The organism is Streptomyces sp. NPDC043738, assembly GCF_056436545.1.
Window position 1 is genome coordinate 40,358 of the sequence record NZ_JBWKCJ010000024.1, and the last position, 56,100, is coordinate 96,457.

At 72.2% G+C, this 56,100-nt stretch carries 51 protein-coding genes, 1 other RNA gene and 2 pseudogenes (1 of these 54 running past the window's edge); 31 read left to right on the forward strand and 23 right to left on the reverse strand.

Features of this window, described 5'->3' with window-relative positions; translation table 11 throughout:
* Positions 1–162: 162 nt before the first annotated feature.
* Together AC0680_RS27230 and AC0680_RS27235 are read right to left on the reverse strand one after the other, a co-directional pair.
* Complete coding sequence (locus AC0680_RS27230; RefSeq protein ID WP_467665961.1) at positions 163–315, reverse strand: hypothetical protein; 153 nt, start codon at positions 313–315, stop codon at positions 163–165.
* Positions 316–475: 160 nt separating this feature from the next.
* Complete coding sequence (locus AC0680_RS27235; RefSeq protein ID WP_478633559.1) at positions 476–1,867, reverse strand: hypothetical protein; 1,392 nt, start codon at positions 1,865–1,867, stop codon at positions 476–478.
* 212 nt (positions 1,868–2,079) lie between these two features.
* Here AC0680_RS27235 and AC0680_RS27240 point away from each other — a divergent pair.
* The 4 genes and pseudogenes from AC0680_RS27240 to AC0680_RS27255 form a co-directional block, all read left to right on the forward strand.
* Positions 2,080–2,223: pseudogene (locus AC0680_RS27240) on the forward strand (ABC transporter substrate-binding protein); the annotation flags it as partial.
* Positions 2,224–2,584: 361 nt separating this feature from the next.
* Positions 2,585–3,460: a Nif3-like dinuclear metal center hexameric protein gene (locus AC0680_RS27245; RefSeq protein WP_478633561.1), complete on the forward strand. Its 876-nt coding sequence runs from the start codon at positions 2,585–2,587 to the stop codon at positions 3,458–3,460.
* On the forward strand, positions 3,457–4,200 hold the full coding sequence (locus AC0680_RS27250) for a zinc ribbon domain-containing protein (protein ID WP_478633766.1): 744 nt from the start codon (positions 3,457–3,459) through the stop codon (positions 4,198–4,200). Before AC0680_RS27245 ends, AC0680_RS27250 begins: the two co-directional genes overlap by 4 nt.
* A 3-nt stretch (positions 4,201–4,203) precedes the next feature.
* A complete protein-coding gene (locus tag AC0680_RS27255) occupies positions 4,204–5,394 on the forward strand; it encodes a bifunctional RNase H/acid phosphatase (RefSeq protein WP_478633563.1) in 1,191 nt (396 codons plus the stop codon).
* A gap of 142 nt (positions 5,395–5,536) precedes the next feature.
* Here the strand turns inward: AC0680_RS27255 and eda are convergent, their stop codons facing one another.
* Both eda and yaaA read right to left on the reverse strand, forming a co-directional pair.
* Complete coding sequence (gene eda, locus AC0680_RS27260; RefSeq protein ID WP_478633566.1) at positions 5,537–6,193, reverse strand: bifunctional 4-hydroxy-2-oxoglutarate aldolase/2-dehydro-3-deoxy-phosphogluconate aldolase; 657 nt, start codon at positions 6,191–6,193, stop codon at positions 5,537–5,539.
* A 135-nt stretch (positions 6,194–6,328) separates the two neighbouring features.
* The gene (gene yaaA, locus AC0680_RS27265; protein WP_478633768.1) at positions 6,329–7,126 is read right to left on the reverse strand and encodes a peroxide stress protein YaaA; all 798 of its coding nucleotides are present in this window, start codon (positions 7,124–7,126) and stop codon (positions 6,329–6,331) included.
* 177 nt (positions 7,127–7,303) lie between these two features.
* Between yaaA and AC0680_RS27270 the strand changes: the two genes are divergently transcribed.
* The gene (locus AC0680_RS27270) at positions 7,304–8,788 is read left to right on the forward strand and encodes an RNB domain-containing ribonuclease (protein ID WP_478633569.1); all 1,485 of its coding nucleotides are present in this window, start codon (positions 7,304–7,306) and stop codon (positions 8,786–8,788) included.
* Here the strand turns inward: AC0680_RS27270 and AC0680_RS27275 are convergent.
* Positions 8,775–9,434, reverse strand: a complete 660-nt coding sequence (locus AC0680_RS27275; RefSeq protein WP_478633572.1) for a hypothetical protein — start codon at positions 9,432–9,434, stop codon at positions 8,775–8,777. The genes AC0680_RS27270 and AC0680_RS27275 overlap by 14 nt on opposite strands.
* Complete coding sequence (locus AC0680_RS27280) at positions 9,431–10,237, reverse strand: MerR family transcriptional regulator (RefSeq protein WP_478633575.1); 807 nt, start codon at positions 10,235–10,237, stop codon at positions 9,431–9,433. The genes AC0680_RS27275 and AC0680_RS27280 overlap by 4 nt, the downstream gene beginning before the upstream one ends.
* Before the next feature lie 122 nt (positions 10,238–10,359).
* Between AC0680_RS27280 and rnpB the strand changes: the two genes are divergently transcribed.
* Positions 10,360–10,776: RNase P RNA component class A (rnpB, locus tag AC0680_RS27285), an RNA gene on the forward strand.
* 340 nt (positions 10,777–11,116) lie between these two features.
* Here rnpB and AC0680_RS27290 read toward each other — a convergent pair.
* On the reverse strand, positions 11,117–11,404 hold the full coding sequence (locus AC0680_RS27290) for a WXG100 family type VII secretion target (RefSeq protein ID WP_366420837.1): 288 nt from the start codon (positions 11,402–11,404) through the stop codon (positions 11,117–11,119).
* Between the two features lie 253 nt (positions 11,405–11,657).
* Between AC0680_RS27290 and AC0680_RS27295 the strand changes: the two genes are divergently transcribed.
* The 6 genes from AC0680_RS27295 (at position 11,658) to AC0680_RS27320 (ending at position 20,082) form a co-directional block, all read left to right on the forward strand.
* A complete protein-coding gene (locus AC0680_RS27295) occupies positions 11,658–16,367 on the forward strand; it encodes an FtsK/SpoIIIE domain-containing protein (protein ID WP_478633579.1) in 4,710 nt (1,569 codons plus the stop codon).
* Between the two features lie 94 nt (positions 16,368–16,461).
* Entirely contained in the window at positions 16,462–16,731 is a 270-nt protein-coding gene (locus tag AC0680_RS27300) for a hypothetical protein (protein ID WP_478633582.1), read from the forward strand.
* 5 nt (positions 16,732–16,736) lie between these two features.
* Positions 16,737–18,029, forward strand: a complete 1,293-nt coding sequence (locus AC0680_RS27305) for a hypothetical protein (RefSeq protein WP_478633585.1) — start codon at positions 16,737–16,739, stop codon at positions 18,027–18,029.
* 33 nt (positions 18,030–18,062) lie between these two features.
* Positions 18,063–18,692, forward strand: a complete 630-nt coding sequence (locus tag AC0680_RS27310) for a hypothetical protein (protein ID WP_478633588.1) — start codon at positions 18,063–18,065, stop codon at positions 18,690–18,692.
* Positions 18,689–19,309 carry a hypothetical protein gene (locus AC0680_RS27315; RefSeq protein WP_478633591.1) on the forward strand — a complete coding sequence of 207 codons (621 nt, stop codon included), beginning with the start codon at positions 18,689–18,691 and terminating at the stop codon, positions 19,307–19,309. The genes AC0680_RS27310 and AC0680_RS27315 overlap by 4 nt, the downstream gene beginning before the upstream one ends.
* A 101-nt stretch (positions 19,310–19,410) precedes the next feature.
* Entirely contained in the window at positions 19,411–20,082 is a 672-nt protein-coding gene (locus tag AC0680_RS27320; RefSeq protein ID WP_478633594.1) for a hypothetical protein, read from the forward strand.
* A gap of 58 nt (positions 20,083–20,140) precedes the next feature.
* On the opposite strand, the gene AC0680_RS27325 is transcribed toward AC0680_RS27320, so the two are convergent.
* Positions 20,141–20,983 (reverse strand): SAM-dependent methyltransferase, encoded by an 843-nt coding sequence (locus tag AC0680_RS27325; protein WP_478633597.1) that lies wholly within the window; start codon positions 20,981–20,983, stop codon positions 20,141–20,143.
* A gap of 172 nt (positions 20,984–21,155) precedes the next feature.
* Between AC0680_RS27325 and AC0680_RS27330 the strand changes: the two genes are divergently transcribed.
* From AC0680_RS27330 to AC0680_RS27345, 4 genes are all read left to right on the forward strand, one after another.
* Positions 21,156–21,776, forward strand: coding sequence for a hypothetical protein (locus tag AC0680_RS27330; RefSeq protein ID WP_478633599.1), 621 nt, complete (start codon positions 21,156–21,158; stop codon positions 21,774–21,776).
* Between the two features lie 273 nt (positions 21,777–22,049).
* Complete coding sequence (locus tag AC0680_RS27335) at positions 22,050–22,544, forward strand: hypothetical protein (protein ID WP_478633600.1); 495 nt, start codon at positions 22,050–22,052, stop codon at positions 22,542–22,544.
* Complete coding sequence (locus tag AC0680_RS27340; protein ID WP_478633603.1) at positions 22,541–23,272, forward strand: hypothetical protein; 732 nt, start codon at positions 22,541–22,543, stop codon at positions 23,270–23,272. The genes AC0680_RS27335 and AC0680_RS27340 overlap by 4 nt, the downstream gene beginning before the upstream one ends.
* Before the next feature lie 35 nt (positions 23,273–23,307).
* A complete protein-coding gene (locus AC0680_RS27345) occupies positions 23,308–24,249 on the forward strand; it encodes a transporter substrate-binding domain-containing protein (protein WP_478633605.1) in 942 nt (313 codons plus the stop codon).
* A gap of 102 nt (positions 24,250–24,351) precedes the next feature.
* Here the strand turns inward: AC0680_RS27345 and AC0680_RS27350 are convergent, their stop codons facing one another.
* The 3 genes from AC0680_RS27350 to AC0680_RS27360 form a co-directional block, all read right to left on the reverse strand.
* Entirely contained in the window at positions 24,352–25,404 is a 1,053-nt protein-coding gene (locus AC0680_RS27350) for a trypsin-like serine peptidase (RefSeq protein WP_478633607.1), read from the reverse strand.
* A gap of 247 nt (positions 25,405–25,651) precedes the next feature.
* The gene (locus AC0680_RS27355; RefSeq protein ID WP_478633609.1) at positions 25,652–26,587 is read right to left on the reverse strand and encodes an SDR family oxidoreductase; all 936 of its coding nucleotides are present in this window, start codon (positions 26,585–26,587) and stop codon (positions 25,652–25,654) included.
* Positions 26,588–26,628: 41 nt separating this feature from the next.
* Complete coding sequence (locus AC0680_RS27360) at positions 26,629–27,537, reverse strand: DUF4429 domain-containing protein (RefSeq protein ID WP_478633610.1); 909 nt, start codon at positions 27,535–27,537, stop codon at positions 26,629–26,631.
* A gap of 175 nt (positions 27,538–27,712) precedes the next feature.
* Here AC0680_RS27360 and AC0680_RS27365 point away from each other — a divergent pair, with 175 nt between their 5' ends.
* The 4 genes from AC0680_RS27365 (at position 27,713) to AC0680_RS27380 (ending at position 32,989) form a co-directional block, all read left to right on the forward strand.
* Positions 27,713–29,344 (forward strand): alkaline phosphatase D family protein, encoded by a 1,632-nt coding sequence (locus tag AC0680_RS27365; RefSeq protein WP_478633613.1) that lies wholly within the window; start codon positions 27,713–27,715, stop codon positions 29,342–29,344.
* 159 nt (positions 29,345–29,503) lie between these two features.
* The gene (locus AC0680_RS27370; RefSeq protein ID WP_478633616.1) at positions 29,504–30,817 is read left to right on the forward strand and encodes a Bcr/CflA family multidrug efflux MFS transporter; all 1,314 of its coding nucleotides are present in this window, start codon (positions 29,504–29,506) and stop codon (positions 30,815–30,817) included.
* A 62-nt stretch (positions 30,818–30,879) separates the two neighbouring features.
* Entirely contained in the window at positions 30,880–31,956 is a 1,077-nt protein-coding gene (locus AC0680_RS27375; protein ID WP_478633619.1) for a serine hydrolase domain-containing protein, read from the forward strand.
* A gap of 76 nt (positions 31,957–32,032) precedes the next feature.
* Entirely contained in the window at positions 32,033–32,989 is a 957-nt protein-coding gene (locus AC0680_RS27380) for a small ribosomal subunit Rsm22 family protein (protein WP_478633622.1), read from the forward strand.
* Position 32,990: 1 nt separating this feature from the next.
* On the opposite strand, the gene AC0680_RS27385 is transcribed toward AC0680_RS27380, so the two are convergent.
* Positions 32,991–33,167, reverse strand: a complete 177-nt coding sequence (locus tag AC0680_RS27385; protein ID WP_478633625.1) for a DUF6243 family protein — start codon at positions 33,165–33,167, stop codon at positions 32,991–32,993.
* 130 nt (positions 33,168–33,297) lie between these two features.
* Between AC0680_RS27385 and AC0680_RS27390 the strand changes: the two genes are divergently transcribed.
* Together AC0680_RS27390 and AC0680_RS27395 are read left to right on the forward strand one after the other, a co-directional pair.
* The gene (locus AC0680_RS27390; protein ID WP_478633628.1) at positions 33,298–33,897 is read left to right on the forward strand and encodes a TetR/AcrR family transcriptional regulator; all 600 of its coding nucleotides are present in this window, start codon (positions 33,298–33,300) and stop codon (positions 33,895–33,897) included.
* Between the two features lie 163 nt (positions 33,898–34,060).
* Positions 34,061–34,813 carry a bifunctional DNA primase/polymerase gene (locus AC0680_RS27395; protein WP_478633631.1) on the forward strand — a complete coding sequence of 251 codons (753 nt, stop codon included), beginning with the start codon at positions 34,061–34,063 and terminating at the stop codon, positions 34,811–34,813.
* A gap of 64 nt (positions 34,814–34,877) precedes the next feature.
* On the opposite strand, the gene AC0680_RS27400 is transcribed toward AC0680_RS27395, so the two are convergent.
* From AC0680_RS27400 to map, 6 genes are all read right to left on the reverse strand, one after another.
* Positions 34,878–35,843 carry an SCO2278 family lipoprotein gene (locus AC0680_RS27400; protein WP_478633634.1) on the reverse strand — a complete coding sequence of 322 codons (966 nt, stop codon included), beginning with the start codon at positions 35,841–35,843 and terminating at the stop codon, positions 34,878–34,880.
* Positions 35,740–36,732, reverse strand: coding sequence for an iron uptake transporter permease EfeU (efeU, locus tag AC0680_RS27405; RefSeq protein WP_478633637.1), 993 nt, complete (start codon positions 36,730–36,732; stop codon positions 35,740–35,742). The genes AC0680_RS27400 and efeU overlap by 104 nt, the downstream gene beginning before the upstream one ends.
* A 69-nt stretch (positions 36,733–36,801) precedes the next feature.
* Positions 36,802–38,148: an iron uptake transporter deferrochelatase/peroxidase subunit gene (efeB, locus tag AC0680_RS27410; protein ID WP_478633640.1), complete on the reverse strand. Its 1,347-nt coding sequence runs from the start codon at positions 38,146–38,148 to the stop codon at positions 36,802–36,804.
* Positions 38,149–38,175: 27 nt separating this feature from the next.
* Positions 38,176–39,330 (reverse strand): iron uptake system protein EfeO, encoded by a 1,155-nt coding sequence (gene efeO, locus AC0680_RS27415; RefSeq protein ID WP_478633643.1) that lies wholly within the window; start codon positions 39,328–39,330, stop codon positions 38,176–38,178.
* Between the two features lie 629 nt (positions 39,331–39,959).
* Positions 39,960–40,700, reverse strand: coding sequence for a biliverdin-producing heme oxygenase (locus tag AC0680_RS27420; protein ID WP_478633646.1), 741 nt, complete (start codon positions 40,698–40,700; stop codon positions 39,960–39,962).
* 243 nt (positions 40,701–40,943) lie between these two features.
* Positions 40,944–41,801 (reverse strand): type I methionyl aminopeptidase, encoded by an 858-nt coding sequence (gene map / locus AC0680_RS27425; RefSeq protein WP_478633649.1) that lies wholly within the window; start codon positions 41,799–41,801, stop codon positions 40,944–40,946.
* A gap of 65 nt (positions 41,802–41,866) precedes the next feature.
* On the opposite strand from map, the gene AC0680_RS27430 reads away from it, so the two are divergent.
* Positions 41,867–42,118 (forward strand): hypothetical protein, encoded by a 252-nt coding sequence (locus tag AC0680_RS27430; protein WP_478633652.1) that lies wholly within the window; start codon positions 41,867–41,869, stop codon positions 42,116–42,118.
* A 33-nt stretch (positions 42,119–42,151) separates the two neighbouring features.
* Here AC0680_RS27430 and AC0680_RS27435 read toward each other — a convergent pair whose 3' ends face one another.
* The 3 genes from AC0680_RS27435 to AC0680_RS27445 form a co-directional block, all read right to left on the reverse strand.
* On the reverse strand, positions 42,152–43,537 hold the full coding sequence (locus AC0680_RS27435) for an MFS transporter (protein WP_478633655.1): 1,386 nt from the start codon (positions 43,535–43,537) through the stop codon (positions 42,152–42,154).
* 128 nt (positions 43,538–43,665) lie between these two features.
* The gene (locus tag AC0680_RS27440) at positions 43,666–44,295 is read right to left on the reverse strand and encodes a hypothetical protein (RefSeq protein ID WP_478633658.1); all 630 of its coding nucleotides are present in this window, start codon (positions 44,293–44,295) and stop codon (positions 43,666–43,668) included.
* Between the two features lie 78 nt (positions 44,296–44,373).
* Positions 44,374–45,366, reverse strand: a complete 993-nt coding sequence (locus tag AC0680_RS27445; protein WP_478633661.1) for a dihydrodipicolinate synthase family protein — start codon at positions 45,364–45,366, stop codon at positions 44,374–44,376.
* Between the two features lie 221 nt (positions 45,367–45,587).
* Between AC0680_RS27445 and AC0680_RS27450 the strand changes: the two genes are divergently transcribed.
* Complete coding sequence (locus AC0680_RS27450; protein ID WP_478633664.1) at positions 45,588–46,271, forward strand: FadR/GntR family transcriptional regulator; 684 nt, start codon at positions 45,588–45,590, stop codon at positions 46,269–46,271.
* Positions 46,272–46,358: 87 nt separating this feature from the next.
* On the opposite strand, the pseudogene AC0680_RS27455 reads toward AC0680_RS27450, so the two are convergent.
* A pseudogene (locus tag AC0680_RS27455) lies at positions 46,359–46,832 on the reverse strand (YxiG-like protein).
* 295 nt (positions 46,833–47,127) lie between these two features.
* On the opposite strand from AC0680_RS27455, the gene AC0680_RS27460 reads away from it, so the two are divergent.
* From AC0680_RS27460 to AC0680_RS27485, 6 genes are all read left to right on the forward strand, one after another.
* Positions 47,128–48,219, forward strand: coding sequence for a sialidase family protein (locus AC0680_RS27460; RefSeq protein WP_478633666.1), 1,092 nt, complete (start codon positions 47,128–47,130; stop codon positions 48,217–48,219).
* Entirely contained in the window at positions 48,216–49,544 is a 1,329-nt protein-coding gene (locus AC0680_RS27465; protein WP_478633669.1) for an ABC transporter substrate-binding protein, read from the forward strand. The genes AC0680_RS27460 and AC0680_RS27465 overlap by 4 nt, the downstream gene beginning before the upstream one ends.
* Positions 49,541–50,521, forward strand: coding sequence for a carbohydrate ABC transporter permease (locus AC0680_RS27470; RefSeq protein WP_478633671.1), 981 nt, complete (start codon positions 49,541–49,543; stop codon positions 50,519–50,521). Before AC0680_RS27465 ends, AC0680_RS27470 begins: the two co-directional genes overlap by 4 nt.
* On the forward strand, positions 50,518–51,366 hold the full coding sequence (locus tag AC0680_RS27475) for a carbohydrate ABC transporter permease (protein WP_478633673.1): 849 nt from the start codon (positions 50,518–50,520) through the stop codon (positions 51,364–51,366). The genes AC0680_RS27470 and AC0680_RS27475 overlap by 4 nt, the downstream gene beginning before the upstream one ends.
* Before the next feature lie 71 nt (positions 51,367–51,437).
* Positions 51,438–52,169 (forward strand): NADPH-dependent F420 reductase, encoded by a 732-nt coding sequence (npdG, locus tag AC0680_RS27480; protein ID WP_478633676.1) that lies wholly within the window; start codon positions 51,438–51,440, stop codon positions 52,167–52,169.
* A gap of 98 nt (positions 52,170–52,267) precedes the next feature.
* Positions 52,268–52,486, forward strand: a complete 219-nt coding sequence (locus tag AC0680_RS27485) for a hypothetical protein (RefSeq protein ID WP_468980449.1) — start codon at positions 52,268–52,270, stop codon at positions 52,484–52,486.
* Between the two features lie 10 nt (positions 52,487–52,496).
* Here AC0680_RS27485 and AC0680_RS27490 read toward each other — a convergent pair whose 3' ends face one another.
* On the reverse strand, positions 52,497–53,297 hold the full coding sequence (locus AC0680_RS27490) for a site-2 protease family protein (protein WP_478633679.1): 801 nt from the start codon (positions 53,295–53,297) through the stop codon (positions 52,497–52,499).
* 173 nt (positions 53,298–53,470) lie between these two features.
* Here AC0680_RS27490 and AC0680_RS27495 point away from each other — a divergent pair, with 173 nt between their 5' ends.
* A protein-coding gene (locus AC0680_RS27495) for an AfsR/SARP family transcriptional regulator (RefSeq protein WP_478633681.1) crosses the window boundary here: on the forward strand, positions 53,471–56,100 show its 5' portion. 718 nt of this gene lie beyond the right edge of the window; the window shows 2,630 of its 3,348 coding nt (coding positions 1–2,630); its start codon is at positions 53,471–53,473; the stop codon falls past the right edge of the window.

Genomic DNA, 56,100 nt, shown 5'->3' on the forward strand with positions numbered 1-56,100 from the left:
ACAGCCACCAACACACTCTTGGGGAGAGGCGGGAAAACAGACTAAACCGACAGAGAAAACGACACACCCCCCCCCCCCCCCCCCCCCCCCACCCGCCCCCCCCCCCCCCCCCGCGGCCGTTGTCGCGAGGCCGGCGGGCCACCCGATCCGCCGGCCCCGCGGCTACTTGTCGCGGCGGTGCCGGCCATGGGGGGTGGAGCCGGACTCCTCCGTGGCGGCCGGGCCACGGTGCCTGCCGGAGCTTGCGGCCTCGGCGGCCTGGGCGGATGCCTCCTGGGGGCGCGCCTGGGTCGTGTCGGTTCGGGCTTCGGACATGAAGAGAGTCACTCCGTCGGATCGCTTACGGCTTTACGCGTCGGGACCTCGCCCGACGATCGCCGAGGCTGACCCCGAGCGGAACTGTCGGTGGCCGGTCAACCGGCTGCGTGCCCCGGCCCGAAATAGTAACGGGGCCGAAAATCACGCCGCACCGGGTCTACCGTGCCGTGAGAGGTGCCTGCTGCAGGGGTACTGGCCTGCACATTCGAGGATGTGCGGGGGAGTGGTGCGGTTCCCCATCGACGGGCCGCGGATGTGTGGATCTTGTGGAGCGGTTGTCGGCATCCGCCGCATCCGGGACAATCCCCGCGCCGTTCCCGGTGCTTGCCCCGGAAGGGGAGCGCTCCGGCCTCACCGTCCCCTTCTGTTCCACGGCACCCTTGGGACCCACCGCCCTCAGCGCCTGCATGAGGTCCACGGGCCCCACCGGGCCCACCGGCCCCGCCGTCTTCACCGGCCCGACCGGCTCCACGGGGCCGCGCCCCACCGGCTCCAGCGGTATGGCCATCCGCGCCACCCCGCACGGCTCGGCGTCCGTCGCGTACGGCAGCAGCAGTTCGCCGCCCGCCGTCCACCGCCCGGCCCCCGCCAGCCACCCCTCCGGTACGGGGAGTTGGCGCAGCCGCCGCCCCAAGGGCCGCCAGATCCCCAGCCACGTACCGCTCGCCGCGTCCATCCGGAACGCCACCGCGCAGCTCTCCGGCGCCAGCATCTGCCCCGGCTGGACGGCGAACGGGGTCACCGACACGCCACTCCCCGTTCCGCCACCGCCGGGTTCGCGGCCCTCGAAGGCGAGGCCGGCGGGCCGCAGGCACTCCGGGAAGCGCACCGGCAGGCTGCTGCCCAGTACGCCCCAGCCCAGCCGGTCGTACCCAGGGGCATCCGACCGTACGAGCAGCAGCCCGCTGTCGGGGTCGGCGAGCAGCAGCCGGTCGTTGCTGTGCTCGGTGATCTGCAGGAGCGGGCCGGTCTCGCCGCCCCGCCCCAGGTCGACCACCACCGTCTTGGTCCGGCCGTCCAACTCCCGGTCCAGGGCGAGGAGCCGGCCGCATCGGTCCAGCCAGGCGCCGCCCGTACAGCGGCCCGGAATCTCGGCGATCCGCTCGGGTCCGTCCCCGCCGCCGTGCACCAGCCACAGCCCGGTGCGGTGCGGCCCGGGGGCCAGCGCGTAGCCGAGGGTTCCGTCGGGGGCGGGTGGCAGCAGCGTCAGTTCGGGCGCTTCCACGGTGCCCAGCAGAAGCTCACCGGTCCCCGGGTCCGTCGGGTAGAGCAGGCAGAGGGCGAAGCGGTCGGCGACCCGGCGCAGGATCAGCACCCGGCCGTCCGTGAGGGGCAGCAGTTCGCTGTCCGGCTCCTCGGGCTGGCTGCCCGGCAGCGGTACGGCGTACGGCTCGGGTCCGCTCAGCGTCCAGCGCTCCGGGTACCAGCTCCCCGCGGCGTCGTCGTGACGGGCGAGCCGGGCGGCGTACGAGCCGTCGGCGGCGATCGTCAGGGCGGCGCGGCGCGGGCCGGCCAGGGCGGTGGCGTCCTCAGTGGCGCAGATCGTCATCGCTTCGGTCACCTCCAGTCGGCAACCGAAGCTAGTTTTCGCACTTGCGGACGATCATCGCGAGTTGCGGTACTTCACGCATAAGGGTGGCAGTTGTCCGGTTCGCCGGTGCCGGGTGGGGTGGTTGTGCTTGCGGTTTCAAGCGTGCATTGAGTCAGGTCCACCTAACCTTGCCCTGTCCGGCCCTGCCCTTGGAGTACGTGATGTCGGAGCACGCGATGGGCGGCACGCGACTGGCGGCCGTGCCCACGAGGGTGGTCGTCCTCGACGTCGGCGGACTCGACAACGTCGTCTCGCTGGGTATCAAGCCGGTCGGCTACGCCCCCTCGACAAGCTCAAGCCCGACCGCGCCCGCGTCCGTGCGCGTGCACCGGGACAGCCTCGGGCACTGGTGCGCGAGTTTCGTCGTCGCCACCGGACGGGATCCGCTGCCCACGACCGGCCGGGCGATGGGCGTGGACTGGGGCGTCAAGGAGACTGCGTCCGGGACTTCGACCACATCGCGGTGGCGGACTTCCGCCCGAAGTTCCTCGCGAAGTCGACCACGGCCCGTAAGGCGGCCGACGCCGCGATCGGCGGCCGGCAGCGTCCTGGACGATCCGCGGGGCTTCCTGGCCGAGTAGCGGCCGGCCGGGAGAGCGTCCGCACCCGTCACCGCTGCCCCCGTCGCGCCGTTGGCCCCGCCCCCTGTCACGGGCGGGGGGTAACCTTCCCTCCGTGCCCGTACTGTCTGAAGTCCTCACTGCGCTCGACGCCCTCTGGCCCCCCGAGCGGGCCGAAGGGTGGGACGCCGTCGGCACGGTCTGCGGAGATCCCGACGCCGAGGTCCGCCGTGTGCTGTTCGCCGTCGACCCGGTCCAGGAGATCGCCGACGAGGCGGTGAAGCTCGGCGCCGACCTCCTCGTCACCCACCACCCGCTCTATCTGCGCGGCACGACGACGGTCGCGGCCTCGACCTTCAAGGGCAAGGTCGTGCACACCCTCATCAAGCACGACATCGCCCTGCACGTCGCGCACACCAACGCCGACACCGCCGACCCCGGTGTCTCCGACGCCCTGGCGGGCGCCCTGGATCTGCGCATCCTCGGCCCCCTGGTGGCGGACGCGAGCGACCCGGCGGGCCGGCGCGGCCTGGGCCGGATCTGCGAGCTGGCGCATCCGATGACGCTGGCCGAATTCGCCTCGTACGCCGCGGCCCGGCTGCCGGCCACCGCGCAGGGCATCCGCGCGGCCGGCGACCCGGAGCGGGAGATCCGCACCGTCGCGGTCTCCGGCGGCTCCGGCGACAGCCTCTTCGAGGACGTGCGGGCGGCCGGTGTGGATGCCTTCCTCACCGCCGACCTGCGCCACCACCCGGCCTCCGAGGCCACCCAGCACGCCCGGAACGGCACGCTGGCGCTGCTCGACGCCGCCCACTGGGCCACCGAATGGCCGTGGTGCGAGCAGGCCGCGGCCCAGCTCGACGCGGTCTCCGACCGGCACGACTGGGGACTGCGCACGCATGTCTCCCGTACGGTCACCGACCCCTGGACCGCCCACGCGGCGTCCACCCCTCTCTTCACCCCGACGCACACCACAGGAGCCCCACGCTGAACGCCGCGCCCGCCGACCAGATCCGCCTCCTCGACGTCCAGAACCTGGACGTGAGGCTCACCCAGCTCGCGCACCGGCGCAAGAACCTCCCCGAGCTGGCCGAGCTGCAGACCCTGGAGGCCGACCTCACCCAGCAGCGCGACCTGCTCGTCGCCGCGCAGACCGAGGAGAGCGACACCAGCCGCGAGCAGACCAAGGCCGAGCAGGACGTGGACCAGGTGCGCCAGCGCGCCGCCCGCGACCAGAAGCGCCTGGACTCCGGAGCCGTCACCTCCCCCAAGGACCTGGAGAACCTCCAGCACGAGATCGTTTCGCTGGCGAAGCGTCAGAGCGACCTGGAGGACGTCGTCCTGGAGGTCATGGAGCGCCGTGAGGCCGCCCAGGAGCGGGTCGGCGAGCTGACCGACCGGGTGGCGGCCATCCAGACCAAGGTCGACGACGCCGTCGCCCGCCGTGACACCGCGACCGGCGAGATCGACGCCGAGGCCGCCACCGTCACCAAGGAGCGCGAGCTGACCGTCGCCGACATCCCGGCCGACCTCCTCAAGCTCTACGACCGCATCCGCACCAAGGAGGGCGGCGTCGGCGCGGCCCGTCTCTACCAGCGCCGCTGCGAGGGCTGCCGGCTGGAGCTGAACATCACCGAGCTGAACGACGTGCGGTCGGCCCCCGCCGACGCCGTCGTGCGGTGCGAGAACTGCAGCCGGATCCTGGTCCGTACGCCCGACTCGGGCCTGTAGGTCATGGCGCGCACGCTGATCGTCGAGGCGGACGGCGGGTCCCGGGGCAACCCGGGGCCGGCCGGCTACGGCGCGGTCGTCCTCGACCCGGAGACGGGCGAGGCGCTCGCCGAGGCCGCCGAGTTCATCGGCACCGCGACCAACAACGTCGCCGAGTACAAGGGCCTGGTGGCCGGCCTCCGGGCGGCGCACGCGCTGGATCCGCAGGCGCGCATCCAGGTGCGGATGGACTCCAAACTGGTCGTCGAGCAGATGTCCGGGCGCTGGCAGATCAAGCACCCGGACATGAAGCCGCTGGCCGCCGAGGCCAGGGCGGTCTTCCCGGCCGGCCAGGTCTCCTTCGAATGGATCCCGCGCGCGCAGAACAAGCACGCCGACCGGCTCGCGAACGAGGCGATGGACGCCGGCAAGAACGGCAGGCAGTGGGAGCCCCGGGACTCCAGGGCGGCGCTCGCCACCGCCCCCGCGCCGGCCCGCAGCGCCGCGGCCCGGGCCGCCGACGAGGCGGCCGAGGCCGCGGACGAGGTGGCCGCCGCCGCCCCGCCGGCCGGCTGGGGCGCCCCCGACCTCGGCGTACCGGCGACCTTCGTCCTGCTGCGGCACGGCGAGACGGCGCTCACGCCCCAGAAGCGGTTCTCCGGGAGCGGCGGCGCCGACCCCGAGCTGTCCGCCGCCGGCCGCCGCCAGGCCGAGGCGGTCGCCGCCGCGCTCGCCGCACGCGGCACGGTCCAGGCCGTCGTCAGCTCCCCGCTGCGGCGCTGCCGGGAGACCGCCCAGGCGGTCGCGGACCGGCTCGGCCAGGAGGTCCGCATCGAAGAGGGGCTGCGCGAGACCGACTTCGGCGCCTGGGAAGGGCTGACCTTCGGCGAGGTGCGCGAGCGCTTCCCCGACGACCTCGACGCCTGGCTCGGCTCGTCCAAGGCGGCGCCCACCGGAGGCGGCGAGTCCTTCGCGACGGTCGCCCGCCGGGTCGCCGTCGCCCGCGACAAGCTGCTCGCCCGCTACGCCGGCAAGACGGTGCTGCTGGTCACGCATGTCACGCCGATCAAGACGCTGGTCCGGCTGGCCCTGGGCGCCCCGCCGGAGTCGCTGTTCCGTATGGAGCTCTCCGCGGCCTCGCTCTCCGCGGTCGCGTACTTCGCGGACGGCAACGCCTCGTTGCGGCTGCTGAACGACACCTCGCATCTGCGGTAGGCGGGGCGCCCGGTGCGACGGGCGCGTCCCGTAGGCGAGCGATTGCCGCGCGGACACCGGCAGACGGGACACCGGCAGACGGGCCCGGCGCATCGGCCATCCGATGCGCCGGGCCCGTTCGCGTCACCGGGCGCGGCGGCCGTCAGACCGCCAGCGCCGCCGCTTCCAGGGCGAGCCGGCGCACCCGGTCCCAGTCCTTGGCGGCCAGCGCGTCGGCCGGCAGCATCCATGTGCCGCCCACGCAGCCGACGTTGGGCAGCGCCAGATACGACGGGGCGGACTCCAGGCCGATCCCGCCGGTCGGGCAGAAGCGGGCCTGCGGGAGCGGCGCGGCCAGCGACTTCAGATAGGCCGTGCCGCCGGCCGCCTCGGCCGGGAAGAACTTCAGCTCGGTGACGCCCTCCTCCAGCAGGGTCACCACTTCCGAGGCGGTCGAGACGCCGGGCAGGAACGGGATGCCCGAGTCCCGCATCGCGCGCAGCAGCCGCGGCGACCAGCCGGGGCTGACCAGGAACTGCGCGCCCACCGCACCGGCCGCGGCGACATGCTCGGGGGTCAGCAGCGTGCCGGCGCCGACCACCGCCTCCGGGACCTCATGGGCGATGGCCGCGATGGCGTCCAGCGCGGCGGCCGTCCGCAGGGTCACCTCGATGGCGGGCAGTCCGCCGGAGACCAGCGCCCGGGCGAGCGGTACGGCGTCGGCCGCGTCCTCCAGCACGACGACCGGGATGACGGGGGCGAGTCCGACGACCGAGGGGGCGGTGGGCACGGGGGAGGAGGCGCTGGTCACGCCGCCCATAGTGCGCCCATGGAGCCACTCTCCGCAACGACCGTTGCGCATGTTGCAACAGTCATAGGGGCTGCGGCCCTGGGTCCGTCCGCTCCTCAGATGCGCGGCCGCCCCGCCACCAGCCCTACAGCTCCGCCACAGGCCCTATAGCTCCGTCACGATCACATCGATGGACCACGCCGTGCCGCGCTTCGCCGGCGCCTTCGCCTCCACGACGTAACCCAGCCCGCGCAGCGCCTCCACCAGCTCCGCCGGATCCGCCGGCTCCAGCCCCGCGGACAGCAGATCCCGCACCAGCCGCCCCTTGGTCGCCTTGTTGAAGTGGCTGACCACCGACCGCTTCTCCACACCGGCCACGATCTTCGACTGGAGCACCCGGACCGTCGCCGTCCGTCCGGCCACCTCGCCCTTGGGCTTCCACGCCGTGGCGTACGCCGCCGACCGCAGGTCCAGCACCAGCCCGTCCCCGGCCGCCTGCGGCATCACCTCCGCCATCGGCGCCCGCCAGTACGCGCCCAGCGCGCCCAGCCCCGGCAGCTTCACCCCCATCGAACAGCGGTACGACGGGATCCGGTCCCCGAGGCGCACCGCGCCCCACAGCCCCGAGAACACCAGCAGCGAGCGCTCGGCCAGCTTGCGCGCCCGCGCGTCCAGGGACCCGGCCCCGAGCGCGTCGTAGAGCACGCCGGTGTAGATCTCCCCGGCCGGGCGCGTCCCGGCGGTCCGCAGCCCCGCGTTCTTGGCGATCTCACCCCGGAGGCCGTCGCTCAGCCCGAGCACCTCCTGGGCCTTCGCCTCGTCCGCCGCGCACAGCTCGACCAGCTCCTCGAACACCGCCTGGCGTGCGTCGGTCAGCCCCGGCAGCGACAGCGCACCGATGTCCAGCGGCGCCCCGGCTCCCGGCGTGGCCTTCCCTTCGGACGGCGGCAACAGCACGAGCACGGTGTTCTCCTTCACGGCGGTACGGGCGGGGGTGCGGCCCCGGGAAAGCGTATGGCCTGCGGCGGCCGGGTGCGGAACGCCCCCGCGGCCGAGGCCGCCGCGCCCCCCGCCCGCGGAGGCGCTGCTCAGCCCGTGTACACCGCGCCAACGACGCCCGCCGGCCATACGCTCGGTTTCATGCCCCGTCGCCATATGCATGTGACCGACGCAGCCGAGGCCCCGCTGCGCGCCGCGCTGCGTGAGCTGCGCGGAAAGCTGGAGATCCCGGACCACTTCCCGCCCACGGCCCAGGCCGAGGCGGAGAGCGCCGCCCGTGCCCCGCGGATCCCGGCCGCCGACGGCGCGGTGGCGACCGAGCACACCCTGGAGGACGCCACCGACCTCCCCCTGTTCACCATCGACCCGCCCGGCTCCCTCGACCTCGACCAGGCGGTGTTCCTGTCCCGGCGGACCGGCGGCGGCTTCCGCGTCCACTACGCCATCGCCGATGTGGCCTCCTTCGTGACACCGGGCGGCGCCCTGGACGCCGAGGCCCACCACCGCGTGACGACCCTGTACTTCCCCGACGAGCGCGTTCCGCTGCACCCCTACGCGCTGAGCGAGGGCGCCGCCAGCCTGCTGCCCGACCAGGACCGCCCGGCCGTGCTGTGGCAGCTCGACCTCGACGCGGAGGGCGCGCTGACCGCCACCTCGGTGCGCCGCGCCCTGGTCCGCTCCCGGGCCAAGCTGGACTACGCGGGCGTCCAGCGGGTCCTGGACGACGGGACGGCCGAGGAGCCGCTCGCCCTGCTCCGTGAGATCGGCCTGCTGCGCGAGGAGCAGGAGGTCGCCCGGGGCGCGATCTCCCTGCACGTGCCCGAGCAGGAGATCGTCGAGCACGACGGCCACTACACCCTCGAATACCGCGCCCCGCTGCCGGCCTACGCCTGGAACGCGCAGATCTCCCTGCTCACGGGCGTGGCTGCGGCCGAGCTGATGCTCGCCTCCGGTACCGGCGTGCTGCGCACCCTGCCCAGAGCCCCGGACGGCTCGGTCGCCCGGCTCCGCCTCACCGCCCGCGCCCTGGGCATCGACTGGCCGCACCACACCTCCTACGCCGCGCTGATCCGCACCCTCGACCCGCGCCGCGCCACCCACGCCGCGTTCCTCCAGGAGTGCACCGCCCTGCTGCGCGGCGCCGGCTACACCGTCTTCGACGGCACCCCGCCCACGGCCTCCGAGGTGCAGCACGCCGCCGTCGCCGCCCCCTACGCGCACGCCACCGCTCCGCTGCGGCGGCTGGTCGACCGCTACACCTCCGAGCTGTGCCTGGCCGCCTCCGCCGGCGAGGAGCCGGCCGACTGGGTGCGCGCCGCGCTGCCGGCGCTGCCGGGCGAGATGGAGTCCGGCATCCAGCACGCCAACCGGGTCGAGCGGGCCTGCGTCGACCTCGTCGAGGCGGCGCTGCTGCGCGACCGGGTCGGCGAGACCTTCGAGGCGCTGGTCGTCGAGATCCAGGAGAAGGACCCCACCCAGGGCACCGTCCACCTCTACGACCCGGCCGTCATCGGCCCGGTCGACGCCGCCTCGAACGGCCCCGAGCTGCCCCTGGGCCACCGCATCCGGGTCCGCCTCGCCGAGGCGGAGCCGGGCCGCGAACCGGTCCGCTTCACCCCTGCCTGACCGCCTCGGGGGTACCCGGTGCCTGGGGTGTCCCCGGCGCCCCGGGCCCCTCGTCGCGCGCCGCCGTCACCGCAGCCCGCACGGCCGCCACCGCGCCCCGCGCGTCATCGGCGTGGAACCGCACCGTCCGCACCGTCTCCCGCCGCCCCAGCAGCGTCGCGGTCTCGACCGGCTCGGCCAGCTCCACGGTCACCGACGTCTGCCCGCCGACCGCCAGCTCCACGACCCCGGCCCCACCCTCCTTGCTGAACCGCAGGTCATGGCGCACGGAGACGATCCGTTCCAGCGGTATCCGCAGCTCCCGCCGCGCCCCCTCGCGCAGCCGCAGCTCACCGGCGCCCAGGACATGCGGCCGGGTGACCGCCGCCGCTTGGAACCCCAGCATCATCAGCACCGTGTAGACGTCGAGGACCAGCATCACCTCACGCGCCACCGGCACACCGCCCAGCAGCACATGCAGCCCGACGGTCTCCACCACACACACGAACGTCAGCCCGTACACCAGCGCCGCCTGCGCCCCCGCATAGGGCATCGCCCGGTCTCCCGCCGTCACCCCGATCGGCCGCCGCGCCACCCACCGTCCCAGGCTCACCATCCAGCGGCCCTCGTGGGCAGCCAGTGCGCGCAGCGCGCCGCCCCGGCTCACCGGGCACGCTCCGCCACGAGCCGGATCGCCCGCCGCACGGCCTCCGCCTGCGCGGGCGCGAAGTGCGCGTAGTACGCCGCTACGAAGCCGTCGTCCGTCCCCGGGCCGGCCGCCCGCTCCCAGTCCTCCCCGCCGACCTCGGCGAACACCGAGTCCGGAATGCACTCGGCGAGCGCCTGTGCGGCGTGCGCGACCCGCGGATCGTCCGGCGCGGCCGTTGCCAGCGCGTCGAGCAGCCCGTACACCTCGTACGTGCGCTCCATCGCCCCAGGTGCCGAGGTGGCCTCCTCCAGCAGCGCCACCACCCGGCTGCCCTCCTTCCCTCCCGCCATCGACTCCATCAGCGCCAGCACCTCACGCTCCTTCGCCGCCATCGCGGGCTCCGGACCGGGACGCGCGGCCGAGGTACGGGCCATCTCCCCGAAGACGGCCGCCAGTTCGTCCGATACCGGCCCCTCCGCCCACAGCCCCCCGTGCTGCTCCGCCTGCCGCCGCAGGGCGGCCAGCCGACCCCGCCGCTCGCGGATCTGCTCCTCCTGGCGGGCCAGATCCGCGTCCAGCTCGGCCAGCACCTCGTCCAGCTCGCGCCCGGAGTCGTCGGCGAGCACGTCGCGTACCTCGTCCAGCCCGAGCCCCAGCTCCGTCAGCCGGCGCAGGCGCGCGAGCTCGACCGCGTCCCGCAGCCCGTACTCCCGGTAGCCGTTGGCCCGGCGTGCGGGCTCGGCCAGCAGACCGAGGTGGTGGTAGTGGCGCACGGCGCGGGTGCTGACGCCGACCAGACCTGCGAGCTCACCGATTCTCATGCGTCCAGTAGAAACGTTGCCGCTGCGACAAGGTCAAGGGCGGACCGGGGCGGCCCGCGGCCGGCCGGCGAGGGGCGGCACGCGGCCCCTCGACCAGTGGGTACCATGGTCGGCACGGCGGACGAGCCGGCCGGACGGCCGCGTGGGGGTCCTGACATCTTCGGATGCGCGGATCCTCCCGAGGAACGTCCGGGCTCCACAGGGCAGGGTGGTGGGTAACGCCCACCCGGGGTGACCCGCGGGACAGTGCCACAGAAAGCAAACCGCCCGGGCCGCAAGGCGCGGGTAAGGGTGAAACGGTGGTGTAAGAGACCACCAGCCTCCGAGGTGACTCGGAGGGCTAGGTAAACCCCACCCGGAGCAAGGTCAAGAGGGGGCATCGCTGATGCCCCTGCGCGGACGATCGAGGGCTGCCCGCCCGAGTCCGCGGGTAGACCGCACGAGGCTGCCGGCAACGGCAGCCCTAGATGGATGGCCGTCTCCCCCCGGCCCGCAAGGACCGGGGGCGACAGAACCCGGCGTATAGGCCGACTCGTCCGCCTTTCCCCTCCGGCCGTATGCGCCGTACCGCCACCGCCTTGCCTCTTGGTCGTGGCGCAATTCGACATGACCGTAATCGGGCTCATGCGGAAGAGAATCACAGAAGCCGACCGGCGGGTGGGTGCCTGTGAATATTTTGTGGGCGCGCTGTAAGGGCTGCAACGGAAGTAGCGAAATTGTGGGCGGGGTCTCGGGGTGGCGGCCCGGCCGCTCATTACGCCTGGTGTCATGACGCGGAAAGCGGAAAAGGGGTGAGGGCGGTGCCGGCCAATCCGGGCCGACACCGCCCTCACCCCGGCGCCGTGTACGCAGTCAGGCTCGGCCGCGGCGGTCGCCGACTTACTTGCCGAGCTCCTGGTCGAGGTTCTCGAAGGAGTCCGCCGCCTTCTCCAGGTACTGAGCCAGGCCGTCGAGACCCTCGTTGGTCTTCGACATGCCCTGCTTGAACTCGTCGAAGTCGTGGCCGAACTTCTTCGAGGCCGACCGGGTGACGAAGCCGTTCTCGAGCAGGCCGTCGATGTAGGACTTCAGGTCGTGAAGCTTCTCCTCGATGCGCTCCTTCTCGCGGTTCATCTTCTTCGCGGCGGCCCGCATGTCCTCGTATGTGACATCAAGGTCCTTGGCCATGACGCTCCCCTTCCCTCCGTTTCGACAACCGCGAGGTTCCCCTCCCGGCGTATACGCATGGCGCGCACCCGAGTTGGGCGCACGCCGTTGGGAACCTTAGTCGCTAACCCGCACAGGCGCATAAGCGCAGGCCCGGTGTCCGTTTTAACTCTCCTAAATCGGGACGTTGTTGGGACATATCGAGGGTGCCTGGCCGCGTTGCCGGGAGGATATTCTCGATCTCGTAGAGCGGTAATTCGAGGAGGAGTTAAGTGTGCGTTTGAAGCTGACTGTCGTTGACCCCTATACGAACGCCAGCAAAGACCTCGTCCTCGACGCCGACCCCGAGGCCCGAATCGACGCCGTCGCCCGGGAGTTGGCGGTCCGGGTGCGGGGCGGGATCGCGCCCGGACAGCCCGGGCCCGTGCTCTACGTCGACCACTGCCAAGTGGACCCCCACCACACCGTCACCACCTCGCCGCTGCGCGACGGCGCGGTGGTGAGCCTGGACGACCCCTCCGGCTCGCTGCCCGGCGAGCAGTCCGGTGTCGTCGAGATCCGGGTGGCCGGCGGGCCCGACGCGGGCGCCGTGTACCGGTTCGGCATCGGCCGGTACGACATGGGCTCCGGCCAGGGCTGCCAACTGATCGTCGATGACCCGGAGTTGCCCCAGCGCGCGCTGACGCTCTACGTGGTCGCCCCGGACGACCTCCGCCTGGCCGTGCACGCCGGTCTGCAGCCGGCCGAGCAGCAGGGCGGCCGGCCCGGCGCGGCGCCCGAGAGCAAGGGGCCCACGTTCGACGTGCGGGTCGACGGCAAGCCGCTCGAAGGGCAGCAGCTGCGCGTCGGCTGCCAGCTCGCCATCGGCAACACCCTGCTCGACGTGGCCCCTTACACGCCCCCGGACGCGGCCCTGAAGTGGTCCGACGACGGCTCCGGGCTCGACTACAACCGCCCGCCGCGGCTGCGCCCGCCGGAGCGCGTCACCAAGTTCCGTCTGCCGGCGCCCCCGAAGGAGTTCGAGGCCCGCCCGCTGCCCTGGCTGATGGCGCTGTCCCCGCTCGTCATGGCCGTCACCATGGCGTTTGCGATGGGGCGTACGACGTACCTGGCGATCGCGCTCTTCAGCCCGCTGATCATGCTCGGCAACTACTTCTGGGACAAGAAGCACGGCCGCAAGTCCCATGCCAAGCAGGTCCAGGAATACGAGGAGCACAAGGCCCGGATCGAGCGCGACGCACAGGAGGCGCTGGTCCTGGAGCGCGGCGACCGCGACCTCGACCACCCGGACCCCGGCACCGTCTGGGCCAACGCCACCGGCCCCCGAACTCGTCTGTGGGAACGCCGCCGCAGCGACACCGACCACCTGCTGCTGCGGGTGGGCACCGGCCGGCTGCCCTCCGCCGTCGTCCTCGACGACCCCGAGCAGGACGACCACCGCCGCCAGGTGACCTGGGACATCGCCGACACCCCCGTCACCCTGCACCTGGGCCGGCTCGGCGTGATCGGATTCGCGGGTCCCGACGACACCGCGCGCAGCCTGGCGCGATGGACGGTGACGCAGGCGGCCGCCCTGCACAGCCCGCTGGACGTGCAGTTCTACGTGCTCACCGAGGCGCACGCGCAGGGCAGTTGGGACTGGGTCCGCTGGCTGCCGCACGCCCGCCCGAGGGCGCAGGACGCCAACGTCCTCATCGGGAACGACGCCGAGACCGTCGGCGCCCGCATCGGTGAACTCACCCAGATCCTCGAGGCCCGGCAGAAGGCCGCCCAGGAGAACCGCGGTCAGGCGGGCTTCGCCGACCCCGACATCGTCGTCGTCTGGGACGGCACACGCCGACTGCGCTCGATGCCCGGCGTCGTACGGCTGCTCCAGGAAGGCCCGGCCGTATCGATGTACGCGATCTGCCTGGACGGGGAGGAGCGCTTCCTGCCGGGAGAGTGCAAGGGCGTCGTGATCGCCGAGCCGCGCAATTCCCGGCACGCCGCGCACGAGAAGCAGGCCGGCGGCGGCGCGACCGACGCCATGGAGGTGCTGCGGCGGGCCGCCGAGGAGGAGCGGCGCATGAAGGAGGCCGAGGCCGGCACGTCGCGCCGCAAGAAGAAGCGGAGCAAGTCGTCCGCGGCCGCCTCACCGGAGATGACCAACACCGCCGCTGTGATGCTCGCCTTCCACAACCAGAGCGGCGCCCCCGCGCGCACGACGCCGACCGCCGGGGAGCAGTTCGACCCCTCCGTGCTGCGGCTGCGCGTGCAGCAGGAGGGCAGCGCCAAGGTCCTGGGCGTCCGGCCCGACTTCGTCTCGCCGGAGTGGTGCGCCCGGGTGGCGCGGTCCCTCGCCCCGCTGCGCGACATCAGCGGCGAGGCGACGGACAGCGCGCTGCCGGACGCCAGCCGGCTCCTTGACGTCATCGGGATGGAGCCGCCGACGGCCGGCGCGGTGGTCGGCCGCTGGCAGACCGGCGGGCAGTCCACGCTGGCGATGGTCGGCGAGTCGTACGACGGTCCCTTCGGCATCGACATCCGCAAGGACGGGCCGCACGGCCTCATCGCGGGTACGACGGGTTCCGGCAAGTCCGAGCTGCTGCAGACGATCGTCGCCGCGCTCGCGGTGGCGAACACGCCGGAGAACATGACCTTCGTGCTCGTCGACTACAAGGGCGGCAGCGCGTTCAAGGACTGCGTCCACCTGCCGCACACCGTCGGCATGGTCACCGACCTCGACGCCCACCTCGTCGAGCGGGCCCTTGAGTCGCTCGGCGCCGAGCTGCACCGCCGCGAGCACATCCTGGCCCAGGTCGGTGCGAAGGACATCGAGGACTACCAGGACCTGGTGCGCCGTCATCCGGGGGTGGCGCCGCTGCCCCGACTGCTCCTCGTGATCGACGAGTTCGCGTCCATGGTCCGCGACATGCCGGACTTCGTCACCGGCCTGGTCAACATCGCACAGCGAGGCCGCTCCCTCGGCATCCATCTGATGCTGGCCACCCAGCGGCCGTCCGGCGTGGTCTCGCCGGAGATCCGGGCCAACACCAACCTTCGGATCGCCCTGCGGGTCACCGACGGCGGCGAGTCGACGGACGTCATCGACTCGCCCGAGGCCGGCAACATCTCCAAGAACAACCCGGGCCGCGCCTACGTGCGCACCGGCGCGGCCTCCCTCATCCCCTTCCAGTCCAGCCGCGTCGGCGGCCGCCGCCCCGGCACCGTGGACCCGACGGTCCTCGCCCCGTGGTCCGGGGAGCTGGACTGGGCCGGCCTGGGCCGCCAGGCGCTGGCCAAGCCCGCGACCGCCAAGAGCGAGGAGGAGGAGATCACCGACCTGAAGGTCCTGGTCGACGCCATCCGGGAGGCCAACGCCCACCTGCGGATCCCGCAGCAGCACAGCCCGTGGCTGCCGGCCCTCGCGGAGACCGTGCTGCCGGCGGACCTGCCGGCCGTGCAGGGCCAGGGCCCGCTGCCCGCGGCGCCGTACGGCATCGAGGACCTGCCGGCGAGCCAGTCCCGCCGCGCGGCCGCGATCGACTTCGCCACCTTCGGCCACCTGCTCGTCGCGGGTGCGCCGCGCAGCGGCCGCTCCCAGGTGCTGCGGACGATCGCGGGCTCCCTGGCCCGCACCCTCTCCTGCGCCGACGTCCACCTGTACGGCATCGACTGCGGCAACGGCGCGCTGAACGCACTGACCAAGCTGCCGCACTGCGGCGCGGTGGTGGGCCGCAACCAGAGCGAGCGGGCCACCCGCCTGGTCCGCCGCCTCTCGGCGGAGGCGAGCAGGCGGCAGGAGCTGCTCGCGCAGTACGGTTTCGCGGACATCGGCGAGCAGCGCGCCGGGGTGCCCCAGGACCAGCGACTGCCGCACATCGTGGTGCTGCTCGACCGCTGGGAGGGCTGGATCTCGTCCCTGGGCGAGCTGGAACACGGCGAGCTGACCGACGAGTTGCTGAGCCTGATGCGCGAGGGCGCCAGCGTCGGCATCCACCTGGTGATCACGGGCGACCGACAGCTCCTCACCGGCCGGATCTCCTCGTTGACGGAGGACAAGCTCGCCCTGCGCCTTTCGGACCGCACCGACTTCTCGATGCTCGGCCTCAACAGCCGCAAGGTGCCCGAGGAGATCGCGCCCGGCCGCGCGTTCCGCAACGAGACGGGAACGGAGATCCAGTTCGCGCTGCTGAGCGAGGACGCCACCGGGCAGGGCCAGAACGCGGCGATCGTGGCCATCGGAGAGGGGGCGGCCCACCGGGACGCGGCAGTTCCGCGGACGCTGCGGCCGTTCCGGGTGGACTCGCTGCCCGGCCGCATCACCTTCCACCAGGCGTGGCAGTACGCCGACCCGGCGGCGTCCGCCTCGCGACTGTGGGGCCTGGTGGGCGTCGGCGGTGACGACCTGACGGCCTTCGGCCCGGACCTGGCACAGGGCTTGCCGGGCTTCGTGATCGCGGGCCCGGCGAAGTCGGGTCGCTCGACCGTGCTGATGAACCTGGCGGCCACGTATGTGGGCCGCCGCGGAGCCCGACTGGTCGTCGCGGCCCCGCGGACCTCTCCGCTGCGCCAACTCAAGGGCCAAAAGGGTGTGCTGGCGGTCTTCACGGGCAGCGACATCGAGGAGGACGAGCTGAAGGAGGCCGTGGCCACGGCGTCTTTGGAGCGTCCGATCGTGGTCCTGATCGACGACGGCGAGCTCCTTGAGGACTGCGATGCGGAGGACGAGTTCAAGAGGCTGATCGCGACCGGCGCCGACCGCGGCATCGGCATCGTCATCGCCGGTGACGAGGACGACGTCTGCTCGGGCTTCAGCGGCTGGCAGGTCGACCTGAAGAAGTCCAAGCGCGGCCTGTTGCTGTCACCACAGGACACGTCGAGCGGCGAACTGATCGGCGTACGCCTGAACCGGAGCGCGGTGGGCGGGCCGGTGACCCCGGGCAAGGGCCTGCTGCACCTGGGGAGCGGGGAGGCGTTCACGGTGGCCGTGCCGGCGGGCTGAGGACGCTCGATCGAGTTTCACACCTGTCGGCCCGCAGGTGCACGGGCCGACAGACGGTCTCATACAGGATCAACCAAGGGGGAGGTCGGGCGCATTGAGCGACCTGCGAGTTTCTTACGACGAGCTGCTGGAGATCAAGAAGAACTTCGCCAGGCTCAATCGCGAGTTCAATTCGTGCGGGGCCAACCAGGACGCCATGGCGGACGCCTACGGAAACGGCAACATCATCGGGGCCATGCAGGAGTTCGTCGACAACTGGGATGACCACCGAAAAGAGCTTGTGCAGCAGATGGCGGACGCCGAAAAGCGGGTCAAGGAAGTCATCAAGAAGTTCAAAGAAGCCGACGGCGAGAAGGGGGAGTAGGAATCATGGGTAGGCGTCCGGTCGATTGGTCTCCGCTCTCCGAGAGTGACCCGACTCCCGGTGACCCCTACGAGGTCCGGGAAGAAGCCCGGCGGCTCGACAACATCGCAGAGACCATCAGGGAGCAGTCCCGGGCCCTCCGCGAAATCGGTAAGTCCGAGAACCTCAAGGGCAAGTACAAGCAGAAGCTCACCGAGGGCTCGGAGGATCTCGCGGGCAGGCTCAGCAAGGTCGAGGGCCGGTACGAGAAGGTCGCCGGCCTGCTCCGGGACTGGGCGAAGGAGCTGGAGTACGCCCAGGGGGAGACCGTGAAGGCACGTAGTCAGGCGCAGCAGGACGAGAAGGACGAGGCCGCGGTGGACGCGGCCAAGTCCCGCATGGACGAGGCCGTGGGCCACTACCTGAGGTTCGGCGCGAAGATCGGCGGCCAGATCGAGGACGCGCTCGACGACGACGTCGAGGACGACCTCTGGGACGACGCGGTCGGTTGGGTGAAGGAGCATTCCGAGGGATTCAAGCTGTTCCTCGACATCCTCGGCTGGATCGGGACGGCCCTCGCCATCGTGTCGATGTTCATCCCCGGACTGAACATCCTGGTCGGGATCGGCCTCGCGATCGGCCTCGCGGTGGTCGCCGGTCGAATGATGCTGGTGGCCGCTGGACAGGCAAGCTGGATGGACGTGGCGTTCGACTGCATCGGTCTGGTCACGTTCGCCGGTGGTGCGCTCGCGGCGAAGGGGCTGAAGGCAGCGGGTTCGACCGCGCGTACCGCGGCTGCCGCGAGCCGCACCACGCGTCTCAAGGATGGCCTTGCCGCCACCAAGGGCATGCGCAACCAGCTCTCCCACGCACTCGCCAACGCCGGGGACGACGCCACGAAGGCAGCCATCAGGCAGGAGAGGAACACCCTGCTGAAGCTGATCTCCCGCGACGGCGGGAAGGTCGCGGACGACACTGCCCACATCGGGAAGTGGGGCAAGTTCCTCAACCAGGGTGACGACAGCGGAATCGGCATGCTCCAGGGGCTCCGAGCGAACGCCGCCGCGCACGGGGACGCCGTGTCATCAGTGACCGTCGCCGGTGGACACGCGGCATATGGTGCCGCGGTCGGCATGCAGTGGACCGGATTGGGCGCGGACGTCTTCGACAAGGGTTTTGGCGACAATGACACCCTCAACGCGGGCGTAGACCTGGCCAACGATGTGTTGGACACGAACATGGAACACAAGCCCAGTTGGGGCGCCTACAACGATTTCAAGGGCGACACCTGGAAGGTGCCTGCCACGTCGGCCTGGTAATCGGCCCCCTTCGGAACGCGAGGAATGAGCACCGTGGAAATCCCTGAGATGACGGTCGGCGGCTACACGCTCCTGATGCCGCCGGGATGGGACCGCATTCCACTGAGATCGAAGTCCGAGATGCAGGACGCGATCAAGAGGATCGTCGATCACTCTGTCAAGTTCTTGGACCCGGCGACCCCCAAGGAGAAGGTGACGAAGGCCCGACTTGAGCTGCACAGCCGGCTCAACCGGGCTGTCGCCGACGCCAAGCACCGGAACGGTGTCGACATCTACCTCCCCGTGGAGCCGATCCACGGATTCGTCGCGCCCGCCTCCTTCCTGGTCGCCAAGGTCTCCCCAGGTCTCGCCGCGCAGACCTCGCCGAGCGAGACCATGAGCCATCTGACCAAGGACTTCGGGCCGTCGCAGGACATCACGCTGGACGACGTGCCCGGCGTTCGTTGCCAGCGTTCCGTACCCGCCAACCCGAAAGAGGAGGACTCGGTACCCAGCCGGCAAGTCAACTACGTGGTGCCGGTGCCGGATCACGGGGACGTGAGCGAATGGCTCATCGTCTCGTTCACCACGCTCACGCCCGACGGCACCCCGCAGGACTTCCTCGACATCCTCACCGAACTCTTCGACGCCGTCATGACCACCTTCCGTTGGAGCGCAGCATGAGCATTCCGTACGCACTCGACTTCACCGAAGACCTGCCGGACGCGTGGATCGCCGTCCCCATCCTCGAAGGGAGGGGTGCTGACCGGCAGCGGCGGAAGTGGGCGAAGAAGTGCGCCGAGTTGCACTGCGCCCTCATCGAGGACGGCCCTCGCGACAAGTCGCAGGTGAAGGAGCTGGCGCACATGCTTGAGGGCCTCTCCGAGCAGTTTCCGCAGAAGATCCCTATGCACTACATGTTCGCCTACCTTCCGGATCTCCGCAGGCAGCTCGTGCCGTTCTTCTTCTACGCGGCCCGGTCGGAAGGGCCGGTGGAGGAGCTTTTGGACGCACTGGTGCAGCGCAACGAGCCCGGAGCGGCGCAGGATCCCCACATCGAGGACTTCACCACCGACAACCTCGGCAAGGGGCGACGCTCCATCCGGCACTTCGTGCCGAAGGGCGGCGAAGCTCTCGGCATGTCGGTCAACTACGGGTGGCGCGTCGATTCTTACGGCATTGACTTGTCCATGCGCACCATCAGCGACGACCTCGGCTGGGTGTCCGCGAATATTGACGCGTTCGACGCATTCGCCCGAAGCCTGAAGGTGGTGCACCCGAACGACATTGCCGTTGATTGATGGCAAGAGGGGAGCCCACCGGTTGCCTGGGTGGCTTCGAAAATTTTGCACGCAACTTGCATCCGGCCGACAGGCGGCACGGGTAGTTAGGCTGGTAAACGGTGCGGGAGGAAGGCGAGTTCGCCATCGGTGCGGGGGTTGCTTTCGAGCATGCCCGGGAAGGCCGATCAGTATTTCTGCCATGGCTGTTGTTCTACGTCGTGTGCACGGCCGGCATCATCGGGCTCATGTGGTCGGCACCCGCGGTCCCGCTGGATCCGTGGATCAGGGGTTGGGTTCCTCTGCTGGGATGGCTCCTCATGCCGCTCGCCTCGCTTCTGGTACCGGTCTTGTGGATTCGGCGTACCTCCCGCGGACAGCGGAAGTTCGCACGGCGGCTCGTGCTGTCACTGGTCGCCGGCTCCGTGCTGGCATATGTGTCGCAGTCGGCGGGCGCGGATGCGGCGCTGAAGGACCGCGGCCGTTGGGTCAATGCCGAGGTCGTGGCGGTGGACGATGGTGGGGGGAAGACCTATCAGTGCACCTTGCAGAAGCCGAACGGGTCGAAGATCGAGCCGGATCTCAAGGAGCAGGATGGCTGTGGGCCCGGGAGTGAGCGAGGTGACATCCTGCGGGTTCGGTACGACCCCGAAGGGGTGGCCGACCCGGGAGATGAGGCATGGAAGTCGGGGTGGCCCGGGTCGTACGTGGGCCTGATCGCCGCTCTGGCGACGCTCTTCGTGGGCTTTGGCATGTGGGGCTGTATGCGGATGTCCCGGGGCGAGCGCGAGTAGCCGCCGCACTGGGGGAGGAGCGGGACCGTATGGCCCGCGGCCCGCGGATTGGGGAGGTTCAGGCCTTGCGGGCGACCCCCGCGTAGAGCGGGGGGCCGGTGTAGCCCCAGGTGGCCGTTGCGGGGCCGGTGTGGTCCGGTCGCCACCGCTGGGCCACCTCGACGCCCGGCTCGACCAGCTCCAGGCCGTCGAAGAACCGCAGGACCTCGTTCCTGCTGCGGGCGTTGAGGTGGGGCACCGTGGTCCGGAGGGTTCCCGGGACGCTCTCCAGGGCGGCGGGCGCGAAGCCGTCCGTGACGTAGGTCAGGGCCAGGAAACTGCCGGAGGGGAGCGCACGCAGCAGCCGGCGGACGATGGCGTACGGATCGCGCCGGGCCGGCAGCCAGTGCAGTACGGCGATCAGGGTGAGCGCGACGGGCCGCCCCAGGTCGAGGGTCTCCCGTAACCGCCGGTTCTGGAGGAGCTCGTCCGGATAGCACAGGTCCGCCTGGATGTAGGCGGTCCGGCCGTCGGGGTGGCTGGTGTGCAGGGCACGCGAGTGCGCCAGCACGATGGGGTCGTTGTCGGCGTAGACGATCCGTGACCGCGGGGCGATGGCCTGGACGACCTCATGGAGCGTGGGTGAGGTGGGGATGCCCGTTCCGAGGTCGAGGAACTGCCGGACTCCGGCCTCGGCGGTCAGATACCGGACCGCCCGGCGCATGAAGGCCCGGTTCTGCCGGGCGATCACGGAGGCGTTCGGCAGGGCGGCGAGCGTCTGCTCGGCCGCGGCGCGGTCGGCGGGGTAATTGGTGGTGCCGCCGAGGAGCACGTCGTACACGCGTGCCGCGTGCGGCCTGTCCGGGTGGAGTTCGACCGGCGGCTCGGGGCGGGCCGTCATCCAGTCCTCCGGCTTCGGCATGCCCGGCACTCCCTCCCCGCCCGATGCGCGGCGGTTCCCAACGTGGCTGTCACCGTAGCGCGTTGACCGGCGGCTGCACGTGGACCGTGTGAGGGGTGTGGTGCGTGTCTGGTGGCGGGGTGCGTCGTTCTTTTCATAAAAGCCCATCTCCCCACCTCCCTAAGGAGTTTTGATGCGACGAGTCCTCACCGCCGCCGCCACCGCAGCAGCCGCCCTGACGCTGGGGTCGGCCGGTGCCGCCCAGGCCGTCGAGGTGCCGAAGGCTCCCGACCTGGGCGGCACGAGTGCCGTTGACCCCGGTGAGCTCGGTGGTTCGGCGAGCGGGGCCGCGCAGACGGCCGCGCAGACGGTCGCGCCGCTGGCCGGCGATGTCGCCGGATCGGCCGGTGACGTCCTGGGGGAGACGACGAAGACCGCCACGGCGGGCGGGGCGCTGATGGGTGGGCTGCCGACCAAGGCGCTGCCGGCCAAGGGCCTGCCGACCAAGGGGCTGCCCGCCAAGGGACTGCCGACCACCAAGGGTCTGCCGGTGTCGACCGCCGGGCTGTCCACCGATCAGCTGCCCGCCGGTGGAGTGTCCACGGACCAGCTGCCGACCAGCGGGGTGTCCACGGACAAGCTGCCCACCGGCGGACTCGCCACGGACAAGCTGCCGACCAAGGGGCTGCCGCTGTCGACCGACAAGCTCCCCACCAAGGGCCTGCCGCTGTCCACGGACAAGCTTCCGACCAAGGACCTTCCGGTGTCCACGGACCAGGTTCAGGCCGCGGCCAAGGCTCTGCCCCTGGCGTGACGCGTCCTGCCGGGTTCTCTCCGGGCCCGCAGGCCGTCGGCCCCGCCCCGCCCCTCTTCGAGGGGGTGGGGCGGGGCCGTTTCGTCGCCGCTTCCCAGAAGGGGCATCAGTCGCCCCAATGCCACCCCGGCCTGAAATACGGCTCGAAACCCCTCAGTGGTGGGGGTGTGATGCATCCTCCACATGGGTAACACGCCTTCCTCGTAAGGGTGATGGGGGTGGTGTGCTGCGCCCCCGGTGCGCCCCTGATGTCCATCCGTGGGGGAGAGCTGGATGTCCGACCTGGCGACCGTGTCCACCGAAATCGCTCCCTATCTCACCCTGGCCGCGAACAGCCTCGGCACCTCGGTGATCACCGCCGCCCAGCAGCGGATCGCCGAACGCACCGTGACGGCCGGCGAGGGCTTCTTCCGCCGGCTGCTGCGCCGTGGCGACGGCACCGACGGCGACCTCGGCGGTGACGCCGACGCCGGCACGACCCCTCCGCTGGACGCCGACCGTGCGGACGCCCTCGACGAGCTGCTCGCGACGCTCACCGACCAGGAGCGCCGACTGCTGTCCGACGCGGTGACCGCCTGGCTGCGCGCCCCGGCCGCCCGGCGCGACGCCGCCCACCTCCTGGACCACGTCGACCGGCTCGACCCGTCCACCGGCGGGTACACCGTGCACAACACCCCGACCGCGACCGGCCAGGGCTCCATCGCGGCCGTCGAGATCCACGGCGACATCCACATGGGAGGCGGCGAGCGCACCCGGGACGGCTCATGACCGGCCGCCCCGGCGACCACGGGGACGTCTACAACAACCCGACGGCGCACGGCGATCACTCCATCGCGGCCAATGACATCAGGAACGTCATCATCAAGTGGGTGATGCACCCCAGCGCCCGCTGGCTGCCCCTGCTGCTGGCCTGCGCCGCCCTGGTGATCGCCGGAACCAACTGGCCGGACGGACCGGCCCGGCAGTACACCCTGTGGGGCACGCTGGCCGCTCTGTCGCTGGGCACGGCGGTCGCCCGCGTCCTCGGCCGAAGGCCCCGCGACGCCCGTGTGGTCGGCGTCCTCTCGCTGGTCTCCGTCCTGGCCACCGTCGGGGGCTGGCTGGCGTTCCGCCACGTCCTGACGCACGGTGAGATCGATGTGACCGGGCAGGTGCGTACGCAGGGCGGGCAGCCGCTGGACGGCGCCGGGCATCGCGCCCTGGCCCTACGGCTCGACGCGTCCGCCCTGGCACAGCCCCGCGACGCCCTGCGGTTGACGCTGGCCATCGCCGACCACGAACCGGCCGGGCCCACCTGCCTTCCGGACACCAGCGCCACGCTTTCGCTGCTCACTTCGGGCGCCGCGGCTCAGTCGAAGGAGATCCGCCCCGGTGGCACGGCCGAGTTCTCGCTGGGCGCGGGGGTCCGCAGCGTACGCATCGAGGTCCGGCTGCACACGGCGCGCGGCTGCCGCATGGACGTTCATGCGACGGGCGCGGTGCTGTACGACGCATAGACGGGGCGAACGGGGAGGACGGGGAGGACGGGGAGATGACGCGAGCAGGAGCAGGCGCAGCGGCGAAGGGCGGGGCGAGGGCCAGGGCCGGCGTGTGGTGGCGGGGGCGCGTTCGCAGGGGGCGGCGGACGCTTCCGGGGGCGCTGCTGCTCGCCGGGGCCGCGCTGACCGCGACCGCCTGCGGAGCCTCCGCCGCGCCCTCGCTCTTCGAGGCCGGCAGGGTCTCGGTCGGTGCGAAGAACGACCAGCCGGGCACCGGCGTGGTCCACACCTACAAGTTCTCCGGCTTCGACATCACCGTCGCCCAGGAGATCCTCAAGTCCGTGGGCGCCGAACCGGACTTCGGGATCGTGCCGTCCGAGGACCGCAGCGCGGTGCTGACGGAGAAGAAGAAGGACCTGGTCGTCGCGACGTTCTCGATCACCGTCGAGCGGATGAGGAAGCTGGACTTCGCGGGCCCGTACGCCTCCACCTACCAGGGCATCATGGTCCGCAAGGGCGACCACCGCATCCGCAAGCCCGACGACCTCTTCGGCAAGCGGGTCTGCACCTGGCCCGGGACCACCTCGGTGACCACGCTGGAGGGCCCCGAGTACAGCCGGATCGCGGTCTACGAGCGGCCGGACGCCTCCAGCTGCATCGAGGACCTCAAGGTCAAGAAGGTGGCGGACGCGGTCTCCACCGACCAGATGATCCTCTACGGCTTCACGCAGGAGAACCCGGATCTCAGGGTCGTCCCCGACCTCACCTACGGGTCGGCCAACCACTACGGCATCGCCATGAACAAGGGCCACCGCAAGGACTGCCTGCGGTTGCGCGACGCGCTGCGCGACTACGTCGGCAGCAACAGCTGGAGCCATGACTTCGCGACCTCGCTGTGGTCGATACCGAAGGCCGACGTCACCTGGGAGACCGACTACAAGCCACGCGTCGAGACCATCGACGCCCTCTCCTGCCGGGATCGGCCCCGGACCTGACGCCCGTGGAAGACACCCGGCGGGCCGTACGGCGTCCGGATGGTGTCCGGACGCCGTACGGCCCCGAGCGTGGATCGGGCCTTCCGGCTCAGGAGGTCCGGATCAGCTCGTCTGGGCCTTCTCGTAGAGGTTCTTGGCGTCGTCGCCGAAGTACGGGCCGAACATCGTGTCGGGCAGGAACTGGTAGCCGAAGCTGTTCACCGAGGCCTGCAGGCCGGTGCCGGTCTTCTCGTCGAACGAGGTGAACCAGGGGCCGCCGCTGGAGCCGCCGGTCATGTTGCAGGACAGCCCGTGGTCGTTGGAGAACAGCGGGTCCTTGATGGTGTTGCCGCTGCAGTAGATCAGCTTGCTGCCGTCGTACGGGGCGGCCGCCGGGTAGCCGAAGGCGTACATCGCCTTGTTGTAGCCGGAGTTGAAGGACAGGCCCTGGCCGCCGACGACGTCGGTGAGCTTCTTGCCGTCGAGCGGGGCGACGACCGCCGCGCCGACGTCGTAGTTGATGTCCTCGCTGGCCGTCCACTGCGGGGTGGCGAGCGTCTTGGCGGCCGGCCACTTGCCGTACGGGGCCTGGCCGTCGTGGTAGCCGGGGACGAAGACCCAGTTGGTGTGCCAGTTGCCCTGCAGCTTCACGCAGTGCCCGGCGGTGATCACCGTGCTCTTGTTGCCGCTGGTCACCGCGTCGCCTGAGCAGGAGGCGTTGCGGCCCTGGTAGGTGAAGAACACCCGGCCGGCGGTCTTGGTGACCGCACCGCCGCCGGTCCAGGGCCCGCCGGCCTGGGGGAGCACCCCGGGCAGCAGCGAGGGGAGCGAGGGCACCTTCGGGAGCTGGGGGAGCGTGGGGAGGGTGGGCGGCACCTTCAGGGGAGCGCTGCGCGGAACCGCGGTGGCCAGGGCGCCCTTCGCCGGTGCGGCCAGGTCCAGGGGAGCGGCGGAGCGCATCCGGCTCGCGGACCAGAAGGCGTCGGCGGCGGTCTGCGGGGCGGGGGAGCGGTGGGGGCCGGACGGGGTGGCGGCGCCGGCCGAGCCGGTGGGGAGCAGCAGGGCGAGCAGCGTACCGGCGGCCGTCAGGGCGCCGAGGGCGGCCCGGGACCTGCGCGCGGGGTGCGCCGCGGGTATGCCGTGAACTGCCGGTATGCCGCGAACGGTTCGTCTCACGCGTAACTCCTTCTGCGGGGCCGCGCGAGGCAGGGCGCGCGCGGCCGCGGGGGATGGGGCCGCGCGGGGCGGCCCGGCAGACGAGTGGTGCGGATCCGAGGTAAGCGTGCCACCGGAAGCGGCGGGAGGGCAGGGGTCGTACGGGGATCGGTGCCGGCGGGCGGGCACCGGAGGGCGGCCGAGCGGGGCCGGTCACGGCAGCGGCGGCCCCGTCCGGCACCCGCGAGGGCCCCGTGGGGCGGGCACCTCAACCCCGCCCGATGTACGGCATGTTCGTCGCCAGGACCGTCGCGAACTGCACATTGGCCTCCAGCGGCAGCGCCGCCATGTGGACGACCGTACGGGCGACGTCCGCCGCGTCCATCACCGGCTCGACCGCCGTCTGGCCGTTCGCCTGGAGGATGCCGGTCTGCATCCGGCCGGTCATCTCGGTCGCCGCGTTGCCGATGTCGATCTGCCCGCAGGCGATCCGGTACGGACGCCCGTCCAGGGACAACGACTTGGTCAGGCCGGTCATCGCATGCTTGGTGGCGGTGTACGCGACGGAGTTCGGCCGGGGCGCATGGGCGGAGATCGAGCCGTTGTTGATGATCCGTCCGCCCTGCGGGTCCTGTGCCTTCATGGCGCGGAAGGCGGCCTGGGCGCAGAGGAAGGAGCCGGTGAGGTTCACCTCGACCACCGCGCGCCAGTCGTCGTAGGACAGCTCCTCCAGCGGTACCGCCCGGCCGAAGGTGCCGGCGTTGTTGAAGAGCAGGTCGAGGTGGCCGAAGCGGTCCTGCACGGCCGCGAAGAGCGCGTCGACCTGGTCGGGGCGGGTGACGTCGGTCGGCACCGTCATGACCGTGGGGCTGTTGATATCGGTGAGTCCCACCAGGCGGGCGGTCTCCGCCAGCGCCTCGGCGCGCCGCCCGGCCAGCACCACCGACCAGTCCTCCGCGATCAGCGCATGGGCGACCGCCCGGCCGATGCCGGAACCGGCGCCGGTCACCACCGCCACCTTCCGGGGCGCCGCCCCGCCCCGCCGTGCCTCCTGCGGCACCGCTGCCGTCTGCGGGCTCTGCCCGGCCGGTGAGGAGGGTGCCGGCAGTGTGGGCCGGGGTGCGGTGGCCGTCCCGCCCACCTGCCCGGCCCGTGCCGTCGGCGTTGCCTGTGCTGCCCGTGCCCGCTCTGTGTTCTGTGCCATGGCGGCAGCGTAAACGCCGTACGGGGAGCGGACCGGGCGACTCAGCCGCCGGTGTGGAAGCGCTGAAGGACGGCCGCCTTCGCGGCGGTGAACTCCGCCTCGGTCAGGATGCCGTCGCGGTGCAGTTCGCCCAGTTCCCGCAGCCGGCGCAGCAGCGCGTCATGGTCCTCGGCGGGGGCGGCGCCGGCCGTCTCCTGGGCGGGCGGGGCGAGTGCCGGGGCCGCGGCCGCCGACGGCGCGCCGTCGCCCGACGGGTGCGGCAGCCGGGCGGCCACCGCCGCCGCCAGCAGTGCCGTCGTGCCGCTCTCCTTCTTGAAGCCCCACAGCTCGATCGAGTTGGGGTCGTGCTCCGGCTTGAGCCGCTCGGTGCCCCCGTGCGTACGGAAGCGGAGGTAGCCGGACTCCAGGCCCGCGGCGGCCCGCCACTCCACCGCCGACAGGTCGGCCAGCGCGAAGTCCCGGGGGCCCCAATGCCGCTTGGTCTCGCTGGTGTTCCAGCGCCATTCGATCTGCACCCGTTCGCCGTCGAAGGTGGCGAGGCCGTCCATCCCGGCGGCCGACAGGGGTACCGAGGGGCCGGACAGCAGATAGCGGTCGCAGGGCCCGTCCGGTATCTGCTCCAGCATCAGGGCCTGGCGCACCGCGTCCACGAAGTACTCGGCGACCTCGACCCGCCCGGGGTCCACGGCGACCTGGTACGGGTTCGCGTCGTCCGGCAGGCCGCCGCCGGTGACCTGCAGCAGCGGGTCGGCGCCGGCCCGCAGCCGCAGTCGCAGCCGGCCGCCCTTGCGGGCCGGCTCGTAGGCGACGCCGGCCAGCGCGGTCAGCGGCACGGTGAACTCGCCGAGGTCCTGACGCAGTTTGTGCACCCCGCGCTCGCGCCCCGGCACGATGCGCACGCTCTCGCCGTCGAAGCTCCAGGTGCCGTCCCGCACCATCAGTTCAGCCATGCAGCGCATCCTACGGAGGCCCGGTCGCGGAGGGCGGGTGCCGTGATTGTCCAGCGGCGTCCGGTCCGGGCCCAACCATCATCCAGCTGTCATGCATGCGTCGTACACGGGACAGCGCGGCGCCGTCCCGGGGCACTCCAATCGTGGGCGACAACCGCCATCAGGGGAGGGCCAGATGACGCACCCAGCAGCGTACGAGCAGCAGATCCGAGCCGCCGCGGCGCACGTCGGCCGGCGCCGCTTCCTCACCGCCACCGGGGCCGCCGCCGCCCTCGCCTTCGCGACCAACCTCCCGGGCGCCGGCGCGGCGTACGCCGCCGAGGCCGACACCCGCCAGATCACCGAGAACCCCTTCACCCTCGGCGTCGCCTCCGGCGACCCGCAGCCCGGCTCCGTGGTGCTGTGGACCCGCCTCGCACCGTGCCCGTACGAGAGTGGGGGAGGGATGCCGAACGCCAGAGTCACCGTCCGCTGGGAAGTCGCCTACGACGAGCGCTTCACACGGCTGGCCGGCCGCGGCCGGGCCGACGCGCATCCGGAGTTCAACCACTCCGTGCACATCGAGCCCACCGGCCTCGCGCCCGACCGCGTCTACTACTACCGCTTCCGCGCCGGCAGCTGGATCAGCCCCGTCGGCCGCACCCGCACCGCGCCCGCCCGCGGTGCCCGGATCTCCGAGCTGAAGCTCGCCGCGGTCTCCTGCCAGGCCTACCACGACGGCTACTTCACGGCCTACCGGCACCTGGCGCAGGAGGACCTCGACGTGGTCTTCCACCTCGGCGACTACCTCTACGAGTACCCGGTCGGCGCGACCGGCGGGGCCCGCAACTACACCGACCGCAAGCTGCCCGCGCTCTTCGACCGCGAGACGGTCACGCTGGAGGACTACCGGCTGCGCTACGCCCTCTACCGGTCCGACCCGGACCTGCAGGCCGCCCACGCCGCGCACCCCTTCGTCGTCACCTGGGACGACCACGAGGTGGAGAACAACTACGCCTCCGACATCAGCGAGGACAACCTCCCGCCCGCCGAGTTCCTCGTCCGCCGGGCCGCCGCCTACCGCGCGTACTGGGAGAACCAGCCGCTGCGCCGCCCGCAGCGGCCCGACGGCCCCGATGCCCGGCTCTACCGGCGCCTGCAGTTCGGGCAGCTCGCCCAGTTCGACATCCTCGACACCCGCCAGTACCGCTCCGACCAGGCCTACGGGGACGGCTGGCACACGCCGGGCCCCGAGTCCCAGGACCCCAAGCGGACCCTCACCGGAGCCGCCCAGGAGCGCTGGCTGATCGACGGCTGGCGGCAGTCCACCGCCCGCTGGAACGTCGTGCCCCAGCAGGTCACCTTCTCCGAGCGGCGCAACGCCACCGGTCCGGGCTACCAGGTCAGCATGGACGCCTGGGACGGCTACGCGGCCTCCCGCGCCCGAGTGCTGGCGGGCGCGGAGTCGGCCGGCGTGGACAACCTCGTCGTACTCACCGGCGATGTGCACGTCCACTACGCCTTCGACATCAAGAAGGACTTCAAGGACCCCGACTCGCGCACCGCGGGGGTGGAGTTCGTCACCACCTCGATCGCCAGCGGCAAGGACGGCGCGGACAAGCCCGCCAACTGGGCCACCTACATGGCCGCCAACCCGCACCTGAAGTTCTACAACGGCCGGCGCGGCTATGTGACCGTCACCCTGGACCAGGACACCGCCCGCGCCGACTACCGGACGGTGTCCGCCGTCACCACCCCCGGGGCGCCGGTGGCCACCGCCGCGTCCTTCGTCTCCGAGGCGGGCGATCCGGGCCTGAAGACCGCCTGACGGGCCTTGGGGGCGGTCCGATGGGGCAGGTTCGGAAGGTCCTTTGGACCGCCGGAGCGGGACGTTGGTCCTAGGTCGATGGGACCGGCCCGCAACCGGCCGGTATCGGCCGCGTGCATGACACCATGGTCCGGTCATCAACGACCCATGGAGACGCTCATGACGGAGCCCGGCCCCACCACGGCCGAGACCCAGGACTCGCCCGCCATAGCCGGGCGGGGCGCGGCGGCAGCACCCGCCGCGTCCCGCCGCACCGGCCTCCTCGTCACCCTCGTCCTCGGCGGCCTCACGGCGCTCGCGCCGCTCTCCATGGACATGTATCTGCCGGCCCTGCCGCAGGTCACCGCGGCCCTGCGGAGCCCGGCCGCCACCATCCAGCTCACCCTCACCACCTGCCTGGCGGGCATGGCGCTGGGCCAGATGATCGTCGGCCCGATGAGCGACAAGTGGGGGCGCCGCCGCCCGCTGCTGGCCGGCATGGTGATCTACGTCCTGGCCACCGCCCTGTGCGCGGTGGCCACCGACGTCGCCCTCCTCATCGCCTTCCGCCTGCTGCAGGGCCTGGCGGGCGCGGCCGGCATCGTCATCGCACGGGCGGTGGTCCGCGATCTGTACGACGGCGAGGCGATGGCCCGCTTCTTCTCCACCCTCATGCTGATCTCCGGCGTGGCGCCGGTCGTCGCCCCGCTCATCGGCGGCCAGATCCTCCAGATCACCGACTGGCGCGGCGTCTTCGTCGTCCTGACCGCGGTCGGCGCGGCGCTCACCCTCCTGGTCTGGCGCACGCTGCCGGAGACCCTGGCACCCGAACGGCGGCACCCCGGCGGCCTCGGCCAGACGGTGCGCACCATGCGCGATCTGCTCGCCGACCGGGGCTTCACCGGCTACCTGCTCGCCGGCGCCTTCGCCTTCGCCGCGCTCTTCGCCTACATCTCGGCCTCGCCGTTCGTCGTCCAGGAGATCTACGGCGCCTCCCCGCAGACCTTCAGCCTGCTCTTCGGCCTGAACTCCGTCGGCCTGGTCCTCGCCGGCCAGATCAACGGAAAGCTGCTGGTCGGCCGGGTCAGCATGGAGAAGGTGCTGGGCTGCGGCCTGGTGCTGATCGCCCTCGCCGCGGGCGGACTGCTGCTGATGTCCGCCGGCGTCCTCGGCACGGTGGGCCTGGCCCCGACGGCCGCCGGCCTGTTCGTCCTGATGGCCGGTATGGGCCTGGTCCTGCCGAACGCCAACACCCTCGCCCTGCTGCGCACCCCGCACGCGGCCGGCTCCGCCTCCGCGCTGCTGGGCACCTCCACCTTCCTGCTGGGATCGGTGGCCTCCCCGCTGGTGGGCGTCGCGGGCGAGCACACCGCCGTCCCGATGGCCCTCGTGCAGCTGGTATGCGCCGTTTCGGCGCTCGTCAGCTTCCTGGGAATGTGCCGCCCGTGGCAGCGTAGGAAGGAGAGCACCCCCAGCGCGGGCGAGAGGACCTGATCCTGAAGGCACCGAGACTCACCTACGGCACGCCGACCCAGGCGGGGCTGGACCCGGCCTGGGTGGAAAGGCTGGTGCGCGGTGTACGGGCGCTGCCCGACGGCCGGCCGCCGTGGTGCCCGGGGGCCGTGGTGCTGGCCGGCCGCGGGCCGGTCGTGGTCGCCGAGGCCGCCGCGGGCTGGGCGCACCGCTACCGGGCCTACGACCCCGAGCAGGACCGGGGGCTGGATCTGCCCCGCGAGCAGTGGGAGCCGATGCGGGCCGGCACCGTCTTCGACCTCGCCTCGCTCAGCAAGCTCTTCACCGCCATCGTCGCGATCCAGCAGGTCGAACGCGGCCGCCTGGTGCTCAACGACCAGGTCAAGGCCCATCTGCCGGCCTTCGCCCCCGGCATCACCGTCCGCCAGCTGCTCACCCACACCTCCGGGCTCGCCCCCGAGCTGCCCTTCTACGAGCGCCGCGACCGCGCCGCCCAGCTGGAGCTGCTGTGGCGGGAGGCGGCCGCCCCCACCGGCCGCCCCGACACCAGCTACCTCTACTCCGACGTCAACCTGATCTCCCTCCAGCTGATCCTGGAGCAGCTGACCGGACGGCGCCTGGACGCCCTGGTCCACGAGGGCATCACCGGCCCGCTGGGGATGTCCAGCACCTCCTACGGCCCGCTGGCGCCGCCCGGTGTGGCGGCGACCGAGGACCAGCGGCGCCCCTGGGCCAAGGCGGACCGCGGCATGATCCGCGGCGAGGTGCACGACGAGAACGCCTGGGCGCTGGGCGGTGTGGCCGGTCACGCCGGCCTGTTCTCCACCGCCCAGGACCTCGCCGTGCTGTGCCGCACGCTGCTCAACGGCGGCGCCTACGGCTCCGCCCGGATCCTGGGTGCCGGCGCGGTCGCCGCGCTGCTCGACCCGCCCGGCCTCGGCTTCGGCATCGACCAGCCGTACTTCATGGGCGAGTTGGCGGGCCGCGGCGCGGCCGGGCACACCGGCTTCACCGGCACCAGCCTGGTCGTCGACCGCGCCACCGACACCTTCCTGATCCTGCTCGCGAACACCGTCCACCCCCGCCGCCGGATCAGCGGCAGCGCCCCGCGCGCCGCGGCCGCCACCCGCCTGGCCAGAGCCGTGGTGGGGGCTGTCTGAGGCGCGGTGGGCGGGGCGTCCCCGGGGCCGTTCGGGGGTGGGGGAGCGCGCCCGGGCCCGCCGTAGAATTCCTCCAATGCACGAGGAACTGCGCGCCGCACTGGCCGGCCTGCTCGACGGCCTGCCGCCCAAGCAGGCCGCGCAGGCGGTGGACCGTCTGATCGCCAACTACCGGGGACGCACCCCCACCGACGCCCCGGTCCTGCGCGACCGCGCGGACGTGGCCGCGTACGCCGCCTACCGCATGCCGGCGACCTTCGAGGCCGTACGGGCCGCGCTGGCCGCCTTCGCGGCCCGGGTCCCCGACTGGTCCCCGGCCACCCACATCGACATCGGCGGCGGCACCGGCGCCGCGACCTGGGCCACCGCCGCCACCTGGGAAGGCCACCACAGCACCGTCTGGGACTGGGCCCAGCCCGCCCTCGACCTGGGTGCCGAACTGGCCGCCGGCGTCCTGCCGGACACCGACTGGCAGCGCCGGACCCTCGGTGAGGGCCTCGCCCTCCCCGCCGGTACGGACCTCGTGACGGTCTCCTACGTCCTCGGCGAGCTCCGCCCCGAGGACCGCCGCGCCGTCGTCGCCGCGGCCGCCGCCGCCAAGAGCGTCGTCCTCATCGAGCCCGGCACGCCCGACGGCTACCTGCGCATCCGAGAGGCCCGCACCCAGCTCGTCGAGGCCGGCCTGCGGATCGTCGCCCCCTGCCCGCACAGCGACACCTGCCCCATCGTCCCCGGGGAAGACTGGTGCCACTTCTCCGCCCGGGTCAGCCGCTCCTCCCTGCACCGCCAGGTCAAGGGCGGTTCCCTGCCGTACGAGGACGAGAAGTTCAGCTACGTGGCCGCCACCGCCCTCGACGCCGCCCCGGCCGCCGCCCGCATCGTCCGCAAGCCCCAGCTGCGCAAGGGCCAGGTCCTGCTGGACCTGTGCACCGTCGACGACGGCCTGGAGCGCACCACGGTCACCAAGCGGCACGGCGACCGCTACCGCGCGGCCCGGGACGCCTCGTGGGGCGACGACTGGGACCGCTCGTAGGTCAGTCCTTCCGGGACCGCTCCTGGAACTTGCGGAGCAGCTCGCGGCGCCGGTCCTGTGGATCCGGCTGCCCGTGGCCACCACGGGCACCGCCGCCGGCGCCGCGCAGCGCACCGCGCGAGAGCTTGCTCCGGGTTCCTCCGACGCCCAGCATTCCGCCCGCGTTGCCCTTGCTCATGGGGCTCCCCTCTCTTCTCCGACCACTTCCGCGAGACGGTCCGTCTCGCTCGATGTCCACCACTATGGATCGAGACGCCGCGTCTCGTCAAGACGATACGTCTCGCCTCTTTCTCGCTAGACTCCGCGCCATGGCCAACAAAAGCGCACCCGACGCCTCCCGCCGCAGCGAACGCTCCCGCCGCGCGATCTTCGATGCCGCCCTCGCCCTCGTCGGTGAGGTCGGCTACGAGAAACTCACGATCGAGGGCATCGCCTCCCGGGCCGGGGTCGGCAAGCAGACGATCTACCGCTGGTGGCCCTCCAAGGCCGCGGTCCTGCTGGACGCGTTCACCGCCGGCGCCGACGAGGACTACGAAAAGGGCCTCCCGGACACCGGTGACCTGGCCGCCGACCTGAAGTTCGTGCTGCGCGCGACCGCCGACGAATTCAACGACCCGGCGTTCCAGGCCCCCTACCGCGCCCTCGCGGTGGCCGGTGCCGGCGACGAGGAGCTCTCCCGCACCTTCGTCGGCCGACTGCTGGAGCCCGGCATCCGGGTCTACGTCGAACGGCTGCGGGCCGCCCAGGAGGCGGGCGAGGTGGCCGCCGACATCGACGTGCGGCTGGCCGCCGAGATGGTGTTGAGTCCCTTCTCACAGCGCTGGTTGATGCGCACCGGTGAATTGACCTACGAGTTCGTCGACACCCTTGTCGACCAGGTACTGCGTGGTCTGCGACCCCGCGACTGACCGCGCCGGGCGGACGGCGGGCGAGGCCGGCGACCTGTCGCTGATGGTATGGATTGCCGGTATTCGCCCGTTCTCAGTTCCCCCCGGATCCCCACACCGGTCACCCGAAGCGCAGGATGGTGGCAGCATTGATCCCAGACCACCGCTCGAAGTGAGGGGATAGATGGAACGCAAGAGCAGGTTCTCCCAGTGGCTGCGCCGGCCGAAGAGCGGATCGGACGGCGGCGATACGGACACGGGATCGGCGGCTGCGCGCGGCCGCGAGGACCTGCTGCTGGCCGCGGCCGACGCGGGCTTCCCCGTCGCCCCGGCAGCACACCCCTCCGGCTACGGCTGTTCCTGTGAACGCGTCGGCTGTCCCACCCCGGGCCGACATCCCATCTCCTTCGGCTGGCAGACCGTCGCCACCACCGACCGCGACGCGGTCGCCGCCTGGGTCCGCACCCTCCCCCAGGCCAACTTCGTCACCGCCACCGGCATCGCCCACGACGTGCTCGACGTCCCCGTCGAGGCGGGCCGCAGCGCCCTGGGGCGACTGGAGGCGGCGGGCATCGAGGTGGGGCCGATCACGCTCAGCGGCGCCGGCTTCGGCGACGGCCGGATGCTGTTCTTCACCGCCACCCGCGGCACCCCGGACGACGAGGACGAGTGGTGGCCCTGCGAGCTGGACTGCCACCCCGAGACCCTGGAGGACCACCCGGGGCTGCGCTGGCACTGCCGCGGCAGCTACGTACTCCTGCCGCCCTCGGCGCTGCCCGGTGAGCAGCCCGCGGTGACCTGGCTGCGCGGCCCCGAGCTGCCGCTGCCCGACCCGCTGACGCTGCTGGAGTCGCTGACCGACGCCTGCGCCGAGTTCCACGACCGCACCGACCGCGAGCCCTACCACGAGACGGCGGCCTGGCCGATCGGCCGCTGACCCCGCTCCGCACACCGAAGGGGCCGCCGGGATCACCCCGTCGGCCCCTTCGGCGTCGGCCGCCCTACTGAGGCTTGACCGAGGTCTTGCCCTCGCGCCGGTTGAGGAAGACGACCTTCTCGCCGGACCCCTTGGCCGGCACCGTGACCGCCTGCGACGAGACCGTGGTGAACGCCATCCGGTTGGTCTTCTTCTGCGGGCCCTCGACGAGGCCCTGCAGACCGGCCGGCACCGTGATCACCGACCCCTCGGAGACCGTCTTCTGCTGGTGGTAGAAGGTCGAGAAGAACACCAGCGCACCGCCGTCCGCCGTCCGCAGCGCCACCGGCGGCGCTTCCGAGGCGGTGTCCTCCCACAGGATCCGCGCGCCGAGCTGGTGGGAGTCCTTGGCGCGCTGCTTCCGCCAGCCGTCGGTGCTCGGTCCGGACGCGAAGGTGCTGCCCTTGCCGGTGTTGAGGTAGTCCGCGTAGCGGCGGCTCAGCTTCCCCGGGTCCACGGTGAGGCCCGACTTCGCTCCGGCGGGCACCGCCTCCGCGTAGCCGTCCTCGTCCGTCTTCAGCTGCGGTGCCTTGTTGCCGGCGAACTGCGCGAAGTACTGCGCGCGCCACTTCTCGTCGATGTCGTCGCGGCCGAACACCAGGAACCAGCGGGTGTTCCGCCCACTGGCGTCCTTGCGGTTGCTGAGCGCGTCCGCGAGGAAGTACTTCGGCCAGCCCTTCTGCTTGGGCACGGTGAAGTGCGCGTCCTTGAACGCCAGCGGGAGGAAGTTCGGGTTGCCCTGCGGCCGGAGCGCGTGCGCCGCCTTTATCCCGGCCTGGTCGATGGCGAGCAGCGGACCCGACTCGAAGGAGGGGTTCAGCTTCGGATCGAGCAGGCGGTTGGCCTTGTTGAAGCCGTCGGCGAAGCGGTCGAGGGCCTTGGCGCCCTCAGCCTTCGACACCGCCGGCAGCATCTCCCTCTCGCCGTGCACCGTCATGCACCCGCTCAGTATCAGCAGCGCCGCCGCTGCCGACGTCAGAGTTACGGGCACCCGGAACGGCGACCTGCGTGTCATGGGGCTCGGGCTCCTTCGGGGCGACCGGGGCGGACTGGGCGGCCGCCGGGGTGGCACGATTCGGCGACACCCTACCCGGGGCGAGGAAGAACAGAAGCGTGGGGATCAGATACAGAGCCCACACCGTGACCTGGAGGACGGTCGGGTCCGGCTGGAAGTTGAAGACGCCCTTCAGCAGCGTGCCGTACCAGCTGTCGGCCGGGATCTGTTCGCTGACGTCGAACGCCTTGCTGCCAAGCCCCGGCAGGAATTCGGCCTCCTGCAGATCGTGGAAGCCGTACGCCAGGACGCCGGCCGCGACCACCACCAGCATCCCGCCGGTCCAGGTGAAGAACTTCGCGAGGTTGATCCGGACCGCGCCGCGGTAGAACAGCCAGCCCATCAGGACGGCGGTCAGCAGCCCCAGCAGCGCCCCGACCAGCGGCCGTACGCCGTCGTTCGCGGACTGGGCGGCGGTCCAGACGAACAGCGCGGTCTCCAGGCCCTCGCGGCCCACCGACAGGAACGCGGTGACCACCAGCGCCGCGGTGCCCATCTGCAGCGCCGCGTCCAACTTCCCCTGCAGCTCCTGCTTCAGGTGCCGCGCGGTGCGCCGCATCCAGAAGACCATCCACGTCACCAGGCACACCGCGACGACGGACAGCGAGCCGCCGAGCGCCTCCTGCGCCTTGAACGTCAGGGTCTGCGAGCCGAACTGCAGGGCGGCCCCGAACCCGAACGACAGCACCACGGCGAGCGCGATACCGAGCCAGACCGGGCGCAGCGCCTCCCGCCTCCCGGTCTTGACCAGATAGGCGATCAGGATGCAGACGACGAGGCTGGCTTCCAGGCCCTCGCGCAGACCGATCAGGTAGTTGCCCAACACGTCGGGGCCTTCCCTTCCTTCATACGGCGGCAGTCTTCTGTGCGGCGCGGCAAAGCGGCGCCGGCGGCGTCAGGCGAACAGGGCCCGGCCCCACCAGTCGTCGGCGTCGCGGACGCCCGGCGGCACCGCGAAGAGCGCGGAACCGACGTGCTGGATGTACTCGTTGAGCGCGTCGTTGGCCGCCAGCCGCCGCTGCAGGGGGACGAAGCCCTCGCGCACGTCCCGCTGGTAGGCGAGGAAGAACAACCCCGCGTCGAGCCGGCCCAGGCCGTCCGTGCCGTCGGTGAAGGAGTAGCCGCGGCGCAGGATGCGCACGCCGTGGTTGGAGTCCGGGTGCGCGAGCCGTACGTGGGCGGTCGGCAGCATCGACTTCAGATGCGGCTCGTCGCGCTCGTTCTTCTTGCCGACCGCGGCGCCCTCGCCCTTGTTCCGGCCGAAGATCTCCTCCTGCTCCTGGAGCGAGGTGCGGTCCCAGGTCTCGATGTGCATCCGGATACGGCGCGCGACGAGGTAGGAGCCGCCGGCCATCCAGCCGGCCGCGCCCTTCTCGTCGCCCTCGCCGACCCACACGTGCTTGGCCAGCGCGGCGCCGTCGGTGCCCGCGATGTTCCGGGTGCCGTCCTTGAAGCCCATCATGTTGCGCGGCGTCTGGGCCTCCGGCGTGGTGGAGGAGGTCTTGCCGAAGCCGAGCTGCGACCAGCGGATGGCTATCTTGCCGAAGCCGATCCGGGCCAGGTTGCGGATCGCGTGCACCGCGACCTGCGGGTCGTCCGCGCAGGCCTGGATGCACAGATCGCCGCCGCTGCGGGTCTTGTCGAGGTTGTCGCCGGGGAACTGCGGCAGCTCGGTCAGCGCCGCGGGGCGGCGGGCCTTGAGGCCGAAGCGGTCCTTGCCGTCCTTCTCGAACAGCGTCGGGCCGATGCCGAAGGTCAGGGTGAGCCGGGACGGCGGCAGGCCGAGCGCCTCGCCGGTGTCGTCCGGCGGCGCCTCCGCCAGTCCGCCGACCGCGCCCTCGCCGACCGCGTCCCCGGACGTCATCCGCGCCGCGGCCTTCGTCCAGTCCTTGAGCAGCGCGATCAGCTCGTCGCGGTTGTCGGTGGTGACGTCGAACGCGGCGAAGTGCAGCCGGTCCTGGACGGCGGTGGCGATACCGGCCTGGTGCTTGCCGTGGAAGGGGACCGCGGCACCCGCGGTCGCGTCCGCGGCGGCCGGCTGGACGTCGCCGCCGGCGCGCAGCGCCGCCGCCGTCCCACCGGCCGCGACCGCGCCGAGCGCCAGTCCCGCGCCGCCCCAGCCCAGCAGCGAACGCCGGGAGGGCGCCCGCCCGTTGGTGCTCCCCGCGGCCGCGGCGTCGGTGGCCGCGGTGTCCTCGGCGGCCCGCTCGCCCTGGGCGCCGGTGCTGTTGTCGTGCGTCATCGTGACCCCCTGTGGCCTGGCGGCGGACTACTTGGCGACGGCCACGGCGGCGGCCAGCTTCGACAGCGGCTCGGCCAGCGCGTTGACGCCGTCGGAGAGCTCCTTGCTCTCGCTCTTGCCGACCGTGTCGTAGGAGACGAAGCCGTCGGCGGACTTGTCGTCGCGGTACTTGTCGAGCTGTGCGTGGATCGCCTTGAACTGCTTGTCCAGCTCCTTGGCCAGCGCCGGCTCGTTCTTGGCGGCGACCGGCTTCAGCAGCTGGTAGGCCTTCTCGGCGCCCTCGACGTTGCCCTGGAAGTCGACCAGGTCGGTGTGGCTGTAGCGCTCTTCCTCACCGGTGACCTTGCCGGTGGCCACCTCGTCGAGCAGTTCCTTGGCGCCGTTGGCCATGCTGGTCGGGGTGATCTCGGCCTTGCCGACCCGCTTCTGCCAGTCCTTGAGGTCCGTCATGAGCTGGTCGGCGAGCTTCTTGTCGTCCCCGGAGATCTTCTTCTCCTCCCACAGGGACTTCTCCAGCTTGTGCCAGCCGGTCCACTTCTGGCCCTTCTTCAGGCCGTCCTCGCGCAGGTCGACCTTGGGGTCGATGTCGCCGAACGACTCGGCGACCGGCTCGGTGCGCTCCCAGCCGATCCGCGAGGCGGCGTAGGTCTTCTTCGCCTCTTCCAGGTCGCCGGCCTTGACCGCGTCGGCGAACTTCTGCGCCTTCGGGATGGTCTGGTCGGCCTGCTCCTGGACGTACTTGCGGTACGCGGCGACCGCGGCGTCCAGCTTGGGGTCGCGCTTGACGGTGGTGGCCTTGCCGCTGGCGGTCACCTTCTGCCGGATCCCGTCGCCCTTCATGCCCGGCTTGCAGGCGATTTCGTACGAACCGGCCTTGATCTCGGCGGTGATCTCCGTGCGGGTACCGGGCCCGATGTTCTCCCGCTCCGTCACGATGCGGTCGCCGGGCGCGTAGACGTACACCTCGGTGACCTTGGAGCCCTTGTTCTGCACCGCGAAGCGGACGTGTCCGGCGGGGAACTCCTTGGCGGAGAGCTCACAGCTGGAGTCGGTCGCGGTCACCTCGATCGTGCCCTTGCCACCGCCTGCCTTGCCGTCGCTCTTCGCGGCGCAGCCGGCGACGGCGGTGACGGCCGCGACCGCGGTGATGGCGGCGACGGCGGAGGGGCGAAGGGCTCGCATACGGGGCTCCCAGCGGGCTCGGATGTACGAAAACGACGTACGGGAAGGGTAGACAGACGTTAGGGTCGCCACTAAGGCGGCCCTAACTTATCTGAGGCTTACCTTCTCCTGCCCGCCCTGTCCAGTGATCCCGCTCTCATGGACAACGGCCCGATTACGGATTGACCGACGCCTGGTCACGGAACCGTCAAGTCGCGGTCAAGGTAAGGGTCACATCTCGCGACGGAGCATGACCGACGGTATTGCGGGTCCGTGGGTGCCCGATCACTCCCCCTGGCCGCCGGCGACCCGCACGCCGGCGCTTCGGCGAAGACCCCCGAGGGTGGCCCGGTCTCCTCCGGCGCCACCGCGGGGCGAGCCGCCCGTCCGGATCGGCGCTGATCGGCCGTTCCCATCTGACGGGATGTAATTTAGGTTAGCCTTACCTAAGTGCCAGCCCTGGAAGGGGTGCTCCATGCCGCCGTTCCCCCCGGCCGCGACCCGTGACTCCACCCTCGGCCGCATCCGCCACCGCATGCGCGTGCTCTGCGCCGAACTGCGCCGCGGGCTGGTCCGGATGCTCGCCCTCCCGTCACGGAGCGTCCGAGGGGGCATGGCCGGGCCCGGGGGAGGATCCGGGCCCGCCCGCGCTACGCGCTCAGCGGGAACTGCTCGCCCAACTCCCTGAAGACCGCGCTGTTCAGGCGGAACGCGCGCTTGCACTCGTCGACCACCCGCTGCTTCTCCAGGTCGTCCACCGGCAGCGCGTCCAGCAGCGTGCGGTACTCGCGCTTGAAGGCGGCGGGGTTGGCTATGTCCTCGAAGACGTAGAACCGCACCCCGTCGCCCTTGCGGGCGAAGCCCCAGGCCTTCTCGGCGGTGCCGCGGATGATCTGGCCGCCGGAGAGATCGCCGAGGTAGCGCGTGTAGTGGTGGGCGACGTAGCCGGCCGGCCAGTCGCGGGCGCAGACCGCCACGCGGTCGGCGTAGGCGGCGGTGGCCGGCAGCGGCTCCAGGCCGTCGCGCCAGGCCGTGCCGCCGAGGTGGGCGAGATCGCGCTCCAGCTCGGCGGTGCGGGCCAGCTCCGGGCGGATGAAGGGGCCCGCGACCGGATCGTCGGCGAGCGCCTCGGAGGCGCCCTCCAGTGCGCGGTAGACGAACCACAGCTGCTCGGTGTAGCGCCGGTAGGCCGTGACGCCGAGCCTGCCGCCGAGGAGGTCGCTCATGAACGAGGAGTTCTCGGCCTCCGTGTGCTGCTCGTGGGACGCCGTGCGGATGACCGTCGAGAACGGCGCGGCGGGAGCGGACGGAGTGGACGGGGTCGGGTTGGTCGGGCTGGACGCTGCCAAGGCGGACCTCCGGGGGCCGAGGAGAGGGGTCCCCCTGCTCATGGGGTCCCCCCTCCTCGAACGAAGTTGAGAGCTTGGGGGCGGGAGCAGGGGCTCGGCTGAGCCGCTGACGCTTGGGGTCACCTAACTACTTAGGCTTACCTAAGTCAAGCTGTTCCCGACGTCCTGTCGGTAACCAGGCTACCCCTGTTCCCGACGCACTGTCGGTAAAATGTGCCCCACGGCCTGGACGGGCCCCACTGGACCCCGCCCCGCCGCCCTTCACCCACCCGGGCCCGCCTCCGCTCAAGGAAGCGTGAGGATCTCCGCCCCGGTCTCCGTCACCACCAGCGTGTGCTCGAACTGCGCGGTCCGCTTGCGGTCCTTGGTCACCACGGTCCAGCCGTCGTCCCACATGTCGTACTCGTGCGTGCCCAGCGTCAGCATCGGCTCGATCGTGAAGGTCATGCCGGGCTTGATGTCGGTGGTGTGGTGCGGGCTGTCGTAGTGCGGAACGATCAGGCCGGAGTGGAAGGAGGAGTTGATGCCGTGACCGGTGAAGTCGCGGACCACCCCGTAGCCGAAGCGCTTGGCGTAGGACTCGATGACCCGGCCGATGATGTTGATCTGACGGCCCGGCTTGACCGCCTTGATCGCGCGCTGGAGCGACTCGCGGGTCCGCTCCACCAGCAGCTTGGACTCCTCGTCCACGTCACCGCACAGGTAGGTGGCGTTGTTGTCGCCGTGCACGCCGTTGATGTACGCGGTGACGTCCAGGTTCACGATGTCGCCGTCCTTGAGGACGGTGGAGTCCGGGATGCCGTGGCAGATGACCTCGTTGAGCGAGGAGCACAGGGACTTGGGGAACCCGCGGTAGCCGAGGGTGGAGGGGTAGGCGCCGTGGTCGCACATGAACTCATGGGCGACCCGGTCGAGTTCGTCGGTCGTCACACCGGGCTCGATCAACTTGGCGGCCTCCGCCATCGCCTGTGCGGCGATCCGTCCGGCGATCCGCATCCGCTCGATCGTTTCGGCGTCCTGCACCTCGGGACCCGTATAGGGCGTGGGCACGTCCTTCCCGACGTACTCGGGGCGCGGGATCGAGGCGGGGACGGGGCGGGTGGGGGAGATCTTCCCCGGGACAAGAAGCGACTGGCCAGACATGCCAGCGAGTGTATCCGCGGGCCGTCGGGCAGGATGGTGACACGGAACACCCACAGGAGGCGGCAATGGCGCTGTTCAAGAGGCGGACGGTCGGTAAGCCGGGTGAGTGGTACTACTGCCTCCGGCACCACACGGTCGAGGAGGGCCCGGAGTGCCGCGCCGCCGACCGCTTCGGCCCGTACGCCACCCGCGAGGAGGCCGCGCACGCCATGGAGACCGCCAAGGAGCGGAACCTGGAGTGGGAGACCGACCCGAAGTGGCACGACATGGACGCCGGGCAGGCGAAGGGCAAGGGCGGCGCGGGCGAGGACGCTTAGCGCGACGCCCGGACCGGGCCCGCGCCACCGGCATCAGGCCGTGGCCGGGTCCGCGTCCGGGTCCCTGGAGACGGGCCCGGTCCGGCCGTCGCTCCGCTCGCCGGAGGCCGCCCGCCGCTCCCGCATCCGCCGCGCATGCTCATCCGTCCTGGCGTCGTACGCCATCAGCTTCGGCAGCCCGAGCGCCAGCAGCCCCACCCCCGCGAAGCACAGCAGCCCGCCCAGCGACACCGACGCCCGCACGCCGGTCAGCGCCGCCATTCCGCCGACCCGGACCTGGCCCAGCTGCGGGCCCGTCGAGTAGGACAGCAGCTCGATCCCGGCCAGCCGGCCGCGCAACTCGTCGGGGATGGTCTGGTTCCACAGCGCCGAGCGGAATATGCCGCTGATCATGTCGCAGGCGCCGGCCAGAGTCAGGAGCAGCAGCACCAGCCAGACGTTGTGCAGCTGCCCGGCGACGGCGATCGCGAGCCCCCACCCGGCGGCCGCGAGCACGATGGCCCGGCCCTGGCGGTGGATCCTCGACGTCCAGCCGCTGGTGACGCTGACCAGGAACGACCCGGCGGGCAGCGCCGCGTACATCAGCCCCAGGGCCCATGGAGTGTCCAGGTCGTCGGCGAGGAACGGGAAGATCGCCAGCGGGAAGGCGAACAGCATCGCGAGGACGTCGACGGCGTAGGTGCCCAACAGCTCCTTGCGGCTCCAGGCGTAGCGTGCGCCCTCGGCGATCCCGCGCAACGACGGCTTTTGGGCATCGTGCGAGGCGGGCTGGGGCGCCAGCTTCAGCGAGAGCAGCACCGAGACCGCGTAGGTGGCCGCGTCGATGGCGTACGACCAGGTCAGGCCGGCATAGGCGAGCAGCCCGCCGGCCAGTGCCGGCCCGGCGACGGCGCCGATCTGCCAACGCAGCGAGTTGAGCGCGGCAGCCGCGGCGAGCTGGTCGTGCGGGACGATCCTCGGCACGATCGCGTCCAGAGCCGGCCGCTGGAGACCGGTCAGCGCGCTGCTCGCCGCCGCGCTCGCGTACAGCGGCCATATCAGCGGCTCCGGCAGCAGGCTGTTGAGCAGCAGCAGGGCGGAGATCAGGCCGAGCGCGACCTCGGTCCAGACGATCAGCCGGCGGCGGTCCACGGCGTCCGCGAGCGCACCGCCGTAGAGGCCGAAGACGATCAGCGGAATCAGCTCCACGGCACCCAGCGCCCCGACCGCGAGCGTGGAGCCGGTCAGCTCCTTCAGCTGCAGCGGCAGCGCCACGAAGGTCAGAAAGCTGCCGAAGACCGTGACCGCGCCCGCGCACCACATCAGCCGGAAGTCGCGCGAGGAGCGCCAGGGAGCCGGATCCGGCAGCAGGGCGGCGAAGCGCCCGCGGCGGCGGGGCGCGGAACGGCGTGCGGGTGGGGGATGGTCGTCCGAGGTCACGATGCACCATCGTCCGCACGGGCGGCGCGCGGGGCAAAGGGTTTTGCGGCCCCGGGGAGAGGCTTGTGGACCCTGAGGAGCAGGGGCGTTCGATGTCCGATGTCCCACTGCCGAGGGGTGGCGGTGGCCTACCACCGCGGGGGTGGCGGCTCCGTCAGGGCGTCGGCGAGTCGGGCCAGCCGGTCGCGGAAGCGGCGGTGCCGGCGGGGGGCGGGCAGGCTGTTCTCGCCGGCGGCCGCGCTCACCAGATGCTGGACGGTGTCGAGGTCCAGGTCCGCGGGGGTGCCGGTACCGCCGTCGGGCGGGGCCGCCGGCGCGGCGAGCGCGTCATGGGCCAGGGCGTGCAGATCGCGGTCGCCGCCGTCCAGCGCGAGCACCGTCGCGCCGTTGCGACGGGCGTCGTGCACCCGCTCCAGCAGCCCGGCGCCCGGCTGCCCTGGTGTGACGACCAGCAGCGTCTCACCGCGCCCGGCCGCCGCCAGCCGCCCGAGCCCCACCGCCAGATGGGCCGGCGCAGCGCCGGGGACGCGATGGCGCACCAACGTCGGCGACAGCTCCGGCAGGCCCGACCAGGCGGCCTCGTCGTCCAGATGGGCGGCCAGATGCCAGGGCTCGTAGGCGGCGCTGCCGACCAGCAGCAGCCCGCCGCCGTGCGGTGCGACCGCGGCCCGCAGCGACCCGGCGAACCTGCGGGTGGCCTGGACCCACTCCGTCCCGGCGAGCACCTCGCGCAACAGCGCGACCCGTACGGCATCCATGGCACGGCATCCTGCCGCAGGACGGCGCTTCCTGTTTTCGGTTTCAACGGCTGTCACTCGTACGGGATTTGAGGTGCCTTACCGCGTGGGCCCTCGACCGGTCGGCTCGTCGCCCTGGGCCAGTGGCAGACCGGCCTCGGTGAGCAGCCGCCCCACCTCCCGCACCGACTCCTCGCCCAGCGGCAGTTGGGGGAGTGCGGTGGTGCCCCGCTTGATCACGCCGAGGAGGTGGAGGGCCGCCTTGAAGGCGCCCAGTGCGGAGGAGCTGCGGCCCATCTCGCTCTCCGGGCCCGCGTCGACCATCGAGAACAGGGCGGCCAGGCGCTCCTGTTCGGCGGCGGCCCGCTCCCAGTCGCTGGACCGGGCCGCGTCGTAGAGGCGTACGTAGCCCGCCGGGTCGACGTTGCCGAGGCCGGGGACGACGCCGTCGGCGCCCGCCAGCAGGGCGGCGTCCGCGGTCAGTTCGGAGCCGGTGAGGATCGAGAAGCCGGGGGCGGGGCCGGTGCGGCGGGCGGTGCGGCCGCCGAGCGCCACGATCAGCTGGCGCAGCGAGCCCTCGTCGCCGCTGCTGTCCTTGAGTCCGGCCAGGGTGCCGTCCACGGCCAGCTCGCGGACCAGGTCGGGCGTCAGCTTGCTGTGGACGGCCGTCGGGATGTCGTACGCGAGCAGGGGGAGGTCCACGGCCGTGCGCAGGTGCCGGAAGTGGGCGGCGATCTCCCGGGGGTGGGTGCGGGTGTAGAAGGGCGCGGTGGCGACCAGGGCGTCGGCGCCCAGGCCGGCGGCGGTGCGGGCGTGGTCGAGGACCCGCGGGGTGGTGGTGTCGATGGTGCCGGCGAGCACCGGCACCCGGCCGTCCGCGGCCTTGAGCACCGCTTCCAGGGCCGTGGCGCGCTGGGCGTCGGTCAGATAGGCGACCTCGCTGGTGGAGCCGAGGGCGAACAGCCCGTGCACACCGCCGTCGATGAGGTGGTCGGCCAGGCGGGTCAGGCAGGCGGTGTCGACCTCGCCGCGCGGGTCGAGCGGGGTGCAGACCGGGGGGATGACGCCGTGGAGGGGGGTGGACAGTGCCATGGGGGCTCCGGGTCTCCGATGTGGGACGGGTGGACCGATGTCGCCGGACATGGGACATGGGATGTCCTATGTCGTAGCACAATAGAGCCTGTTCACAGGCGGTCGGTCAAGGATGTGCGGTCCCGGGTGGGGCGGGTCGGACAGGGGTGCCCCCTGCTCCTCAAGAGCGTGGGGGGAGGACCGGCGGCGCGGCAGACGCGGTTGCGGGAGAGGGAGAGTCCATGGCGCGAGGGACGATGTCCGAGGATGTGCAGGCGCAGATCAAGCAGTTGATCCTGCAGGGCGGGCTGGTGCCGGGCGACCCGTTGCCCACCGAGGCCGAACTCGTCGGCCTGCTCGACGTCAGCCGCAACTCGGTGCGCGAGGCGCTGAAGGCGTTGCAGGCCATGCGCATCGTGGAGATCCGGCACGGCTTCGGCACCTACGTCGGCCCGCTCACCCTGGAGCCGTTCGTCGAGGGCGTCGCCTTCCGCGCGGCGGTCCGCCACCACCAGGGCGAGTCGAGCCTGTACGAGCTGATGGAGGTCCGCGAGGCCTTGGAGGCGGGCCTGATCGGCACCGTCGCGCGCACCCTGCCCGCCGAGGACCTCACGGTCCTCAAGGGGCTGGTGCAGCGGATGGCGGAGGAGGCGCGCGGCGGCATGGTGCAGAGCGCCACCGACCGGGCGTTCCATCTCGCCCTCTACCGCTCCCTGGGCAACCACCTGCTGAGCGAGGTCCTGGACGCCTTCTGGGCGGCCCTGCGGCGGGTGCGCGAGGACCTGTCCGACGCCCGTCCGGACCCGGAGGTGACATACCGTCAGCACCGGGAGATCGTGGAAGCGCTGGAGGCCCGCGACGCGGACCGCGCGGTGGAGGCGATACACCGGCACTTCGACGGGATCCGCCACCGGCTCGCCGACTAGGGCGTGTCCGATGGGTCATGGCCCGGCCCCGACTCGTCGGGCGGGCCTGGAGGGCGCCGGTCGGGTGGGCGGGCGGACCCTGTTCGCTCAGTCCGTGACGTACGGGGCGTAGCCGACCGGGACCTCGGTCACCTGAAGATCGGAGAAGACCAGGGTGAGTCGGTGCGCGTTCGCCTCGATGAGCACTTCGTGGAAGTCGATTCCGAGCGATCGCGACCGGCGGCGGGCCGTCTCCGACCCGGGGACGAGCTCCGCCCCCGGGTACATGGGCTGGCATTGCACGCCCCAGACGTATCCGTCGAGGCCGGTGGCGGCCTCGTGGTCGATGAGGCGGTCGTCCAGGGAGTCCTACCAGGTCTCGGCCGGCAGGGAGGTCTCGCAGCGGGCCTCGACGCAGTACCGGAAGAGGTACCGCAGGTAGGCCGGCCGCACGCCGGTGCGGGGGTCCGCGGTCGCGTGGACGATGACCTCGTAGTCGCGCATGTAGTTGGTGTACGCGTGGTGCACCAGGGCGTGATCGAAAGTCTCGTCCAGCAATTGTTCGAGTACCGCGGTATCCATGGTGCAGTTTTATCCCGGGCCGCGGATTCTTCGGAAATGAAATAGCCGGAACGGCCGGTGCGGTCGGTATGGGGCGCGGCTCGGCAGGGGCGGTGGGCGGGCTGGGGGCGTAGCACCCGGCCGCCGGGGCGGGGTGTCCCATTCGCCCCGTTCACCGGGATTTCATGCTGCGTCGGGAGTGTCTTCGCCGACACGGAAAGGCGCCATGTGCGGTGCCTTGACGGCCAGTTGGGCACTCCCTATGGTCACCGCAGGACAAGGGACATCCTACGTCCTTGCCCGTTGGGGGTGACCCATGGCGTACGAGAGCTCAGTGCCGTACCGGGCCGGGACCGAGGGGTACACGAGCTTCCGGATCCCCGCCGTGGTCCGGGCGCGCTCCGGGGCCGTCCTCGCCTTCGCCGAGGGCCGGGTCTCGTCGGCCGCCGACTGGGGCGACATCGACATCGTGCTCAAACGGTCCCTGGACGGCGGCCGCACCTGGGGCCCGCTCCAGGTCGTCGGCCGTAACGGCACCGGCACCGCCGGCAACCCCGCACCGGTCGTGCTCGCCGGCGGCCGGGTGCTGCTCCTGCAGGTCCACAGCGCCGCCGACGCCACCGAGGCCCGCATCCGCCGCGGCCAGGTCCCGCCCGCCGACGGCCGGCGGGTCTGGCTCCAGCACAGCGACGACGACGGCGTGAGCTGGAGCGCGCCCCGCGAGATCACCGACCAGGCCAAGCTGCCGCAGTGGCGCTGGTACGCGACCGGGCCCGGCCATGCGTTACGCCTGCGCCGGGGCCCTTGCGCAGGCCGGCTGCTGGTCCCCGCCAACCACTCCACCCCGCCCACGAGGCCGGGCGACGACGGCACCGAGGCCCGCTACAACGGCGGCCACGCCCTGCTCAGCGACGACGACGGCGCCACCTGGCGGATCGGCTACACCGACGGTGACACCGACCTCAGCGTGGCTCCCAACGAGACCTGTGCCGCCGAACTCCCCGACGGCAGCGTCTATCTCAACGCCCGTACGGAAGCCGCCGCGGCGTGGCGCCGCGCCGATGCCGTCTCGACGGACGGCGGCGAACACCTCCTGGCGCCCTTCCGCCCTCAGGCCGGCCTCGCCGGGCCGGTCTGCCAGGGCAGCACCCTGCATCTGGACGGCTCCGGCACCCTGCTCTTCTCCGGCCCCGCACACCCGGCCGCCCGCGCCCTGATGGCCGTACGCGCCAGCCACGACGGCGGCCTGACCTGGAGGACCGCGCACACGGTCGGCGGGCTCCCGGCCGCCTACTCCGACCTCGTACGCCTCGACCGCGACAGCGTCGGACTGCTCTACGAGACCGGCGACTTCAGCGCGTACTCGACGATCACCTTCCGCCGCATCCCCGTGGAGGAGCCGACATGACCAGCAACCCCGTGCACCGCAGAACGGTCCTGGGCGGGGCGGCCGCCCTCGCAGCCGGTTTCGCGCTCGCCGGCTGCGGCGACGGCGACGACGGCCCGAAGCCCGAGGAGCGCCGGAAGGGGCAGAAGATCGAGCTGACCTTCTGGTCCTGGGTGCCCGGCATCGACAAGCCCGTCGACCGGTGGAACCGCGAGAACCCCGAGGTCCAGGTCAAGGTCGAGAAGGTGTCGGCCGTCAACGGTGAGCAGTACGCGAAGATGCACGCCGCCATCAAGGCCGGCAACCCGCCCGACCTGGGACAGATCGAGTTCCCGGTCGTCCCCAGCTTCCTGCTCGACAACGGGCTGCTGGACCTCGCCCCGCTCGGCGCCGCCCGTCACAAGGGCAGGTTCTTCGGCTGGCAGTGGCAGCAGTCCGTCTTCGGCAAGGGGATCTACGCCATCCCGCAGGCGTCCGGGCCGATGGGCCTGTTCGTACGCCAGGACCTGTTCGACAAGTGGGGCCTACGGGCCCCCGGGACATGGGACGAGTACGAGAGCGCCGCCAAGGCCATCCGCAAGAAGGGCGCCTGGATCGAGACCTTCGCCCCCACCAACGGCAACCGCTTCGCCGGCCTCGCCTGGCAGGCCGGCGCCAAGTGGTACGCGGCCGACGGGGACACCTGGATCGTCGGCATCGACGACGAACCCACCCGCAGGGTCGCCGACTACTGGGAGTCGCTGGTCAGGCAGAAGCTCGTCAAGACCATCCCGGACCGGCAGAACGCCTGGTACAAGGACCTCCAGACGGGAGCCATCGCGGCCTGGCTGGGCGCCAGTTGGGGCGATGCGCTGCTGTCCGGCAACGCGCCGGGCACCAAGGGGAAGTGGCGGGCCGCGCCGATGCCCCAGTGGAAGGCCGGCGAGAAGGTCTTCGCCAACTGGGGCGGCTCGACCACCGCCGTCTTCGCCAAGGCGCGCTACCCCAAGGACGCCCTGGAGTTCGCGGTCTGGCTCAACACCGACCCCGAGTCGATCGCCCTGCTGATCGACGGCGGCTACGGCTTCCCCAGCGCCAAGAAGGGCTACGCCACCGCCGACCTCGACGTCGACAAGCCGTTCTTCGGCGGTCAGGCCTACAGCAGGATCTTCGCGGACGCCGGTGCGCACGTCGACACCAGCTGGCGCTGGGGACCCGGCGTGGACACGCTCTACCAGCGGCTCGGCGACGCCTTCACCGATGCGCTCGCCGACGGCGGCTCCTTCCGCTCCGTGCTGAAGAAGGTGCAGGGCCAGACCCTCGCCGACCTCAAGGACAAGGGCCTGAAGGTGGAGAGCGGCGGGTGAGCCGCGACACGCTCGGCAGGACGGAGCCGGTCGCCGCCCCGGCGCGGGCCCCGCAGCGGCGCCCGCGCCGGGCCTCGCGGACCGAGGCCCGCAACGCCCGGGCCGCGGCCGGCTTCGTCCTGCCCTTCCTCGCCGTCTTCGCCCTCTGCTTCCTCGCCCCGATCGGCTACGCCCTCTACCAGAGCCTGCACCGGACCGAACGCACCGGCCCGCTCGGCCTCGGCGGCCGGGAGCACGAGGCGTTCGCCGGTCTCGACAACTACGCCCACGCGCTGTCCGACGACCGGTTCCTGACCGGCTTCGGCCGGGTGCTGCTCTTCGGCGCCGTGCAGATCCCGCTGATGATCGTGCTCGCCACCGCCCTCGCGCTGCTCCTGGAGAGCGCCTCCGCCCGCTGGGTGCCGTTCTTCCGCAGCGCCTTCTTCCTGCCGTACGGCGTGCCCGGCGTCATCGCCTCGATCCTGTGGGGGTTCCTCTACGTCCCCGGCATCAGCCCGCTGGTGAAGATCGCCGACTCCCTCGGCTGGCAGGTGGACTTCCTCTCCCGCGGCACCGTGCTGTGGGCCATCGCCAACATCGTCACCTGGCAGTTCACCGGCTACAACATGCTGGTCCTGATCGCCCAGCTCAAGGCCGTACCGGGCGAGCTGTACGAGGCGGCGCGGATCGACGGCGCGAGCGCCTGGCAGGTCGCCCGGCACATCAAGATCCCGCTGATCCGGCCGGCGCTGGTGCTCACCACCGTCTTCAGCATCATCGGCACCCTGCAGCTGTTCGCCGAGCCGATGGTACTGCGCCCGCTGGCCTCCTCCATCGACTCCGGTTTCACCCCCAACCTGCACGCCTACAGCGAGGCGTTCGTCGGCAACAACCAGCAGGTGGCGGCGGCGGAGGCGGTACTGCTCGCACTGGTGGCGTGTGTGCTGTCCTTCGGCTTCCTGCGGCTGGTCGGCGGGCGCGCGAAGGAGCGCGGATGACCCGGCCCCCGGTCCGCCACCGGATCATCACCGCCTCGCTCCTGACCCTCGCCGCGATCTACTTCCTGGTACCCGTCTACTGGCTGACCGTCTCCACCACCAAGAACAGCGCCGACCTCTTCGGCACCTTCGGCTTCTGGTTCTCCGACCGTCCGCGGCCCCTGGACCACCTCGTCGACGTCCTCACCTACGACCACGGGATCTACGCCCGCTGGTTCGCCAACTCCCTGCTCTACGCCGGGATCGGCGCGGTCTGCGCCACCCTGCTGTCCGCCGCGGCCGGCTACGCGCTGGCCAAGTTCCCCTTCCGCGGCCGGGAAGCGGTCTTCAACGTCGTCCTCGCCGGGGTCCTGATCCCCGGCACCGCGCTCGCCCTGCCGCTCTACTTCCTCTTCAGCGCGATGGGCCTGGCCAACACCTTGTGGGCGGTGCTGATCCCCAGCGCGGTCAGCCCCTTCGGCGTCTACCTCTGCCGGATCTACGCGGCCGCCGCCGTCCCCGACTCGCTCCTGGAGGCGGCGCGGATCGACGGCGCGGGCGAGGCGAGGATCTTCGGCGGGCTAGGGCTGCGGCTGATGACCCCCGCGCTGGTCACCGTCTTCCTCTTCCAGTTCGTGCACATCTGGAACAACTACTTCCTGCCGCTGGTGATGCTCTCCGACTCCGACCTCTATCCGATCCAGCTGGGCCTGACCTCCTGGACCGGTTACGCCGACCGCCAACCGGTGCTCTACCAGTACACGGTCGGCGGCGCGTTCTTGTCCGTGGTGCCGCTGATGGTGCTGATGACGGTGCTCCAGCGCTACTGGCGGACGGGGCTGACCGAGGGCAGCGTGAAGTCATGACCGCCGTGCCGGCGGCGCAGCACCGGCGGCCGTCACGCCGCACGACGTAACGGCGTGACAGGATCGCTGTCATGACTACTTCCGACGCTGCGCAGTCCCCGAATGCCGCGACCCGCGCCAAGGCCGCCCTCCAGCGCGACCCCTGGGACCTCCCGGACGTCTCCGGCCTCGTGGTCGGAGTCCTCGGCGGCACCGGCGACCAGGGCCGCGGCCTGGCCTACCGGCTCGCCGTGGCCGGCCAGAAGGTGATCATCGGCTCCCGGGCCGCCGAGCGCGCACAGACCGCCGCCGACGAGCTCGGCCTGGGCATCGAGGGCGCCGAGAACGCCGAGTGCGCCCGCCGCAGCGACGTGGTGGTCGTGGCCGTCCCCTGGGAGGGCCACGCCAAGACGCTCACGGCCCTGCGCGAGCCGCTGGCCGGCAAGCTCGTCGTCGACTGCGTCAACCCGCTGGGCTTCGACAAGAAGGGCGCCTACGCGCTCAAGCCGGAGGAGGGCAGCGCCGCCGAGCAGGCCGCCGCCCTGCTGCCCGAGTCCCGGGTCACCGCGGCCTTCCACCACCTGTCCGCGGTGCTGCTGCAGGACCCCGCGACCGAGCGGATCGACACCGATGTGATGGTGCTCGGCGAGTCCCGCGCCGACACCGACCTGGTGCAGGCGCTGGCCGCCCGCATCCCCGGGATGCGCGGGGTCTTCGCCGGCCGGCTGCGAGGCGCCCACCAGGTCGAGTCGCTGGTCGCCAACCTGATCTCGGTCAACCGCCGCTACAAGGCGCACGCGGGCCTGCGAGTCACCGACGTGTGACCCCCTGCCGCGCGGGGGCGGGTGGGGCGGGCTCCGGCGGTCCGGGGCATGGGGGACACTGGGAGGGATCGTGTGACCCCTCACCCAGGAGCCGACCCATGGCCCTCTTGCCCCCGCCCAGCCCGGCCCGGCGACTCGCCCTCATGGCCCTCGCCGTGTGCGTCCTCGCCGTCGCCGCGGCCGTCGTCTCCTTCGTGCAGGGCAGCTTCATCGGCATCGTCTGGGTCCTGCTGGCCGGTATCTCCAGCAACATGGCGTGGTTCTACGTGCGCAAGACGAAGCTGGAGCAGGCGCAGCGGGCCCAGGCCGCCGGCTGACGGACCCCGGTCAGGCCCCGGACGGCAGCAGCTGCGGCTCGCCCTGCCAGAAGCGGAAGAACTCCTGGCCCAGGTAGGTGTCGAGCTGCGAGACGCCCAGGCCGCGCAGGACCGCGTCGACGAGGTCGAAGAACACGTGGTTGACCTCCGGGACCCACAGCAGCCCGAAGACCGCCAGCAGCCCGAACGGCGCGAACGGCTCCACCTGCCGCCGCAGCTTCAGCGGCAGCCACGGTTCGAGCACGCCGTAGCCGTCGAGGCCGGGCACCGGCACGAAGTTCAAGATCGCGGCCGTCACCTGGAGCAGTGCGAGGAACGCCAGCGCGAAGCGGAAGGTGGCGGGCACTCCCGCCAGCCCGCCCAGCCAGAACGGCGCCGTGCACACCGCCGCGAACACCACGTTCGTCAGCGGTCCGGCCGCCGAGATCAGGCTGTGCCGCCAGCGGCCCCGGATCCGGCCCCGCTCGATGAACACCGCGCCGCCCGGCAGCCCGATCCCGCCCATGATCACGAAGATCACCGGCAGCACGATGCTCAGCAGCGCATGGGTGTACTTCAGCGGGTTCAGCGTCAGATAGCCCTTGGCCTCGACCGAGATGTCGCCGCTGTGCAGGGCGGTGCGGGCGTGTGCGTACTCGTGCAGGCACAGCGAGACCACCCAGCCGGACACCACGAACAAGAAGACCGCGAAGCCGGTGTTCGCGGCGAGGGTGCCGCTCCACACGGCCCACCCCGACACCGCCAGGACGGCGGCGAGCGCCAGGAAGACCGGGCTGACGCGGCGGTCGGCGGGCCGGATTGCTGTGGTCATGGTGCGGGCTCCCGAGAGTCTGGTGAGGGGCGGCCACGACCGTAACCGGACCACGGCGGCCGGCGCACGGGTCCCCCCACGCGGCATCGATACCCCGGCCCCCTCCCCGGGCCGCTGCCGGGGAAACGAAAACCGGTGGCGAAGGAGTTCCGTCCTTCGACGACAATGGCGTGGTGCGCTACGGAATGCTCGGCACCACCCAGGCCGACCGGGCCGACGGTACCCCCGTCCCCCTCGGCGGCGCACGCCTGCGCGCGCTGCTCGCCGCCCTCGCGCTGCGCCCCGGCCGCGTGCTCTCCCCGGACGTGCTGATCGCCGACGTCTGGGGCGCCGACCCGCCCGCCGACACGGCCGGCGCGCTGCAGGCCCTGATCGGCCGGTTGCGCCGGGCCCTGGGGCGCGCCGCCATCGCCTCGGTCGACGGCGGCTACCGGCTGTGCGCCGAGCCCGACACCGTAGACCTGCACCGCTTCGAGCGGCTCACGGCCGACGGCGGCCGGGCGCTCGCCGACGCGGACCCGTCCCGGGCCGCCGCCCTGCTCGACGAGGCGCTGGCGCTCTGGCGCGGCCCGGCCCTCGCAGACCTCCCCGACGCGCGGGTGGAGGCGGCCCGCGCCGAGAGCCGCCGCCTGGACGCCCAGCGCACCCGCCTCGCCGCGGACCTCGCCCTCGGCCGCGCCGAGCGGGCGCTGCCCACCCTCGTCGCGCTGTGCCAGGTCCACCCGCTCGACGAGCCCCTCCAGGCCCTGCGGCTGCGCGCGCTGCGCGCCGCCGGCCGCACCGCCCAGGCCCTGGCCGCCTATGAGGAGATACGCACCGGCCTCGCCGACCGCCTCGGCGCCGACCCGGGCCCGGAACTGCGCGCCCTGCACGCGGAGTTGCTGACCCCCGGCCCGGAACCGGCCGTAGCCCCCGCCGCCCCCGCCGCGCCGCCCACCGCGCGGCTCGACGCCGCACCGGCCCGCCCCGGCAACCTCCGGGCCCGGCTCACCTCCTTCGTCGGCCGGGACGCCGATCTGGCGGCGATCCGGTCCGATCTGGCCGAGCACCGGCTGGTGACGCTGCTCGGCCCCGGTGGCGCCGGCAAGACCCGGTTGTCGCAGGAGGCCGCCGAGGCCGCCGCGGCGGCGCTGCCGGAGGCCTGGCCGCACGGCGTGTGGCTGGCGGAGCTGGCTCCGGTGGACGATCCGCAGACCGTGCCCGAGGCGGTGCTGACCGCGCTCGGCGCCCGCGAGACCGTCGTCCGCGGCACCACCGCCGAGGGACTGCGCGCCGCCACCGACCCGACCGCCCTGGACCCGCTCGCCCGGCTCGCCGAGCACTGCGCCGGCCGCCGGATGCTGCTCCTGCTCGACAACTGCGAGCATGTGATCGGCGCCGCCGCCGAGCTCGCCGAGCGGCTGCTGGCGCACTGCCCCGGCGTGACGGTGCTGGCCACCAGCCGCGAGCCGCTGGCCGTACCGGGCGAGGTGCTGCGGCCGGTCGAGCCGCTGCCCGACCCGGTCGCGCTGCGGCTGCTCGCCGACCGCGGGACCGCCGCCCGCCCCGGTTTCCGGGTCGGGGCCGACGAGGAGACCGCGGCGGCCTGCGCCGAGATCTGCCGCCGTCTCGACGGGCTGCCGCTGGCCATCGAACTGGCCGCCGCCCGGCTGCGGCTGCTCTCCCCACGGCAGCTGGCCGACCGGCTCGACGACCGCTTCCGCCTGCTGACCAGCGGCAGCCGTACCCTGCTGCCCCGGCAGCAGACGCTGCGCGCGGTGGTGGACTGGTCCTGGGACCTGACCGACGAGCCCGAGCGGGCGGTGCTGCGCCGGCTGTCCGTCTTCGCCGGCGGCTGTGACCTCGCCGCGGCCGAGGAGGTCTGCGCGGGCGACGGCGTCGAGGGGTACGAGGTGGCCGGGCTGCTCGGCTCGCTGATCGACAAGTCGCTGGTGGTGGCGGCGCCGGCCGGCCGGGGCAGCGAGGAGCAGATGCGCTACCGGCTGCTGGAGACGGTGGGGGAGTACGCCGGTGAGCGGCTGGACGAGGCGGGGGAGCGGGCCGGCGCCGAGCGCCGGCACCTCGTCGCCTACCGCGAACTGGCCCGTACCAGCGACCCGTTGCTGCGCGGGCCCCGCCAGCGTCCCTGTATGGAGCGGCTGGAGCTGGAGCACGACAATCTGCGCACCGCGCTGCGCCGCGCCATCGCGGCCGGTGACGAGCACGAGGCGCTGTGCCTGGTGCTGTCCCTGTTCTGGTTCTGGTCGCTGCGCGATCACCGCAGCGATGCCCGCCACTGGGCCACCGCGGCCGCCGCACTCGGCCCCAACCCCTTTCTCCACCCCGTCGAACCAGCGCCCGAGCTGCACGAGAGGCCCATCGACAAGCCGCCGCCGATGGAACCCGAGCAGCTGACGGAGGCCCGCCGCGAGGTCCGTCTGGTCGCGCTGTCCAGCCTGGACAGCGACATCCAGGCCCTGCGCGACCCGGAGATGCAGGAGGAACTGGCCGGCGTCCTCACCGCGTACCGCGCCGGCCTGCCGCAGACCTGCCGGGTGCCCGGTGTGATGTGGCACTACGCGGTGCTGCTGACCGGGCAGCTCGACCAGCTGGCGGAGCTGGTCGACAGCGGGGTGCGGGCCTGCCGCGACCGGGGCTACGCATGGGAGCTGGCCTACGTCCTGCAGCTGCGCGCCAAGATCTTCAACGACCATGCGGGCGGGCTGCCCCAGGCGGCCCGGGACGCCGACGAGGCGCTGCGGATCTTCCTTCGGGTCGGCGACGCCTGGGGTGCGGCCGAGGCGCTGTCGGGGCGGGCCGAGAC

Bases quoted from the DNA above. Each gene is read 5' to 3' on its own strand.
- AC0680_RS27450 (WP_478633664.1), top strand. From the start codon at position 45,588: ATGGCGCGAGGGACGATGTCCGAGGATGTGCAGGCGCAGATCAAGCAG.
- npdG (WP_478633676.1), top strand. From the start codon at position 51,438: ATGACTACTTCCGACGCTGCGCAGTCCCCGAATGCCGCGACCCGCGCC.
- AC0680_RS27490 (WP_478633679.1), bottom strand. From the start codon at position 53,297: ATGACCACAGCAATCCGGCCCGCCGACCGCCGCGTCAGCCCGGTCTTC.
- AC0680_RS27370 (WP_478633616.1), top strand. From the start codon at position 29,504: ATGACGGAGCCCGGCCCCACCACGGCCGAGACCCAGGACTCGCCCGCC.
- AC0680_RS27445 (WP_478633661.1), bottom strand. From the start codon at position 45,366: ATGGCACTGTCCACCCCCCTCCACGGCGTCATCCCCCCGGTCTGCACC.
- AC0680_RS27270 (WP_478633569.1), top strand. From the start codon at position 7,304: ATGCCCCGTCGCCATATGCATGTGACCGACGCAGCCGAGGCCCCGCTG.
- AC0680_RS27390 (WP_478633628.1), top strand. From the start codon at position 33,298: ATGGCCAACAAAAGCGCACCCGACGCCTCCCGCCGCAGCGAACGCTCC.
- AC0680_RS27335 (WP_478633600.1), top strand. From the start codon at position 22,050: ATGTCCGACCTGGCGACCGTGTCCACCGAAATCGCTCCCTATCTCACC.
- AC0680_RS27460 (WP_478633666.1), top strand. From the start codon at position 47,128: ATGGCGTACGAGAGCTCAGTGCCGTACCGGGCCGGGACCGAGGGGTAC.
- AC0680_RS27360 (WP_478633610.1), bottom strand. From the start codon at position 27,537: ATGGCTGAACTGATGGTGCGGGACGGCACCTGGAGCTTCGACGGCGAG.
- AC0680_RS27420 (WP_478633646.1), bottom strand. From the start codon at position 40,700: ATGAGCAGGGGGACCCCTCTCCTCGGCCCCCGGAGGTCCGCCTTGGCA.
- AC0680_RS27475 (WP_478633673.1), top strand. From the start codon at position 50,518: ATGACCCGGCCCCCGGTCCGCCACCGGATCATCACCGCCTCGCTCCTG.
- AC0680_RS27280 (WP_478633575.1), bottom strand. From the start codon at position 10,237: ATGAGAATCGGTGAGCTCGCAGGTCTGGTCGGCGTCAGCACCCGCGCC.
- AC0680_RS27315 (WP_478633591.1), top strand. From the start codon at position 18,689: ATGAGCATTCCGTACGCACTCGACTTCACCGAAGACCTGCCGGACGCG.
- AC0680_RS27255 (WP_478633563.1), top strand. From the start codon at position 4,204: ATGGCGCGCACGCTGATCGTCGAGGCGGACGGCGGGTCCCGGGGCAAC.
- AC0680_RS27325 (WP_478633597.1), bottom strand. From the start codon at position 20,983: ATGCCGAAGCCGGAGGACTGGATGACGGCCCGCCCCGAGCCGCCGGTC.
- AC0680_RS27230 (WP_467665961.1), bottom strand. From the start codon at position 315: ATGTCCGAAGCCCGAACCGACACGACCCAGGCGCGCCCCCAGGAGGCA.
- AC0680_RS27385 (WP_478633625.1), bottom strand. From the start codon at position 33,167: ATGAGCAAGGGCAACGCGGGCGGAATGCTGGGCGTCGGAGGAACCCGG.
- AC0680_RS27345 (WP_478633605.1), top strand. From the start codon at position 23,308: ATGACGCGAGCAGGAGCAGGCGCAGCGGCGAAGGGCGGGGCGAGGGCC.
- AC0680_RS27330 (WP_478633599.1), top strand. From the start codon at position 21,156: ATGCGACGAGTCCTCACCGCCGCCGCCACCGCAGCAGCCGCCCTGACG.
- AC0680_RS27365 (WP_478633613.1), top strand. From the start codon at position 27,713: ATGACGCACCCAGCAGCGTACGAGCAGCAGATCCGAGCCGCCGCGGCG.
- AC0680_RS27430 (WP_478633652.1), top strand. From the start codon at position 41,867: ATGGCGCTGTTCAAGAGGCGGACGGTCGGTAAGCCGGGTGAGTGGTAC.
- AC0680_RS27355 (WP_478633609.1), bottom strand. From the start codon at position 26,587: ATGGCACAGAACACAGAGCGGGCACGGGCAGCACAGGCAACGCCGACG.
- AC0680_RS27305 (WP_478633585.1), top strand. From the start codon at position 16,737: ATGGGTAGGCGTCCGGTCGATTGGTCTCCGCTCTCCGAGAGTGACCCG.
- AC0680_RS27440 (WP_478633658.1), bottom strand. From the start codon at position 44,295: ATGGATGCCGTACGGGTCGCGCTGTTGCGCGAGGTGCTCGCCGGGACG.
- eda (WP_478633566.1), bottom strand. From the start codon at position 6,193: ATGGGCGGCGTGACCAGCGCCTCCTCCCCCGTGCCCACCGCCCCCTCG.
- AC0680_RS27380 (WP_478633622.1), top strand. From the start codon at position 32,033: ATGCACGAGGAACTGCGCGCCGCACTGGCCGGCCTGCTCGACGGCCTG.
- map (WP_478633649.1), bottom strand. From the start codon at position 41,801: ATGTCTGGCCAGTCGCTTCTTGTCCCGGGGAAGATCTCCCCCACCCGC.
- efeO (WP_478633643.1), bottom strand. From the start codon at position 39,330: ATGCGAGCCCTTCGCCCCTCCGCCGTCGCCGCCATCACCGCGGTCGCG.
- AC0680_RS27465 (WP_478633669.1), top strand. From the start codon at position 48,216: ATGACCAGCAACCCCGTGCACCGCAGAACGGTCCTGGGCGGGGCGGCC.
- AC0680_RS27290 (WP_366420837.1), bottom strand. From the start codon at position 11,404: ATGGCCAAGGACCTTGATGTCACATACGAGGACATGCGGGCCGCCGCG.
- AC0680_RS27485 (WP_468980449.1), top strand. From the start codon at position 52,268: ATGGCCCTCTTGCCCCCGCCCAGCCCGGCCCGGCGACTCGCCCTCATG.
- AC0680_RS27395 (WP_478633631.1), top strand. From the start codon at position 34,061: ATGGAACGCAAGAGCAGGTTCTCCCAGTGGCTGCGCCGGCCGAAGAGC.
- AC0680_RS27340 (WP_478633603.1), top strand. From the start codon at position 22,541: ATGACCGGCCGCCCCGGCGACCACGGGGACGTCTACAACAACCCGACG.
- efeB (WP_478633640.1), bottom strand. From the start codon at position 38,148: ATGACGCACGACAACAGCACCGGCGCCCAGGGCGAGCGGGCCGCCGAG.
- AC0680_RS27235 (WP_478633559.1), bottom strand. From the start codon at position 1,867: ATGACGATCTGCGCCACTGAGGACGCCACCGCCCTGGCCGGCCCGCGC.